Source organism: Allobosea sp. 05T438 (assembly GCF_056396025.1).
Map to the genome: position 1 here is coordinate 1 of NZ_JBFTKQ010000013.1, position 57,671 is coordinate 57,671.

Annotated in this window: 49 protein-coding genes (1 of these 49 running past the window's edge); 28 read left to right on the forward strand and 21 right to left on the reverse strand. The window is 65.5% G+C overall.

The genetic code is table 11. The features are described from left to right. Positions 1–2,787: aminotransferase class III-fold pyridoxal phosphate-dependent enzyme (locus tag AC1DIN_RS21760; RefSeq protein ID WP_476811268.1), on the forward strand; the 2,787-nt coding region annotated here is incomplete at its 5' end. A 55-nt stretch (positions 2,788–2,842) separates the two neighbouring features. Here the strand turns inward: AC1DIN_RS21760 and AC1DIN_RS21765 are convergent. The 11 genes from AC1DIN_RS21765 to AC1DIN_RS21815 all read right to left on the reverse strand — a co-directional run bounded on the left by AC1DIN_RS21765 (position 2,843) and on the right by AC1DIN_RS21815 (position 12,378). After that, positions 2,843–3,370 carry an L-2-amino-thiazoline-4-carboxylic acid hydrolase gene (locus AC1DIN_RS21765; RefSeq protein WP_476811269.1) on the reverse strand — a complete coding sequence of 176 codons (528 nt, stop codon included), beginning with the start codon at positions 3,368–3,370 and terminating at the stop codon, positions 2,843–2,845. Positions 3,371–3,450: 80 nt separating this feature from the next. After that, positions 3,451–3,753, reverse strand: a complete 303-nt coding sequence (locus AC1DIN_RS21770; RefSeq protein WP_476811270.1) for a DUF6522 family protein — start codon at positions 3,751–3,753, stop codon at positions 3,451–3,453. Continuing rightward, on the reverse strand, positions 3,734–4,912 hold the full coding sequence (locus AC1DIN_RS21775; protein WP_476811271.1) for an AGE family epimerase/isomerase: 1,179 nt from the start codon (positions 4,910–4,912) through the stop codon (positions 3,734–3,736). The genes AC1DIN_RS21770 and AC1DIN_RS21775 overlap by 20 nt, the downstream gene beginning before the upstream one ends. Positions 4,913–4,920: 8 nt before the next feature. Continuing rightward, complete coding sequence (locus AC1DIN_RS21780; protein ID WP_476811369.1) at positions 4,921–5,655, reverse strand: amino acid ABC transporter ATP-binding protein; 735 nt, start codon at positions 5,653–5,655, stop codon at positions 4,921–4,923. A 196-nt stretch (positions 5,656–5,851) separates the two neighbouring features. After that, positions 5,852–6,688, reverse strand: a complete 837-nt coding sequence (locus AC1DIN_RS21785; protein WP_441468981.1) for a transporter substrate-binding domain-containing protein — start codon at positions 6,686–6,688, stop codon at positions 5,852–5,854. Positions 6,689–6,733: 45 nt separating this feature from the next. Then, positions 6,734–7,384 (reverse strand): amino acid ABC transporter permease, encoded by a 651-nt coding sequence (locus AC1DIN_RS21790; protein WP_476811272.1) that lies wholly within the window; start codon positions 7,382–7,384, stop codon positions 6,734–6,736. Between the two features lie 10 nt (positions 7,385–7,394). Next, positions 7,395–8,063, reverse strand: a complete 669-nt coding sequence (locus tag AC1DIN_RS21795) for an amino acid ABC transporter permease (protein ID WP_441468983.1) — start codon at positions 8,061–8,063, stop codon at positions 7,395–7,397. Between the two features lie 112 nt (positions 8,064–8,175). Next, positions 8,176–8,937, reverse strand: a complete 762-nt coding sequence (locus AC1DIN_RS21800) for a 3-ketoacyl-ACP reductase (RefSeq protein WP_476811273.1) — start codon at positions 8,935–8,937, stop codon at positions 8,176–8,178. Between the two features lies 1 nt (position 8,938). Beyond that, positions 8,939–9,712, reverse strand: a complete 774-nt coding sequence (locus tag AC1DIN_RS21805; protein ID WP_476811274.1) for an enoyl-CoA hydratase/isomerase family protein — start codon at positions 9,710–9,712, stop codon at positions 8,939–8,941. Beyond that, positions 9,709–11,301 carry an acyl CoA:acetate/3-ketoacid CoA transferase gene (locus AC1DIN_RS21810; RefSeq protein ID WP_476811275.1) on the reverse strand — a complete coding sequence of 531 codons (1,593 nt, stop codon included), beginning with the start codon at positions 11,299–11,301 and terminating at the stop codon, positions 9,709–9,711. Before AC1DIN_RS21810 ends, AC1DIN_RS21805 begins: the two co-directional genes overlap by 4 nt. Before the next feature lie 24 nt (positions 11,302–11,325). Then, positions 11,326–12,378, reverse strand: coding sequence for a LacI family DNA-binding transcriptional regulator (locus AC1DIN_RS21815; RefSeq protein ID WP_476811276.1), 1,053 nt, complete (start codon positions 12,376–12,378; stop codon positions 11,326–11,328). A gap of 167 nt (positions 12,379–12,545) precedes the next feature. Between AC1DIN_RS21815 and AC1DIN_RS21820 the strand changes: the two genes are divergently transcribed. Both AC1DIN_RS21820 and AC1DIN_RS21825 read left to right on the forward strand, forming a co-directional pair. Continuing rightward, positions 12,546–13,709 (forward strand): dihydrodipicolinate synthase family protein, encoded by a 1,164-nt coding sequence (locus AC1DIN_RS21820; protein ID WP_476811277.1) that lies wholly within the window; start codon positions 12,546–12,548, stop codon positions 13,707–13,709. A 10-nt stretch (positions 13,710–13,719) separates the two neighbouring features. Continuing rightward, complete coding sequence (locus AC1DIN_RS21825) at positions 13,720–14,865, forward strand: acyl-CoA dehydrogenase family protein (protein WP_476811278.1); 1,146 nt, start codon at positions 13,720–13,722, stop codon at positions 14,863–14,865. A gap of 97 nt (positions 14,866–14,962) precedes the next feature. On the opposite strand, the gene AC1DIN_RS21830 is transcribed toward AC1DIN_RS21825, so the two are convergent. From AC1DIN_RS21830 to wrbA, 3 genes are all read right to left on the reverse strand, one after another. Further along, positions 14,963–15,814, reverse strand: a complete 852-nt coding sequence (locus AC1DIN_RS21830; RefSeq protein ID WP_476811279.1) for an MBL fold metallo-hydrolase — start codon at positions 15,812–15,814, stop codon at positions 14,963–14,965. Further along, positions 15,807–18,890, reverse strand: coding sequence for a cyclic nucleotide-binding domain-containing protein (locus AC1DIN_RS21835; protein WP_476811280.1), 3,084 nt, complete (start codon positions 18,888–18,890; stop codon positions 15,807–15,809). Before AC1DIN_RS21835 ends, AC1DIN_RS21830 begins: the two co-directional genes overlap by 8 nt. Before the next feature lie 137 nt (positions 18,891–19,027). Beyond that, entirely contained in the window at positions 19,028–19,630 is a 603-nt protein-coding gene (wrbA, locus tag AC1DIN_RS21840) for an NAD(P)H:quinone oxidoreductase (RefSeq protein WP_476811281.1), read from the reverse strand. A gap of 260 nt (positions 19,631–19,890) precedes the next feature. Between wrbA and AC1DIN_RS21845 the strand changes: the two genes are divergently transcribed. The 12 genes from AC1DIN_RS21845 (at position 19,891) to AC1DIN_RS21900 (ending at position 33,440) form a co-directional block, all read left to right on the forward strand. Next, positions 19,891–20,370: a hypothetical protein gene (locus tag AC1DIN_RS21845; protein ID WP_476811282.1), complete on the forward strand. Its 480-nt coding sequence runs from the start codon at positions 19,891–19,893 to the stop codon at positions 20,368–20,370. Next, positions 20,367–20,945, forward strand: coding sequence for a peroxidase-related enzyme (locus tag AC1DIN_RS21850; RefSeq protein ID WP_476811283.1), 579 nt, complete (start codon positions 20,367–20,369; stop codon positions 20,943–20,945). The genes AC1DIN_RS21845 and AC1DIN_RS21850 overlap by 4 nt, the downstream gene beginning before the upstream one ends. Positions 20,946–20,949: 4 nt before the next feature. Further along, the gene (locus AC1DIN_RS21855; RefSeq protein ID WP_441468995.1) at positions 20,950–21,918 is read left to right on the forward strand and encodes a LysR family transcriptional regulator; all 969 of its coding nucleotides are present in this window, start codon (positions 20,950–20,952) and stop codon (positions 21,916–21,918) included. Next, positions 21,915–23,369 carry a SidA/IucD/PvdA family monooxygenase gene (locus AC1DIN_RS21860; protein WP_476811284.1) on the forward strand — a complete coding sequence of 485 codons (1,455 nt, stop codon included), beginning with the start codon at positions 21,915–21,917 and terminating at the stop codon, positions 23,367–23,369. Before AC1DIN_RS21855 ends, AC1DIN_RS21860 begins: the two co-directional genes overlap by 4 nt. Next, on the forward strand, positions 23,369–24,343 hold the full coding sequence (locus tag AC1DIN_RS21865; protein ID WP_476811285.1) for an ABC transporter permease: 975 nt from the start codon (positions 23,369–23,371) through the stop codon (positions 24,341–24,343). Before AC1DIN_RS21860 ends, AC1DIN_RS21865 begins: the two co-directional genes overlap by 1 nt. Beyond that, positions 24,340–25,239: an ABC transporter permease gene (locus tag AC1DIN_RS21870; protein ID WP_441468998.1), complete on the forward strand. Its 900-nt coding sequence runs from the start codon at positions 24,340–24,342 to the stop codon at positions 25,237–25,239. Before AC1DIN_RS21865 ends, AC1DIN_RS21870 begins: the two co-directional genes overlap by 4 nt. Then, on the forward strand, positions 25,236–26,225 hold the full coding sequence (locus AC1DIN_RS21875; protein ID WP_476811286.1) for an ABC transporter ATP-binding protein: 990 nt from the start codon (positions 25,236–25,238) through the stop codon (positions 26,223–26,225). The genes AC1DIN_RS21870 and AC1DIN_RS21875 overlap by 4 nt, the downstream gene beginning before the upstream one ends. Then, the gene (locus tag AC1DIN_RS21880; protein WP_476811287.1) at positions 26,222–27,247 is read left to right on the forward strand and encodes an ABC transporter ATP-binding protein; all 1,026 of its coding nucleotides are present in this window, start codon (positions 26,222–26,224) and stop codon (positions 27,245–27,247) included. Before AC1DIN_RS21875 ends, AC1DIN_RS21880 begins: the two co-directional genes overlap by 4 nt. After that, the gene (locus AC1DIN_RS21885) at positions 27,244–28,812 is read left to right on the forward strand and encodes an ABC transporter substrate-binding protein (RefSeq protein WP_441469001.1); all 1,569 of its coding nucleotides are present in this window, start codon (positions 27,244–27,246) and stop codon (positions 28,810–28,812) included. Before AC1DIN_RS21880 ends, AC1DIN_RS21885 begins: the two co-directional genes overlap by 4 nt. Then, entirely contained in the window at positions 28,809–30,110 is a 1,302-nt protein-coding gene (locus tag AC1DIN_RS21890; RefSeq protein WP_476811288.1) for an acyl-CoA thioesterase/bile acid-CoA:amino acid N-acyltransferase family protein, read from the forward strand. The genes AC1DIN_RS21885 and AC1DIN_RS21890 overlap by 4 nt, the downstream gene beginning before the upstream one ends. 506 nt (positions 30,111–30,616) lie before the next feature. Continuing rightward, positions 30,617–32,272, forward strand: a complete 1,656-nt coding sequence (locus AC1DIN_RS21895; protein WP_476811289.1) for an ethylbenzene dehydrogenase-related protein — start codon at positions 30,617–30,619, stop codon at positions 32,270–32,272. 127 nt (positions 32,273–32,399) lie between these two features. Beyond that, on the forward strand, positions 32,400–33,440 hold the full coding sequence (locus AC1DIN_RS21900; protein ID WP_476811290.1) for a 2Fe-2S iron-sulfur cluster-binding protein: 1,041 nt from the start codon (positions 32,400–32,402) through the stop codon (positions 33,438–33,440). A gap of 21 nt (positions 33,441–33,461) precedes the next feature. Here AC1DIN_RS21900 and AC1DIN_RS21905 read toward each other — a convergent pair whose 3' ends face one another. Further along, a complete protein-coding gene (locus tag AC1DIN_RS21905; protein WP_476811291.1) occupies positions 33,462–34,253 on the reverse strand; it encodes a PstS family phosphate ABC transporter substrate-binding protein in 792 nt (263 codons plus the stop codon). A gap of 170 nt (positions 34,254–34,423) precedes the next feature. On the opposite strand from AC1DIN_RS21905, the gene AC1DIN_RS21910 reads away from it, so the two are divergent. From AC1DIN_RS21910 to AC1DIN_RS21920, 3 genes are all read left to right on the forward strand, one after another. Beyond that, positions 34,424–37,078 carry a bifunctional diguanylate cyclase/phosphodiesterase gene (locus tag AC1DIN_RS21910; RefSeq protein WP_476811292.1) on the forward strand — a complete coding sequence of 885 codons (2,655 nt, stop codon included), beginning with the start codon at positions 34,424–34,426 and terminating at the stop codon, positions 37,076–37,078. 305 nt (positions 37,079–37,383) lie between these two features. Further along, entirely contained in the window at positions 37,384–38,046 is a 663-nt protein-coding gene (locus AC1DIN_RS21915; protein WP_441469500.1) for a N5-glutamine methyltransferase family protein, read from the forward strand. 2 nt (positions 38,047–38,048) lie between these two features. Beyond that, positions 38,049–39,161: a hypothetical protein gene (locus tag AC1DIN_RS21920; RefSeq protein WP_476811293.1), complete on the forward strand. Its 1,113-nt coding sequence runs from the start codon at positions 38,049–38,051 to the stop codon at positions 39,159–39,161. A 63-nt stretch (positions 39,162–39,224) separates the two neighbouring features. Here the strand turns inward: AC1DIN_RS21920 and nadE are convergent, their stop codons facing one another. From nadE to asnB, 4 genes are read right to left on the reverse strand one after another with little or no spacing between them, the layout of a single operon-like run. Further along, positions 39,225–40,232: an NAD(+) synthase gene (nadE, locus tag AC1DIN_RS21925; RefSeq protein ID WP_476811294.1), complete on the reverse strand. Its 1,008-nt coding sequence runs from the start codon at positions 40,230–40,232 to the stop codon at positions 39,225–39,227. Continuing rightward, complete coding sequence (locus tag AC1DIN_RS21930; RefSeq protein ID WP_476811295.1) at positions 40,229–41,773, reverse strand: class I adenylate-forming enzyme family protein; 1,545 nt, start codon at positions 41,771–41,773, stop codon at positions 40,229–40,231. Before AC1DIN_RS21930 ends, nadE begins: the two co-directional genes overlap by 4 nt. Positions 41,774–41,799: 26 nt before the next feature. Next, complete coding sequence (locus tag AC1DIN_RS21935; RefSeq protein WP_441469010.1) at positions 41,800–42,066, reverse strand: acyl carrier protein; 267 nt, start codon at positions 42,064–42,066, stop codon at positions 41,800–41,802. A 23-nt stretch (positions 42,067–42,089) separates the two neighbouring features. Further along, the gene (gene asnB / locus AC1DIN_RS21940; protein WP_476811296.1) at positions 42,090–44,027 is read right to left on the reverse strand and encodes an asparagine synthase (glutamine-hydrolyzing); all 1,938 of its coding nucleotides are present in this window, start codon (positions 44,025–44,027) and stop codon (positions 42,090–42,092) included. Positions 44,028–44,813: 786 nt separating this feature from the next. Between asnB and AC1DIN_RS21945 the strand changes: the two genes are divergently transcribed. From AC1DIN_RS21945 to AC1DIN_RS21990, 10 genes are all read left to right on the forward strand, one after another. Further along, positions 44,814–45,791: an AraC family transcriptional regulator gene (locus AC1DIN_RS21945; RefSeq protein WP_476811297.1), complete on the forward strand. Its 978-nt coding sequence runs from the start codon at positions 44,814–44,816 to the stop codon at positions 45,789–45,791. A gap of 284 nt (positions 45,792–46,075) precedes the next feature. Further along, positions 46,076–46,318, forward strand: a complete 243-nt coding sequence (locus AC1DIN_RS21950; protein WP_476811370.1) for an STAS domain-containing protein — start codon at positions 46,076–46,078, stop codon at positions 46,316–46,318. A gap of 31 nt (positions 46,319–46,349) precedes the next feature. Further along, positions 46,350–46,712: a response regulator gene (locus AC1DIN_RS21955; protein ID WP_476811298.1), complete on the forward strand. Its 363-nt coding sequence runs from the start codon at positions 46,350–46,352 to the stop codon at positions 46,710–46,712. After that, a complete protein-coding gene (locus AC1DIN_RS21960) occupies positions 46,712–48,730 on the forward strand; it encodes a chemotaxis protein CheA (protein WP_476811299.1) in 2,019 nt (672 codons plus the stop codon). The genes AC1DIN_RS21955 and AC1DIN_RS21960 overlap by 1 nt, the downstream gene beginning before the upstream one ends. Positions 48,731–48,732: 2 nt before the next feature. After that, entirely contained in the window at positions 48,733–49,218 is a 486-nt protein-coding gene (locus AC1DIN_RS21965) for a chemotaxis protein CheW (RefSeq protein ID WP_476811371.1), read from the forward strand. A gap of 27 nt (positions 49,219–49,245) precedes the next feature. Beyond that, the gene (locus tag AC1DIN_RS21970; RefSeq protein WP_476811300.1) at positions 49,246–51,324 is read left to right on the forward strand and encodes a HAMP domain-containing methyl-accepting chemotaxis protein; all 2,079 of its coding nucleotides are present in this window, start codon (positions 49,246–49,248) and stop codon (positions 51,322–51,324) included. 83 nt (positions 51,325–51,407) lie between these two features. Next, positions 51,408–51,884, forward strand: a complete 477-nt coding sequence (locus AC1DIN_RS21975) for a chemotaxis protein CheW (RefSeq protein ID WP_476811301.1) — start codon at positions 51,408–51,410, stop codon at positions 51,882–51,884. Between the two features lie 23 nt (positions 51,885–51,907). After that, positions 51,908–52,783: a CheR family methyltransferase gene (locus AC1DIN_RS21980; protein ID WP_476811302.1), complete on the forward strand. Its 876-nt coding sequence runs from the start codon at positions 51,908–51,910 to the stop codon at positions 52,781–52,783. Further along, on the forward strand, positions 52,780–53,877 hold the full coding sequence (locus tag AC1DIN_RS21985) for a protein-glutamate methylesterase/protein-glutamine glutaminase (RefSeq protein ID WP_476811303.1): 1,098 nt from the start codon (positions 52,780–52,782) through the stop codon (positions 53,875–53,877). Before AC1DIN_RS21980 ends, AC1DIN_RS21985 begins: the two co-directional genes overlap by 4 nt. 19 nt (positions 53,878–53,896) lie before the next feature. Further along, positions 53,897–55,630, forward strand: a complete 1,734-nt coding sequence (locus tag AC1DIN_RS21990; protein ID WP_476811304.1) for a hypothetical protein — start codon at positions 53,897–53,899, stop codon at positions 55,628–55,630. A gap of 94 nt (positions 55,631–55,724) precedes the next feature. Here AC1DIN_RS21990 and AC1DIN_RS21995 read toward each other — a convergent pair whose 3' ends face one another. Both AC1DIN_RS21995 and AC1DIN_RS22000 read right to left on the reverse strand, forming a co-directional pair. Further along, positions 55,725–56,597: an amino acid ABC transporter substrate-binding protein gene (locus AC1DIN_RS21995; protein WP_476811305.1), complete on the reverse strand. Its 873-nt coding sequence runs from the start codon at positions 56,595–56,597 to the stop codon at positions 55,725–55,727. A gap of 59 nt (positions 56,598–56,656) precedes the next feature. After that, positions 56,657–57,671, reverse strand: partial view of an NAD/NADP octopine/nopaline dehydrogenase family protein gene (locus tag AC1DIN_RS22000; protein ID WP_476811306.1) — the 3' portion only. The gene runs 56 nt beyond the window's last position; only the last 1,015 of its 1,071 coding nucleotides appear in the window; its start codon lies off the right edge, out of view; it ends in the stop codon at positions 56,657–56,659.

A 57,671-nucleotide genomic window follows, 5' to 3' on the forward strand; every position in this document is an offset into this window, starting at 1 on the left:
CTGCTTTCCACCGAAGGCAACCGCTTCTGGCAGAACGTTGCGGATGCTGAAGGCCGCCAACGCATGGTCTGGGTCCAGCGCGCCTTTCAGGGCATCCCGATGGGTGAAGCCGGGCCGCAACCGCCTGCCGTCCTGTCCGAACTCGGCGCTTTGACGGCGCGGCTCGACCTCGCCTTGCGTGATTTCGAGGTCACGGCAGCACCAGATGCGGCAAAGTGGGACCTGACGCAGGCCGGCTGGATCAAGCCGCATCTCGACGTGCTCGCAGGCTCGCGCCGCACGCTCGTAGCCGAGATCGTCGCCGCCTTCGAGGCGCTCAAGCCCGTGCTCGACCGGCTGCCGCACCAGACCCTCCACAACGACCTCAACGACTTCAACATCCTGGTCGAGCCGCGCCTCGGCGAGCCCGCGCGGATCAGCGGCCTGATCGACTTCGGCGACATGACCCATGGCCCGCGGGTCTGCGAGATCGCCATCGCCGCGGCCTATGCCATCCTCGACCACGAGACGCCGGAAGCGGCGCTCGCTGCTTTCGTCGCCGGCTATCATGGCGTCTCGCCGCTGAGCGCCGAGGAGATCGGGTTAATCTGGCCGCTTGTCCGGATGCGCCTCGCGGTCAGCGTCGTGAACTCGACGATTCAAGCCAAGGACCGCCCGAACGACGCCTATGTCACGATCTCGCAAGGCCCCGCCTGGCGCCTGCTGGAGAACCCCGCCATCGACGGCGAGCTGATGGCCGCGCGCCTGCGCAATGCCTGCGGCCTGCCCGTCACCGACGCCGCCGGCCGCATCGCCAGCTGGATCGCCCGGCAGCGCGGCAACTTCGCCCCCGTGCTCGGCCATCAGCTCGATGATCTCCCGGTCGGCTCGCTCGGCGTGGCCGAGGCCACCATCCCGCAGAACCCCTTCAGCATGCGTGCCGACGAGGCCCGCAACCTCGGCGCGGCCATCGGCATCACCCAGGAATGGTGGCTCGGCCAATATGGCGAGCCGCGGCTGGTCTATACCGACAAGGCCTTCCGCAAGGGCCGCTGGCTCGCCTCCAACCGCCGCACCATCCATATGGCCATCGATGTCTTCGGCCCCGCCGGCAAGCCGGTCCGCGCGCCGCTGGCCGGGCGCGTCGCGCTGGCCGAGAACCGCAAGGGCCATCTCGACTATGGCGGCGTCGTCATCCTCGAGCACCGCACGCCCGCGGGCGACGTCTTCCACACGCTCTACGGCCATCTTGCTGCGGACGGCGCCGCGAAGCTGAAGCCAGGCCAGGAGATCGCGGCTGGCGAAGCCTTCGCCAGGCTCGGTCCGGCCGAGGAGAATGGCGGCTGGGAGCCGCATCTGCACTTCCAGCTCGCGCTGACGCTGGACGGCATGGGCCATGACTGGCCCGGCGTCGCCGATCCCGACGACTGGGCACTCTGGCAGGCGATCTGCCCGAACCCCGCCGCCCTGCTCAACCTGCCCGACGACGTCGTCGCCTATCAGGCGATCGACGAGGACGCCCTGCTGGCCGAGCGCAAGGCCCGTTTCGGTGCCAATCTCAAGCTGAGCTACAAGCGCCCGGTCACCTTCCTGCGCGGCTGGCGCCACCATCTCTTCGACGCGATGGGCCGGCCCTATCTCGACGCCTACAACAACGTGCCCCATGTCGGGCACGCCCATCCGCGCATCCGGGCCGTCGCGATGGACCAGCTCGCGCGGATGAACTCCAACACGCGCTATCTCCACCCGGCGCCGATGGCGCTGGCCGAGCGCCTGACGGCGAAGCTGCCAGGGGAGTTGGAGGTCTGCTTCTTCGTCAATTCCGGCTCGGAAGCGAACGAACTGGCCCTGCGCCTCGCCCGTGCGGCGAGCGGCGGCTACGACATCGTCACGCCCGATCACGGTTATCACGGCAACACCACCGGCGCGATCGACATCTCCGCCTACAAGTTCAACAAGCCGAACATGGGCGGCCGCAAGCCCTGGGTGCAGCTCGTCGACGTCGCCGACGATTATCGCGGCCGCTTCCGCCGCGACGATGCCGATCGGGCGCTCCACTACGCCCAGCAGGTCGACGGCGCGCTCGCCGCCATCGCGGCACGTGGCGGCAAGGTCGCCGGCTTCATCGCCGAGACCTTCCCGAGCGTCGGCGGCCAGATCATCCCGCCGCCGGGCTATCTCGCGGCTGTCTACGAGCGCATCCGTGCCGCCGGCGGCATCTGCATCGCCGACGAGGTGCAGACCGGGCTCGGCCGCCTCGGCGACTATTATTTCGGCTTCGAGCAGCAGAATGTGCGCCCGGACATCGTCGTGCTCGGCAAGCCGCTCGGCAACGGCCACCCGATCGGCGCGGTCATCACCACCCGCGCCATCGCCGAGCGCTTCGCGGAAGGCCCGGAGTATTTCTCGACCTTCGGCGGTTCGAACCTGTCCTGCCGCATCGCCTCCGAGGTGCTCGACATCGTCGAGGAGGAAGGGCTCTCGGCCAATGCCAAGGCGATGGGCGACAAGCTGCTCGCCGGCATGCGCGCGCTGATGGCGGACTATCCCAGCGTCGGCGACGTGCGCGGCATCGGCCTCTTCCTCGGGCTGGAGCTGGTCACGGATCGCGAGACGCTCGAACCCGCGACCGACGCGGCGGCCTATGTCATGAACCGCCTGCGCGACATGCGCATCCTCGTCGGGCGCGAAGGCCCAGCCGACAACATCCTCAAGATCCGCCCCCCGCTCACGGTCGGCGCGGATGACGTCGAGATGATCCTCGACCGCCTCAGGATCTGCCTGCGCGAGGTCGAGGCCGTGCGCTGAAGGCGGCTCCGGCCCGTCCTCGGGGATGGGCCGGCATCAGCTGGCGGGACGACGCTCAGCCAGCCTTCGACTCGTCCTGCAGCGTGTAGCGGAAGTTGCAGTGGGTCGCGCCGCCCATGATCGTCTGCGTGCGTTCGAGGGTGATGCGCGGGTCATAGCCCGTGCAGAACACGCCGTCGCGGTTGCAGGAGAGCAGATGGCCGATCTTGCCGAGCCCCATCTCGCGATAGGTCTCGGCATAGCGACAGCGATGGACGTTATAGTCGAACTCGGTGTCCGTCGCCTTGACCACCTCGATGACGAGCGCATCGTCCTGCGTCCAGAGCGCCTGCAATTCCTGGAAGCTGCGCAGGCTGGTGCCGCCCGGCGTCTTGGCAGCGAAAGATTGGCCGGCTGCGATCGCCGCCTTGCGGATCGCCTGATCGAGGATCGATTGCGCCATCTCCTCGCCCAAGCGCTCGCGCATCTCCTCATAGATCGGCGCGATGATGCCGGCTTCGATCCGCCTGCGGGCCAGGATGCCGATCTCGCCGTCGAAGACCGGGTTATCGCCTTGCTCGGCCGGTTTCTCCGTCTCGCTCATCTCCCGCCTCCGTTTGTCTGCATGCGGCACCGCAAGTTTAGAATGAGTCGAGTTCGCCGGGAAACACGCTGATACCGCGATCATCGACCGCGGCGCGGCGGCGAGGGCAGGAAATCGAGCTTCTCCTCGATCACGGCGCCGTCGTCCGAGACGATGGCGAACCAGCGCCGGTTGCCGCAATGCACGGAGAGCCGCCAGCGGCCCCGGTCCTCGCCTTCGCCGCGCTCGACGCGGCTCGTCACCAGGCCACGCCGCTGCATGCCCAGCCATTCCCCCACCGACCAGCCGAAGCGCGCCGCAATGCGCTCGGCATCGAGCACGAAGGCACCGCTGGCGTCGCGAAGGATCGGGAGATCGGCTGGGTCAGCGCGCTGCTGTTCCATCTTCCACTTCCGGAGACGTGGCCGGCGGCGGCATGATCCGCAGCGTCTCGGCCAGACACAGGAAGAGATGATAGAGGACGCGGGACGGCAGCGATACCGGCAAAGGCCCACCGGCACGGTCGAGCTGGTTGTGCCAGAGCCCCGTCCGTGCATCGACGAAGTGGCGGAACATCAGCTCGATATGGCGCGGCAGCCGCAAGCCTGCATCTTCGTCGCCTGCGAATTCGAAACGCGCCCCGAGCGCCTTGATGAACTCGGTCTGCGGCCAAAGCAGCTTCGTCGGCGCAACGACAGCCCCGTCTGGGTTGACGCCATCGAGCACCAGCGCTGGGTACCCCGGATCACGGTCGAGCCCATGCGCGAGGCCGAAGCCGTAAAGCCCGTCGGCAAGCGCACGCGCCTTGTCCCAGCCGGTCAGGCGGTGATGGTGATGCAGCAGCCAGACCCACTCGAACTGGTGACCAGGCTCGCGCAACTGGCCAGCATCGCCGGCAACGGGCCGCCAGTTTGTGTCGAAGAACTCGCCGAGCGTGCCCTTGGCGTCGATGAAGCGCTCCGCTGCCAGCCGGACGATGCCGTCGGCTGCATCGAACCAGCGCTGGTCCCCGGTCGCTTCCGCTAGCGCATGGAAGGCTTCGAGCAGGTGCATATGCGGATTCTGGCGGCGCGGCAGCGTTCCCAGATCGTCTTCCGCATAGCCGCCGAACGGGGCGGCAAGCTCGGTCTCGATCAGGTCCATCGTCACCCCGGCGAGGCGGATGGCGGCAACGTCGCCGGTCGCCCGGTGGTAATGCGCGGAGCCGAAGAGCACGAAGGCAAGGTCGTAGAGATCGCGCTGCGGGACGCTCGCCGCACCATCGGGGAGGAAGCGCTTCGGCACATAGCCGTTGGCTTGATGCGCCTTCAGCAGAAGCGCGAAGCCGTGCTGCGCCGCCTCCATCGCCGCCTTGCTCCCGCTCAGCCGGGCGGCATGGCTGAAAGTGTAGGTCAGGCGCGCCGTCGTCAGCGCACTGCGATCGGGCGCGGCGACCGGCAGGCCATCCAGCGAGAACCCCTCGACGAAGCCACCCGCCGTGCGATCGACCGCGCGCTCGATCCAGGCCGAGATCAGCGTCCCATAGGTCCAGCGCTGCAGGCCGGCGGGCGACAGGTCGAGCATCGGCCGCCTCAATGCGCCTGTGTTTGCGCGTGCAGAATCTGGCCGAGGAACTTGCGCGTGCGCTCGTTCTGCGGCGCCGTGAAGAACTGATCAGGCGGCGCGACCTCGACGATCTCGCCGGCATCCATGAAGATCACCCGGTCGGCGACCCTGCGGGCGAAGCCCATCTCATGGGTGACGCAGAGCATGGTCATGCCGCTCTCGGCGAGCTCGACCATCACATCCAGCACCTCGCTGACCATCTCCGGATCGAGCGCCGAGGTCGGCTCGTCGAACAGCATGATCTTCGGATTCATGCAGAGCGAGCGCGCGATCGCGACGCGCTGCTGCTGGCCGCCGGAGAGCTGGACAGGGTATTTGTGCGCCTGCTCCGGAATATGCACGCGCTCCAGAATCTTGCGGGCGTTCGCCTCGGCTTCCGCCTTGGGAATGCCGCGCACCTTCATCGGCGCGAGCGTGCAGTTTTCCAGCGCCGTCAGATGCGGAAACAAGTTGAAGCTCTGGAACACCATGCCGATCTCGCGGCGGATGTCCTCGATGCCCTTGAGCCTGGCATCGACGGTCGTGCCGTCGATGACGATCTCGCCCTTCTGGTGCTCCTCGAGCTGGTTCAGGCAGCGGATCAGCGTCGACTTGCCCGAGCCTGAGGGGCCGCAGATGACGATGCGCTCGCCCCGCGCCACGGTGAGGTCGATATCGCGCAGAACATGGAAGTCGCCATAGAACTTGTCGACCTTGCGCATCTCGATGATCGGGGCGCCGATCTCGGCTTCGGTTGAGGCGATAGCGGCCATCTGGAAAACCGTTCTGGACTGGCTGGTGGAAGAAGAGCCCGGTCTATGACCGGGCGCTTCCGCTGTTACAGGAACCGATGCGATCGCGCTGGCTCGTACGTCGTCCCGGATTCAACCCGGGACGACGTCGTGGTTGCGTGTGCAATCAGAATTTTCCGGATTCGAACACCGGCATGGGCGGCAGCTTCGGAAGCGGGATGCCGAACCACTTCTGGTTGATCTTGGAGAGTTCGCCGTTGCCCTCGATCTCGGCGATGAACTTGTTCGAGAACTCGGCCAGCGCCGTGTCGGCCTTGCGGAAGGCCATGCCATTGGCCTGCTCTTTCAGCGTGATCTTCGGCTCGATGCCGAGCTGCGGATAGTCCTTGTTGAGCTGGGCGAGGATGGTGTTGCTCGCGCCCATCGCCTGGACCTGGCCGGAAATCAGCGCCTGCAGGGTGGTGGCGTCGTCGTCGAAGCGCTTGAGCGGCGTGCCCTGCGGGACGACGGCGCTGAGCGCGATGTCCTGCGTCGAGGCGCGCGCGACGCTGATGGTCACGTTCTTCAGGTCTTCCGGCGTTTTGATGCTGAGGCTCTTGGGCGCCAGCACATAGATCGTCAGCGTGCTGTAGGGGTTGGAGAAGAGCACCTGCTTCTGACGCTCGGGGGTGATGCCGAAGGTCGCGATCAGCAGGTCGACCTTGTTGGTCAGCAGATAGGGGATGCGGTTCGGGCCGGTGACCGGGACGAGCTCGAGCTTGACGCCGAGCGACTTGGCCATGAGGGCGGCGACGTCGGCATCGTAGCCGGCCGGCTGCTGGTTGGCGTCGGTGCCGCCGAAGGGCGGGTAGTCGGTCAGCACGCCGACCATCAGCTTGCCGCGGGCCTTGATCTCGTCGGGCGTCGCGGCCTGCGCCGGGGCGGTATTGAGCGCGGCGGCGGCGAGGCCGGCGAAGACCAGCGCGCCGAGGCTGCGGCGGCAAATCGATTTAAACAGCGACATGGACGTTCTCCTCTGTGGTGTAGGCTTGGTGTTGCGCAGCCGCGCTCAGCGCGCGGCGACGAGGAGCTTCTGCTCCATTCTCTTGCTGTAGGCCGAGAGCGGCCGGCAGATGACGTAATAGACCAGCGCGACGAGCGCGAAGATCGTGAAGGGCCGGAAGGTCGCGTTGTTGATGATCTGCGCCGCGCGGGTCAACTCGACGAAGCCGATGATCGAGGCTAGCGAGGTGCCCTTGATGAGCTGCACGAGGAAGCCGATCGTCGGGGGAATGGCGATGCGGACCGCCTGCGGCGCGAGGACGAGCACCATCTTCGGCCAGTAGCGCAGGCCGAGCGAGGTCGCCGCCTCCCATTGCCCGCGCGGCACCACCTCGATCGCGCCGCGCCAGATTTCGCCGAGGAAGGCGCTGGCATGGAGCGAGAGGCCAAGCGCGGCCGCCGTCCAGGGGTCGACCGACCAGCCGAACAGCCCGGGCACGAAGAAGGCGAGGAACAGCTGCATCAGCAGCGGCGTGCCCTGGAAGACCTTGATGTAGCCGGCCGAGGCGATCCTGAGCCACTTGTACTCGCCGGTGCGGGCAAGCGCGACCAGCGCGCCGCCGAGCGCGCCGCCGAGGAAGGCGACGAGCGAGAGCAGCAGCGTCCAGCGCACCGCCATGATGATGTAGATGATGTCGGCTGATCCGAGCGTGCGCATCGTCGTCACCTCACCGGGTTGGTTTGCGCAGGAAGGCGCGCTCGATCCCGGCGAACACCGTCCAGAAGAAGACGGACAAGCCGAGATACATGCAAGTGACGACGAAATAGACCTCGAAACTGCGGAAGGTGCGCGACTGGATGTCGCCCGCCACCGCCGTCAGCTCGCTCGCCGCGATCGCCGAGCAAACGCTGGTGTTCAGCATCAGCAGGATGAACTGGCTGGTCAGAGATGGGTAGATCGCCTGGATCGCCGGCTTCAGGATGATGTAGCGGAAGATCTGGAGCGGGCGCATGCCGAGCGACTTGCCCGCCTCGACCTGCCCCTTGTGGATGCTCTCGATGCCGGCGCGAATGATTTCGATGCCGTAGGCACCGACATTCACGACGAGCGCCAGCAGCGCCGCCATGTTCGAGGACATCTTCAAGCCCATCGAGGGCAGTCCGAAATAGATCACGAAAATCTGGATCAGGAACGGCGTGTTTCGGATCAGCTCGATATATTCGTCGATGATCCGCCGCAGCCATTTCGGCCCCGAAGTCTTGCCGAGCGCGCCCGCGATCGAGACCACCATGCCGATCGCCATCGCCAGCGCCGACAGCACGAGCGAATTGAACAGCCCCTGCAGCAGCTCGGGCCACGCCGCGAAGACGTCGGCGAAATCGAATTCATAGCTCATGCGAGCCGCCCGTTCCGTGGGGCGAAAGCCGAACCGCCTTCATGCGCCTTCCTCATCCAATCCTCCCGGCCGGCATTGTTCCACCAGCTCGGCCGATGTTGTCGCACCATCCCTACAATCGCGGAATCAGCAAGCCGCCATCGACGTTGATCACTGTTCCTGTTGCATAGGCGAATTGCCCGCTGGTCAGAGCAGCGACGCAGGCTGCGACATCCTCGCCTTCGCCCCAGCGCCCGGCGGGGATCAGCCCCTCGGCGATACGCGCATCGTATTTGGCGGCGACCTTCGCGGTCATATCGGTGCGGATCACACCCGGCCGGACCTCGAAGACCGGAATTCCCTCGGGCGCGAGCCTGACGGCAAGCGCCTTCGCCCACATCGAAAGGCCGAGCTTCGAGACGCAATATTGCGCGCGGTCGATCGAGACGAGTTCCGTGCTGGCCGAGGTGATGAAGACGATCGCGGGACGCTGCGGCTTGTCCGCGAGCATCGCCCTGGCGACCTCCTGGCTCAGGAAGGCGGCACCCCGCAGGTTGACGTCCATCACGACGTCGAAGCTCTCCGGCGTGATCTCCAGCATGTCGCCGCGCACCGGCGCGCCGATGCCGGCATTCGAGACGAAGAGATCGAGCCGGCCGAAGGCAGCCTTCACATCCGCGACGAGAGCGGCATGGCTGTCGATCGCCGAAACGTCATGCTTGAAGAACCGCGCTGCAGCGCCGGCCTCTTCGAACAGCTTCAGCGCCTCGCCAACCGCCTCGTCCTCGGCAATGTCGGTGAAGGCGACGTCATGGCCCGCCTTTGCGAGGGCGATACCGATGGCGCGGCCGATGCCGCGCCTTGCGCCGGTGATCAGGGCGACGGGACGCGTCATCTCACTCTCCCCGGTAATGCGGCGCGCGCTTCTGCTGGAAAGCGGCAACGCCCTCCTTCACATCCTCGGTGTAGGAGACGAGCGAGCTCGCCAGCGTCTCCATGATCGCGCTGCTATCCTCGTTCTCGGCGGCGTTGATGAGCTGCTTGACGACGAGGTTCGCCACCGGCCCGCGCTGGCTGACGCGCTCGGCCATGGCCTGCGCCGCCGCGAGCGCCCCGCCCTTATCGACCATCTGATCGACGATGCCGAGCGTCAACGCCGTCTCGGCGGTGACGATCTCGCCGGTCAGCGCCAGCCGGCGCGCGACCTGCCCGCCCAGCCGCTTCACCAGGCGCTGCGTGCCGGACCAGCCGGGGATCATGCCGAGCCCGGTCTCGGGCAGGCCGATCTTGGCCTGCACCTCGCAGATACGGATATCGGCGGTAACGGCGAGCTCCAGGCCGCCGCCCAGCGCATGGCCGTTCATCGCGGCGATGACCGGCGGCTTCATCCGCGCCAGCTTGTCGAAGGCGCGGTGGCCGGAGCGCACCCAGCCCTGCCCCATCTCCAGCGGCGACAGCCCGCCCCAGGCGACGATGTCGCCGCCGGCGCAGAAGGCCTTGCCCTCCCCGGTCAGGATGACGGCGCGCACCGAGCGGTCGGCATCGATCGCGTCGGCGAAGCGGCCGAGCAGCCCGACCATGACATCGTCGAGCGCGTTGAGCTTTTCCGGCCGGGCGAGCGTGATCGTCGCGATGCCGGAGGCGATGTCGAGGCGGACGGGGTCGCTCATGCTGCCCTCTTGGGAACGTTGAGGCCGATCAGGGCCTCGTCGAACAGCGCGGCATCCATCAGCTTCGGCGGCTTGGGCACCAGCAGCGGGAACTCGCTCTGGCTGAGGATGTCGCGCTCAAGATCGACGCCTGGCGCGATCTCGGTGACGACGATGCCTTCCGGCGTCAGCTTCATCACGCAGCGCTCGGTGATGTAGGTCACGTCTTGACCTTGCGCGACAGCGCGCGGCCCGGAGAAGGAGATGTGCTCGACGGCCTCGACGAGCTTCTTCACCTTGCCCTCCTTCTCGATGACGAGCTTGCCATCGGCGATCGCGAGCTTGGCCGCGGCGCTGAAATAGCCGGAGAAGACGATGCGCTTGGCCCGGGCGGTGATGTCGATGAAGCCGCCGGCGCCGGCCGTGACGTGAGGACGCACACCAAGCTTCGAGACGTTGACGCAGCCCTGCCTGTCGATCTGCAGGAAGGAGAGCAGCGACATGTCGAAGCCCGCCCCCTGAAAGTAAGTAAACTGGTAAGGGGAGGGCACGATCGCCTCGGCATTGGAGGCGCAGCCGAACTGGAATTCGAGCAGCGGCACGCCGCCGACAGCGCCCTGCTCGATCACCCAGGTCACCGCGCCGTGCTGGCCTTCCTCGATCAGGATGCGCGGGACATTGGCCGAGATGCCGAAGCCGATATTGACGGCATCGCCGTGGCGCAGCTCCTGCGCCACGCGCCGCGCGATCACCTTGGCGACGTCGAAGGCCGGGGTCTCGAAGCTCGACAACGGCCGGCGCACCTCGCCGGAGATCGCGGGGTCATAGACGGTCTGCGTCGTCTGCATCTGGTCGGGCGCGACCACGATCGCATCGACGAGGATGCCGGGCACGAAGACGGATTGCGTGTTGAGGCTGCCCGCCTCGACCACGCGCTTCACCTGCGCGATGACGATGCCGCCATTGTTGCGCACCGCCAGCGCCTGATCGAGCGGCCCGAGCAGGCCACCCTCATGCTCGTAGGACAGGTTGCCGCGCTCGTCGGCCGTGGTGGCGCGGATGATCGCGACTTGCGGCACGATGCTGCGGAAATAGAGCCAGTCCTCGCCATCGAATTCGACGCGGCTGACGATTGGCTCGGCCATGGCGCGCGCATTCATGGCGCAGCCCTGGTGCTTGGGATCGACGAAAGTGTCCATGCCGATCTTGGTCAGCACGCCCGGTCGCTTGGCGGCCGCCTCGCGATGCATGTCGAACAGAATGCCGCTCGGGATATTGTAGGCCGGGATCTCGTTGCCCGTGACCATCTTCCAGATCGCCGGCGGCTCGGCCGAGGACGGGCCGGAGGGGTAGGAGCCGCCCATGATCCGGGCCAGCAGGCCGGGCTTTGCGATGTGATCGACGCCCTTGACGCCCCACATGTCGCCGGCGGCGATGGGGTGCAGCGTGGTCAGATTGCGCGGATGGCCGGACGCATCGAAGCGCCGGCCGATCGCCGCCAGCACCGCGTCCGGGCAGCCAAGCCCCGAAGAGGAGGAGACAGTGACGATCGCGTCGTCCGGGATCAGCGCGGCGGCTTCGTCGGCGGAGAGGATGCGGGGAAAGGCCATGGTTTTTGTCTCTGGATGAACGTTTCAGCCGGCGGCAGCGAGCGCACGCTGATAGGCGCCGCAGGATTCGCGGATGACGAGGTTGGCGGGGCCGATGAAGCTTTCCGGCTCCGCGGCGGGATCGGCGATCTGCTTCAGCAGCAGCGCGGCGGCGCGTTCGCCGAGCCCAACGGGATCGACCGCGACGGTGGTCAGCGCCGGCGAGACATGGCGCGCCTCGCTGGTGTCGTCGAAGCCGACGATGGCGATGTCGCGGCCGACCACGAGCCCGTGCCGCGCCGCTGCCAGCATCGCGCCGATGGCGACGACGTCGTTATAGCAGACGACGGCGGTCGGCCGGTCGGCGAGCGACAGCACGGCGCTCATCGCGCCGAAGCCCCCGTCACGGGTCGGCATGCTCTCGAGATTGAGCGCCGGATCGACACTGCGGCCGGTCGCGTCCATCGCGGCGAGGAAGCCGCCATGCCGCTCCTGCCGGACGACCATCGAATGCATGCCCCCGAGATAGGCGATGCGCTCATGGCCGAGATTGATGAGGTGGCGCGTGACCCGGCTGGCGCCCGCGACGTTTTCCGGCACGACGAGACTCGCCTCGGCGCCCGGCAGGCGGCGAATCGCCACCAGCAGCGCGGTGCCGGCCGCCTTGACCCAGTCGAGATGCTCAGGCCGCGTATCCAGCGCCGGGCAGAGAATGATGCCGCCAGCGCCGTGCTCGCGCATCATCCGCATCACCTGCTCCTGCCGCACCACGCTCTCGGCGGTATTGGCCATGAAGGCGACATAGCCCGCCATCTGGAGCACCTTCTCCACCCCGATGGCGAATTCGGCGAAGAACGGATTGGAGAGGTCGTTGAGGACGAGGCCGACGATATGGGACTGCGCATTGCGCAGATTGGCCGCGCCGCGATTATAGACATAGCCCAGCCGGTCCATGGTCTGGAGAACCTGCTGGCGCGTCTCGGATTTGACGCTGCCGCGCCCGGTCAGGACAAGCGAAACCGTCGATTTCGAGACGCCGGCGGCGTCCGCGATCTCGATGATCGTCACCTTTCCCTTGCTGCCTTTCGGCTGCGGCATGGTTTCATCCCTGAAGTGGCGTACGCCATTCTTATCTTGGAACGTTCCATTATCAGTCTTTGATCACCCACGCAATCTCCCTCTTTCAAACGATTTTATCGCCATGTATAACGCCTCCAGCACGTTTCATTGATGGAACGTTCCAATAATCAAGATCGGAGGAAGCGATGGCCGAGATCACCCTGCCCCGCATGGACGGCAGCAGCGAGCGCTACAGGCTGGCCCCGCCCTCGCCATTTCCGCGCACCGCGCCGGCGAACGGCGTCCGCACCGTCTATGCTGCCGCCCATGTAGTCGCCGACCCGCTGAAGCTCCAGGAGCCCTGGCGCGTGCCGGCGGTCGATTGGGACGCCACCCTCACCTTCCGGCATCACCTATGGGGCCTCGGCTTCAAGATCGCCGAAGCGATGGACACCTCGCAGCGCGGCATGGGGCTGGACTGGCCGAACGCCGCCGAGTTGATCACCCGCGTCCTCGCCGAGGCCAAGGTAACGCCGGGCGCCGACCTCGCCTGCGGCGCCGGCACAGACCAGCTCGATCCGCAAGCCGCGCGCAGCCTCGACGACGTGATCCGCGCCTATGAGGAGCAGATCGGCCATATCGAGGAGCACGGCGGCAAGATCATCCTGATGGCGAGCCGGGCGCTCTGCCGCGTCGCCAAAAGCCCGGAGGACTACCTCTCTGTCTACAGCCACCTCATCCGTCAGTGCCGCGGCAGGGTGATCCTGCACTGGCTCGGCGAGATGTTTGATCCCGCGCTCGCCGGCTACTGGGGCAGCCGCGACTTCAAGTCGGCCATGGAGACGGTGCTCACCCTGATCCGTGAGCACGCCGCCAAGATCGACGGCATCAAGATCTCGCTGCTCGACGCCGGCAAGGAGATCGAGATGCGTCGCCTCCTGCCCGAGGGCATCGTCATGTATACCGGCGACGACTTCAACTATGCCGAGCTGATCGGCGGCGACGCGCAGGGCTTCTCGCACGGCCTGCTCGGCATCTTCGATCCGATCGCCCCGGCCGCAGCCGCGGCCTTCGCCAAGCTGGAAGGGGGCGACCGCGCCGGCTTCCACACCATCCTCGATCCGACCGTTGCGCTGTCGCGCCGGCTCTTCGAGGCACCGACGCAGCATTACAAATGCGGTGTCGTCTTCCTCGCCTGGCTGAACGGCTTCCAGAACCATTTCCGCATGGTCGGCGGCGCCGAATCTGCGCGCGGCATCCTGCATTATGCCGATCTCTTCCGCCTTGCCGACCAAGCCGGGCTCTTCGTCGATCCCGAGCTCGCGGGGCACCGCATGGCGCATCTCTGCGCCCTCAACGGCATCGCCTGAGGAGAAAGCCATGCACGCCCCTCTGCTCGACGCCGAGATCTACGACCAGATCCGTGAGACCGCCCGGCGCTTCGCCGAGGATGTCGTCAAGCCCGTCGCCATCGATCTCGACCGCGACGAGACCTTTCCCGCCGAGATCTACCGACGGATGGGAGAACTCGGCCTGTTCGGCATCACCGTGCCGGAGGAGCATGGTGGTGCCGGGCTCGACACCTTCGCCTATGCGATCGTGATGGAGGAATTGTCGCGCGGCTATTCCTCGGTCGCCGACCAGTGCGGCCTCGTCGAACTGATCGGTACGCTGCTTACCCGCTACGGCACACCCGAGCAGTTGCGGCGCCTGCCTGACATACTCTCTGCCAAAACCCGCATCGCCTATTGCCTGACCGAGGCCGAAGCCGGCTCCGACCTCTCAAACGTCCGCACCACCGCCCGCGAGACCGCTGAAGGCTACGTCATCGACGGCGGCAAGCTCTGGATCCACAACGCGCCGGTCGCCGATCTCGGCTTCGTGCTGGCCTCGACCGATCCCGCCGCCGGCCATCGCGGCATGAGCATCTTCCTGGTCGATCTCCATGCGCCGGGCGTCTCGCGCGGGCCGAAGGAGCACAAGATGGGCCAGCGCGCGAGCCAGGTTGGCGCGCTGACCTTCGACGGCGTGATCGTACCGCGCGAAGCGCTGCTCGGACCCAAGGGGCGCGGCTTCCACATCATGATGAGTGTGCTGGAGAAGGGGCGCGTCGGCATCGCCGCGCTGGCGACCGGCATTGCGCAGGCGGGGCTCGAGGCTGCGCTCGCCTATGCACGCGACCGGCGCCAGTTCGGCAAGCCGATCCTCGACAATCAGGGCCTGCAATGGATGCTGGCCGACATGGCCAAGGACATCGCCGCCGCCCGCGCCCTCGTCGAGCGCGCCGCGCTGCTGATCGACCACGGCAAGCCCGCGACCTCCGCCTCCTCGATGGCAAAGTGCTTCGCCAGCGACATGGCCGTGGCGCAGACCGCCAACGCCGTGCAGATCTTCGGCGGCTCAGGCTATATCCGCGGCTTCGAGGTCGAGCGGCTCTACCGCGATGCCAAGATCACCCAGATCTACGAGGGCACCAACCAGATTCAGCGCACCATCATCGCGCGGGAGCTGATCAAGGGCGCCTGACGGCGCCGTGCGCGCTGGAGAAGGGACGGGCGCCCCAGCAGAACTGGTCACGATCGGACCAGGGGCCGCCCGTGCTCCGCCATGCCTGAAGAATGCGTCAGGCCACCAGGACGACGACGTCGTCCTGCCGCGCATAAAAACTCTGCGAATGGCATCGCTTCAGATGTGCCTCGCGCAGCTCGAGCGCCGCATCGGACAGCTCGGGCGAATGGTGGACGCAGGCAAGGCGCTTCGCCCCGGCGGCCTCCAGCAGGCGCAGTCCCGCTTGCCAGGTCGAGTGCCCCCAGCCGCGATGCGGGTCGTAGTCGGTCGCTTCGTCCCACATCGCGTCGTAGACGAGAAGATCGGCGCCTCGGCAGAAGGCGGTGAACGTCGGGTCCGCATCATCGCCGGCATGTTCATGATCCGTCAGGATCACAAGTGTCTGCCCGCCATAGCGGAACCGAAAACCGGCCGCGCACGGATCATGCTGCAGCGCGATCGTCGCGACGTCGATGCCCGAAAGGCCGAGATCGCCACCCGCCGTGAAGCTCGAAAAGCGAACCCGGCTGGGAGCCTGGGCAAAGCTGACGGGGAAGAACGGTTCACTGAACAGAGCCGACAGATTCGCCTCGGCACGCGCTGCCGTGCAGGCCGGCACATGCATCGCAATCTCGCCGGGCATGCGCCAGAGCGGCGCGAATGCGGTCAGGCCGATGACATGGTCGAGATGGAGATGGCTGAACAGGAGCGTCGCATCACGCTCCCCGGCAGCTGCCATGGCCTGCCCGAGCCGGCGCAGTCCGGATCCTGCATCGACGATGACACGGCGACCGGCGATCCGGACCTCGAAGCACGTCGTATCCCCGCCGAAACGATTACAGGAGCGGCCGGAAACCGGAATCGATCCACGCGTTCCCCAGAACCGGATGCCGAAGCTGCAATCGAGCAACCGCGCCGTCTCAGTCACGCGCCGGGCCTTCGAGCTCGCGCTTGGAAACAATCGCGACATTGTCCTGCAATCGCTTGACCATCAGCCGCATGACGGAGAGCGTCATGTCCGGGAATTCTTCCATCAGGGCGATGAACACCTCCTTACGGAGCTTCAACGCGGTCAATTCGCTGGTCGCCCGGATGGTCGCCGATCTGACCTCGCCGGTGACGACTCCCATCTCGCCGACGATCGCAGGAGCCTCGATCCGGGAAACGCAAACGGCGTTCTCCGGAGGTCCGATCAGGACGTTCGCGGTGCCGGCTATCACGACATAGGCCGCATCGGATTCCGCCCCCTGCTCGAACAGCATGTCGCCGGCGGCGAAGACGGTTCGCTCGCTGGTGAAGGCCAGCAGCTTGATGCGCGCAAGATCGAGATTGGCAAAGATCGGCACGGCTCTTAGCGCTCTGACATCGTCACGCTCGCTGCCTACCTCGTCGATCGGTGCCCCGGCCGCCGCGGGTTGCAGGCCGGGAACCGGGCGCAGCCTGGCGCCGTCGAAGACGACGGAGAGGTCCATGGGAATATCACCGTCGTCATCACGCGCGACGACGATCAGGGTCCTGCCCTTCATCGCATCGCGAAGGCGCCGCAAGATTGCCTTGCCCTCCGTCGGGCTCAAGCTGCTCAAGGCGTTGTCGAGGATCAGCAGCGAGGGGCGCTTGATCAGGCAGCGTGCCAGAGCAAGCTGGGCTTTGACCGCCGGGAACAGCAGGCGGCCGGCATAGCCGGCCGGCTGCGCAAGGCCGATCCGGAAAATCTCGTGATCGAGCCCGAGCTCGGTCATGGCATCGCGAACGGCCTCGTCGACCCGCTCGCGGACACCGGCGCTCGCTTGCGTCACCCGCCCGAACAGGAGGTTCTCGCGGACCGATGCGGCTCCCCATTCACCGGAGTCGTAGAAATCGATGATCTTTGCGGCGTCCTGCGAAATGCGCGCGCGCAAGGCATGACGTGCCAGCAGGATGCGCCTTTTCATCCCCTCGTCGAGAAGGCCGAGGCGGTGCGGCGGCTCGGCGTAGAGAAACGACAGCCCCAGGAACCGGGCCCGATCAGCCTCGTCGATCTGCCCGGCCTCGGCCCGCGCCAGACGCTCGCGATAGACGGGAAACTCCTCTGCGGCGATGAAGGAAAAGCTATCGAGAAGGAGATGGTCCGGGGTCAGATCCGAGAAGATTTCGAGCATGGTCGCGGCGATGCGCAGACCGACCGTCGTCAGATCATCGCTCAGGGCAAGCGAGTCGAGAACGTCCCGCGTCAGCGCATGCTCGGCCAGCCTGGTTCCGCTGATCGCGGCATCGTTCGGAACGCCGAAGAGGATGTTTTCGCCGATCGTGGCGGTGTGGATGTACTGCGTCGCATCGTAGGGCTCGACGGCATCCTCCGCTCCTCGTGCAGCCAGTACCTTGCGGATATGCGCCCGGATTTCCCCCAGCCGGCCGACCAGAACGGGGACTTCGTCCGCGTTGGGTCTGCTAGCGAGGCCATAGCGGAACACGACGCCGGAAAGACCGACGATGTGCAGCGTTGCAGCCAGCTGAGCTGCCGACAGCTCGTCGTCGGCCGTTCCCAAGGTCTCGCCTTCCCTGGTCGGACCCACATCGCGATCTGTCTTCGAGGCGTGACCGCGCAGGCCGTAGACGATGTTGTCGCGCAGGGTTCCATCGAAGATCGCCGGCTCACTGCCCGCATAAGCGATGCAGCGGCCGCGAGCCGCCTCGGAAATCCTGTCGAGCGAGACATCGCCGATCTTGAGCGCGCCACCGCTCGGCGTCAGCCGTCCGCCGAGGATGCGCGCGACACAACCCGCGCCCTCTCCCATTCCCGACAGCAGGACATGCTGCTTCAGCGGCAGTGTCAGGGAAACCCGGTCGAGCATTCGGTCGCCCGTGGCGCTGACCGCGCTGAGCCCCTGCAAGGCGATCACGCCGGTCTCGGGGAATTGGTGGCTGACCGGCTCCCTTTGAGTTGACGGAGCGGAGAGTGCGAACTGCTCCGTAACCTGCTGAAACTTGGCTTCGACATCGAGACGCTGCTGATCCCAGTCGATGAGGTCCTTCACGGGCGGCGGCAGGTCGCGATAGGCCGCGATCACCGCCACAAGCTGGCCGATCCCGAGATTCCCGGTCAGGGTGGCGTAGCCGCCGATCGTGTAGAACAGGAACGGGGTGATCTGCGCCATCAGATTGTTGAGGGCTTTGACGGCGAATTTCCGCCCGTACAGCCGGTAGCGAATACCGAACAGAGTTTCGAGCCGTTGTGCGACCTGTCCGCGTTCAAGCGCGGCGGTCCCATGATTGGAAACCTCGTCCAGCGTCTCGACCACCTCCCCGATCTTGCCAGCCAAGGCGCGGGAAGCGATTTGGCGCTGCTTGCCAAGCCGGATCTGCTCTCGCCGCAGCCGCGGAATGACCAGAACCTGCGAGGAGATCATCGCGACGGCGACAAGGCCGAGCAGAGCATTCTGCATCAGGATGAAGATGAGTGCAGTCAGGGCCTGCCCGCCCAGGAAGACCGGCTGAACGAACGCATCTCCGACGAAGCCACCGACGGGCTCGACCTCATCCTTGATGATCGAGGCGGCTTCCGAAGGCTTCAAACGCTGACGCTGCTCGGGCGTCGACAAAAGCAAGGACGAAAACAGATCGAAGCGGAGCCGCTGCAGTAATCTCTCACCGAGAGCCCCCTTTTTCATGTTGATGATATACTTGAAATACCCATTGATAACGATCAATATAAGAAATAAAAAAGACAGAATGAAAAGATACGAAATACGATCGACCCTAATTCCGCTGGATCTTATTTCCGATCCGAACAGACTTACACCCGTATCGAACGGCATAAATATCGCATATTCTCTTCCATCCTCGAAAGCTTTTCCCTGCAATGCGCCAGATATGATATATTTCGGCAGTTCAAGAGATAGATAATAAAATGGCAGAGATAAAACAACAATCGAGATAATTCCCACCTGATCGCGGTAGCTATTCTTCCATATATAGGAAAAAAGCTGATTCACATGGGGCATTATTTTTCCCGCTTCGAAACGCACACGAGTCTTAGGCGCCTCAAGCCGTGGAATAAAACGCACTTCTATAAATACAAGGTCGAAGCGATACGATCCAGGCGGAGCATCTATAGAGTATTCAAAGCAAAAGAAGACGGGCTCCTAAGCCCGTCTTCAGGTCGTCAGCCCGTCGCAAGCTTCGCCGCGATCTGCGCGACGTGGCGACCCTGATAGCGGGCGCCGGCAAGCTCGTTCTCGGACGGCTGGCGCGAGCCGTCGCCGCCGGCGATGGTGCTGGCGCCGTAAGGAGAACCGCCGCTGATCTCGGCCATCGTCATCTGACCCTGGAAAGCGTAGGGCAGGCCGACGATGACCATGCCCTGATGCAGCAGCACGATCTGGGTCGAGAGGATCGTGCTTTCCTGCCCGCCATGCTGCGTGGCGCTCGAGGAGATGACGCTGCCGACCTTGCCGACAAGCTTGCCCTGGAGCCAGAGGCCGCCGGTCTGGTCGAGGAAGTTCTTCATTTGCGCCGGCATGTTGCCGAAGCGGGTGGGCACGCCGAGGATGATCGCGTCGTAGCCGGGGAGTTCGTCGATCGTTGCGATCGGGGCGGCCTGATCGAGCTTGAACCCCGATTTGCGGGCGATTTCCTCCGGCACGAGTTCCGGCACGCGCTTGACCACCGCTTCCGCGCCGGCCTCGCGTACGCCTTCGGCGACCGCCTGCGCCATCGCCTCGATATGTCCGTAGCTGGAATAGTAGAGAACCAGAACCTTCGTCATGAGAGCGATCCTCCTTTGGGTGCCAGCCGCCGGGGCCGCCGGCCCTGGCGGCAGCGGGTTAAGGAAGCAGCCTCATCGTCCGTTGACAAGGGCGCCAGGCGAGCCGCGCCAAACGTCGCGCAGCGTCGGCCCGCCCGAAAGCGTCCGGAGAACCGGCCGGCTATCACGCGGGCCACGATCGATCCTTGACTTGGCGCAAACAGCGCGCTTCATTCGCTACAAGCATCAACTCGATAAGTTGATGCATAGAGAGAATTGCTATGACCCAGACCACAGGTCCAGAGGCGTCTCCCTGGCTCGATGCGAAAGCCCTGATCGCGGCGCAAGCGCGCGCCAACATCATCGAAATGAGCCGCCAAGCCGAGGCCGCCGTAATCCAACCCCGCGATCCCGGTGGATTTCCCGCACAGTGGCGCATCGCGATGGCGGCGCGCATCGCGGCCCTGAACGGCCTGACGGATCTGGCCAAGCACTATCTCGCATTGATTGCTGAGCCGGCTTTTCATGACCTTGCCGATCCTGCCCAAACCGGCAGCGATGCGCGGGAACGGGCCGTCGTCGCCTTCATGGACAAGGTCGCCGCCGAGCCGCGTGCGGTCGTCACCGGGGATATCGACGGGCTGAAGTCGGCTGGCGTCGCCGAGGCCGACATCGTGCGCCTTTGTGAACTCAACGCTTTCATGAGCTACCAGTGCCGCGTCTTCGCCGGGCTCGCTGTCCTCAAGGGAGCTGCGGCATGAGCCGGGTCGTCCATCGCTTCACCCGCACCGTCCCGGAATGGCAGCCGCGGGTCACTCCGGTCGATCTGGCCAGCGCCACGCCCGAGCAACGCGACGCGCTGAAGACCACGCCGTCGAACACCAAGGTCTCGGACTATGTGCTCGTCCTAGCGCATGATCCGGAGACGCTGGCGGTGCGCTCGCCGCTGTTCAACGCGATCATGTACGATCCCGGCGGCATGAGCCGGGCCGAGCGCGAGCTCGGCGCCATCGGCGCCTCGATCGTCAATCGCTGCATCTATTGTGCCGCCGTGCATGCTTCCCGCCATGCTCAGCTCAGCAAGGACACGGCCGTCACCGACGAGCTCTTCGCGCGTGGCGAACAGGCAAAGCTTTCGCCGCGCGACCAGGCGATCTTCGACTTCTCGGTCAAGCTCTCGCAATCGCCCCCGGCGGTCACCGAGGCTGATGCCGCCAAGCTGCGCGAGGCCGGCATCAGCGAGGCCGAGGCGGTCGACCTCATCCTCTCCACGGCGCTGTTCGGCTGGGCCAACCGCCTGATGCACGTGCTCGGCGATCCCGTCCGTAACGACTGACGCAATGAGCCGCCTCAAGACCCTCGAGGCGTATCTGCAGGTTGCCTCACTGGGCAGCGTCACCGCGGCGGCGCGCCATCTCGGCGTGTCGCAACCTTCGGTGAGCCGGATGATCCAGGAGCTGGAGCGCGACCTCGGCCAGCCGCTCTTCGAGCGCGCCGGCCAGCGGCTGGTCCTGACGCCGAAGGGCATGGTGCTGCGCGACGATGTCGAGCGGGCGCTGGCCGGTTTCGTCAATCTGTGGGAGCGCGCCCGCGAAGTCGTCGGCGAGGCCGAGCCGCCTATCCGGGTTTCCGCAGTCTCAGCCCTTGCCTTCGGGCTGCTGACCGATGCCTGGAAGGCGATCGGATGCCTCGACGAGCCGCCGCGGCTCGCAATCGAGGTCGAGAATCCCGACCGCGTCCAGAACTCCGTGATGTCTGGCACGGCCCAGATCGGCGCGACCAGTGCGCCCTTGCTGCATCGCGATCTCACCGTCGAGTGGCTGGGCACCGCGCCTTGCGTCCTGGCCGTGCCCGAAGGCGACCCGCTGGCGCGTCGCGAAGGGCCCGTCGAGCTGCAAGCGCTCGCCGGGCGCAGTCTCGTCGGCATGTCGATGCGCCGCGGAGTGCCCGCGCGCATTCGCGCAGCCCTCAACGCAGCCGGCGTCGATGTTCGCGTCCGGGTCCGCACCACCTCGACGATCAATGCGCTCTCCTTCATCGAGGCCGGAGCGGGTGTCGCGATCGTCGAGCCGCTGACATTGACCGGCCGCCCGACGCCGGGCGTCCGCATCCTGCCGCTGGCGACGCCGATCCCCTATTGCTTCGGGGTGGTGACAGCACGCGGCGTCGCCGTCCCCGACAAGGCCCGCGAGCTGATCGCGGCGCTGCAGATTGCGGCGCAGGAGCGGCTGGACGATTTCACCCTGATCCCGCCCGAGGAGCACCACGCCCTCCTCGCCTCGCTGACCAAACAGGAGATGCGGCTGTGACAGCCGATCAAGACAATTTTCCCGAGGGGCTGGCAGCGCTGAACCGCCGCGTCGCCCGCGAACTCGAACTGCTGACTCTCCCGGCCGCCCACTGGGTGCCCGCGCGCAGCGCCGAGGGTGAGCCGCTGCTCGACGTCGCGGTCATCGGCGCCGGCATGGCCGGGCTGGCAGCGGCAGGCGCGCTGCGCAACATCGGCGTGCGCGCCGTCAACTACGATCGCCGCCCGAAGGGCTTCGAAGGCCCCTGGGCAACGACCGCGCGCATGGAGACGCTGCGTTCGCCCAAGACCCTGACGGGGCCGGCGCTCGGCATTCCATCGCTGACCTTCCGGGCCTGGTTCGAAGCGCAGTTCGGCACCGAGGATTGGGAGCAGCTCGACAAGATCCCGCGCCTGATGTGGATGGATTATCTGCGCTGGTTCCGCGACGTGCTGCGCCTCGATGTCCGCAACGGCCATGATGTCACCGCGATCCGCTTGCATCCGGACCATATCGCGGTCGAGATGGCGACGGAGAAGGGGCCTCGCCATGTGCGCGCCCGCCATGTCGTGCTGGCGACCGGCCGCGACGGGCTCGGCGGTCCGGTCGTGCCCGAGCTCGCCCGCAATCTGCCGCGCGAGCGTTGGGCTCATTCCTCCGACCCCAATGATTACACCGAGCTGCGCGGCAAGCGCGTCGCCGTCATCGGCGCTGGCGCCTCGGCGATGGACAGCGCCGGCACGGCGCTCGAAGCCGGCGCGGCGCAGGTCGACCTGCTGATCCGGCGTCGGGACCTGCCGCGCATCAATCGCGGCAAGGGCATGGGCCATGCCGGCGCCGTTGCCGGGTATCGCTATCTGCCCGATGACTGGAAGTGGCGGATCAACAGCTATGTCGCTCGCGAGCAGGTGCCTCCCCCGCGCGCCAGCGTCCTGCGCGTCTCCGGCCATCCCAACGCCTTCTTCCGGCTCGGCACCTCGCTGGTCTCGGCCCGGATGGAAGGCGATGAGGTCGTCCTTGAGACCAGCATCGGCCCGATGCGGTACGATTTCGTCATCTTCTCGACCGGCTTCAAGGTCGATTGGGGCAATCGTCCCTTCCTCTCGGAAATCGCCGCATGCGCCCGCAACTGGGTCGATCGCGGCGTTCCGCCCGATGCGGAGGAGAGCCTCGGCGCCATGCCCGATCTCGGCCCGGCCTTCGAGTTCCTGCCCAAGATTCCCGGCACCTGCCCCGGCCTCGCCCGTGTGCACTGCTTCTGCTATCCGGCGATGATGTCCCACGGCACCGTGTCCGGCGACATTCCGGCGATCAGCGACGGAGCCCTGCGGCTTTCGCAGGCCATCGCCGGGCGACTCTATGTCGAGGATGTGGAGAGCCATTTCCAGCGCGGGCAGGACTACGCTGAGCCCGAGATCTTCGGCGACGAGTGGGTGCCGATCCTGCCTGAAGAGACGGCGGTTCCGGTCTGATGCTTGGCTGGCTGCTCCAACGTATCGCGCAAGCGCTCCTCGTCATCGTGGCGATGTCGCTCGTCGTGTTCCTGGGCATGCACGCCATTGGCAATCCCGCCGACATTCTGCTTGCGCCTGACGCGACGCAGGCCGACCGTGCCGAGCTCATCGCGCAGCTCGGCCTCGATAGCCCGCTCTGGCAGCAATATCTCAGCTTTGCAGCGAGTGCGCTGCGGGGCGATCTCGGCCGCAGCTTCGTCTACAACGTCCCAGCTGTGACGCTGATCCTGCAGCGCCTGCCGGCAACGCTCGAACTTGCCTTCGCCGCGACGATCTTCGCGATCACCCTCGGCGTGCCGCTCGGGCTCTATGCCGGGCTCTATCCCGAGCGCCCATTTTCGAAGCTGATCCAGACCGGCAGCATCCTCGGCTTCTCACTGCCGACCTTCTGGGTCGGGCTCCTGCTGATCATGACCTTCAGCGTGTCGCTCGGCTGGCTTCCGGCAAGCGGGCGCGGCCAAACGGTGCGTGTCTTCGGCGTCGAATGGTCCTTCCTGACACTGAATGGCTGGCGCCACCTGCTGCTGCCGGCGATCAACCTGTCGCTGTTCAAGGTCTCGCTGGTGATCCGGCTGACGCGGGCCGGCGTGCGCGAGGTGCTGCCGCTCGACTATGTCCGTTTTGCCCGCGCCAAGGGCCTGCGCCGCGGCCGGATCGTGGTGATGCATATCCTGCGCAACATCATGATCCCGCTGGTGACCGTGCTCGGGCTGGAGCTCGGCTCGACCATCGCGTTCGCGGTTGTGACCGAGAGCATTTTCGCCTGGCCGGGCTCCGGCAAGCTCATCCTCGACAGCATCAACGCGCTCGACCGGCCGGTGGTCATGGCCTACCTGCTCGTGGTCGTGACGCTCTTTGTCGTCATCAATCTCGTCGTCGACATTCTCTATCGCATCCTCGATCCGCGCGTCCGCGAGGAGGCCTCGGCATGACGAGCGTTCCCGTCGTCACCGGCCGCCGCCCCGCGATCAGCGCGCTCATCCGCTTCCTGCGGGCGCCTGCGGCCGTGATCGGGCTTGGCCTGCTGACGCTGCTGATCCTTGGCGCCGTCTTCGCCGCACAGATCGCGCCGCAGAACCCCTTCGACCTCGCGGCCATCGACGTGCTCGACGCAAGGCTTCCACCCGGCTCGGCCTCCTCGGGCGGCGATCTCACCTATTGGCTCGGCACCGACGGCCAGGGCCGCGATCTCTTCTCCGCCATCCTCTACGGACTGCGCACCAGCCTCACGGTCGGCGTCGGCTCGGCGGTGCTGGCTGGCATTCTCGGCATCCTGCTCGGCCTGATCGCGGCCTGGAGCGGCGGGTTCGTCGATGCGCTGATCATGCGGCTCGTCGACCTGCTGATGTCGCTGCCCTCGATCCTCGTTGCGTTGCTGATGCTCGCGCTGCTGGGCCGGGGCATCGGCAATGTCGTGCTGACGTTGGTGCTGCTGGAATGGGCCTATTACGCCCGCACGGCGCGCGCCCAGGCACTGGTCGAGCGCAAGCGCGATTATTTCGAGGCGGCGCGGGGCCTGGGGCTTCCGACCTCGCGGATCCTGCTGCGCCATGTCCTGCCCAATTGCCTGCCGCCGCTGCTCGTCATCGCCGCCTTGCAGGTCGCGCGCGCCATCACGCTGGAGGCGACGCTCTCCTTCCTCGGCCTGGGCGCCCCGGTGACGCAGCCCTCGCTGGGCCTGCTGATCGCCAACGGCTTCCAGTTCATGCTCTCGGGCGAATACTGGATCAGCTTCTTTCCGGGCCTGACGCTGCTTACCGCCATCGTCGCGATCAATCTGGTCGGCGACCGCCTGCGCGAGGTGCTCGATCCGAGGGCGCTGAAATGACGGCGCCCCTGCTCGAAGTCCGCAATCTGCGCACCCGCTTCCGCACCGATCGCGGCGATCTCGACGCCGTGCGCGACGTCTCCTTCAGCTTGCGGGCCGGCGAGACGCTCGGGCTCGTCGGCGAGAGCGGCTCGGGCAAATCCGTCACCGGCTTCTCGATCATGGGGCTGATCGACCCGCCCGGCCGGATCGTCGGCGGCGAGATCCTGTTCCGCGGGCAGGACCTGACAAAGCTCGACGAGGAGAGCCTGCGCCGCCTGCGCGGCAACCGCATCGCCATGGTCTTTCAGGACCCGATGATGACGCTGAACCCGGTGCTTCGGATCAGCACGCAGATGATCGAGACGATCCGCGCCCACGAAACGATCGACGACGCCTCGGCCCGCATCCGCGCGCGGGATCTGCTGGGCGCCATGGGCATCCCGAGCCCGGAGGCGCGACTCGACGCCTATCCGCATCAGCTCTCGGGCGGCATGCGCCAGCGCGTCGCCATCGCCATCGCACTGATCAACCGGCCCGACCTGATCATCGCCGACGAGCCGACGACCGCGCTCGACGTCTCGATCCAGGCGCAGATCCTGGCCGAGGTTCAGCAACTGACCCGCGAGAGCGGCACTGCGCTGCTCTGGATCACCCACGACCTCTCGGTCATCGCCGGCATCGCCGACGAGATCGCCGTGATGTATGCCGGCCGCATCGTCGAGCAGGGTGGCGTCGACGCCGTGCTCGACCGGCCGAGCCATCCCTATACGGCCGGGCTGATCGGCAGCCTGCCGGGGGCAAGCGCACCGGGCTCGATGCTGGTCCAGATTCCCGGCACCACGCCGGACATGGTCGACCCGCCTGATGGCTGCGCCTTCGGGCCGCGCTGCGCGCGCCGTGCCGATGATTGCGCCCGCCAGCCCGCCTTCACGCAAGGCGAACACAAGCTGCGCTGCTTCCACCCTCTCTCCGGCCCGGCTTCGCTCGCCGAGGTGGCGGCATGACGACGATCGCTTCCTCTTCCGCTCCCGCGCTTGAGACGCGCGACCTGAGCCGCCGTTTCGGCCGTGCGGACGGGCTTGCGGTCAAGCTGCATCTCGCCAAGCGTCAGCCTGTCATCCATGCGCTCGACGGTATCGACCTCACCATCCCGACCGGCGAATTCGTCGGCCTCGTCGGCGAATCCGGCAGCGGCAAGTCGACCCTGGGTCGCATCGCCGCCGGACTGCTGCCGCCGAGCGGCGGCGATGTTCGCGTCTTCGGGCGCGATCCGCAGGGTGACCGCTCGGTTCATCGCGACGTGCAGCTCATCTTCCAGGACCCTCAGGCGAGCTTGAACCCGCGCATGCGCGTCGCCGCGGCGATCGGCGAGGCGCCGCTCGTCCACGGCATGGTCGGTCGCTCCGAACTCGACGACTATGTCTGCGCGCAGATGCGCCGGGCCGGGCTCGATCCCGCCTATCGCCAGCGCTTTCCGCATCAGTTCTCCGGTGGGCAGCGCCAGCGCATCTCGATCGCCCGTGCGCTCGCCATGCAGCCGCGCTTCCTGGTCTGCGACGAGTCGGTTGCCTCGCTCGACGTCTCGATCCAGGCTCAGATCCTGAACCTGTTCATGGAGCTGCGACGCGATCTCGACCTGACCTATCTCTTCATCAGCCACGATCTGCGCGTGGTGCAGCACATCGCCGACCGCGTCGTCATCATGTATCTCGGTCGCATCGTCGAGGACGCGCCCGCCGCTCGGTTCTTCGGCAGTCCCAACCACCCCTATACGCGCGGGCTGCTGGCGGAGATCCCCAACCTGAAGCAGCGGCGGCGCGTCTATGCGCCGGTGAAGGGCGAGATCCCGAGCCCGGCCGCGCCGCCGCCCGGCTGCCATTTCCACCCGCGCTGCCCGGCCGCCTTCGAGCGCTGCCGTGTCGAAAAGCCCGTCCTGCGCGCGATCGCGCCGAGCCACCGTTCCGCCTGCCACCTCAACGACGCTTCCGCGGTTCCAGCCCGCGCGCAAACAGGAGAGATCGCATGACCAAACTGAGTAGGCTTGCCCTGTCCGCGGCACTGATCGTCGCCGCGGGGACCGCCCGGGCGGACGATCTGCGCATCGGCTTCGCCGATCCGGTCTCGGCCATCGATCCCCAGCTCAACAACTATGCCGGCGACCATTCGGTGGCGCAGCATTTCTGGCCCGCCATCGTCGCGCAGAAGACGATCGGCGGCCTGGCCCCCGGCCTCGCCTCGGCCTGGAAGAACACCTCGCCCACCACCTGGGAATTCAAGATCCGCGACAAGGCGGTCTGGACCGACGGCCAGCCGGTGACAGCCGAGGACATCGCCTTTTCCTACGAGCGCGCCCAGAACGTGCCGGGCTCTGCAGCGAGCTTCAAGAGCTTCCTGCGCAGTGTCGCCAAGGTCGAGGTCAAGGACCCGCATACGCTGGTGATCACCACCAAGGAGCCGGACCCGCTGCTGCCGATCAACATCTCCAGCATCTACATCGTCAGCAAGCATATCGGCCAGAAGGCGACGACCGACGACTACAACAGCGGCAAGGCAATGGTGGTCGACGGCCCCTATGCCTTCGTCAGCTACACGCCCGGCGACCGCGTCGAGATGAAGCGCAACGACACCTACTGGGGCGAGAAGGCCGAGTGGGACAAGGTCAGCTACCGCTATATCGCCAATCCGGCGGCGCGCACCGCGGCGCTGCTGTCGGGCGATGTCGACGTGATCGACAAGGTCTCGTTCTCCGACATCGAGAAGTTGGAGAAAAACCCCAAGGTCAAGGTCTGGTCCTATCCCGGTCTGCGCGCGCTGATCCTGCAGCCGAGCTTCAATCCCGCACCGTCGAAATTCCTCACGGACAAGGCCGGCAAGCCGCTCGACAAGAACCCGCTGCTCGACGCGCGTGTCCGCCAGGCGCTCAACATGGCGATCAACCGCGAGGCGATCGCCGACCGTGTCGCGCGAGGCGGCGTGACGGTCGCGACGCAGTGGATGCCGGAAGGCACCTTCGGCTACAATCCCGACTACGCCAAGATCGCGGTCGATCCGAACAAGGCGAAGGCTCTCCTGGCCGAGGCCGGCTATCCCAACGGCTTCAAACTGACCATGCATGTGCCGGGCGAGCGCTATCCGCTGGCGCCCGAGACCGCGCAGGCCGTCGCCCAGTTCTGGACCCGCATCGGCGTCGAGACCCAGGTCGAGGTCGTGCCCTTCTCGGTCTATGTCGGCGGCGCCAACAAGAACGAATACGCGATGAGCATCATCGGCTGGGGCAACGGCACCGGCGAGGGCACCTATGCCATGACCTCGATCCTGGCGACCGTCGATCCGGCGAAGGGGCTCGGCGCCTCGAACTGGGGCCGCTACAGCAATCCCAGGCTGGACGAGGCGCTCGCCAAGGCCGGCGCCGAATTCGACGATGCCAAGCGCGAAGCGATCATCAAAGACGCCGTCAAGGTGGTGATGGACGATGCCGGGATCATCCCGCTCTACCATTACAAGAACATCTGGGCGAGCCGGCCGGACCTCAAGGTCGTGCCCTGGAACAGTGACCGTACCGTCGCCATGCAGGTCAGCAAGGCGAAGTGACGGTCGCAGCCATGGCCGTCGCGCTGATCGTCGAGCCCGCCGTCGAACTGATCGACGTGCCCCGCCGGATTGCCCTCTCCGGGTTGCCGGCGGGCGCCGAGGTGATTCTCGCAGCGGAAACGCTGCGGGGAGACCAGCTCTGGCGGGCAGAGGCGGTCTTCATCGCCGGGGCCGATGGGACCGTCGACCTGATGCGGGATGCGCCGTTGCGCGGCGACTATGCCGGCGTCGAGCCAATGGGGCTGATCTGGGCCCAGACCGGGACCGGCGACCTGTTCCATCCCGACATGGCCCGTCCGCTGGAGACGACGCTCTCCGCCCGCCTCGGCGGCAAGCCCGTTGCCTCGGCTGGCTTCACTCAGGTTCTGATGGCCGAGGGTGTCGCGCGCCGGCCCGTGTCAGAGGATGGGCTCGTCGGCACGCTCTTCCTGCCGGCGGGGGATGGGCCGCACCCGGCGATCATGATCCTCAACGGCTCCGGCGGCGGCATCAACGAACCGCGCGCGGCGCTCTGGGCCTCGCGTGGCGTCGCGGCACTGGCGCTCGGCTATTTCGGCGCGCCCGGCCTGCCGAAATACATCTCGAACACGCCGCTTGAATATTTCGCTGGAGGACTCGACTGGCTGCGCGCCGCGGTGCGCCCGAAGAACGATTTCGTCGCGGTCGCCGGGCAATCACGCGGCGGCGAGCTCGCGCTGCTGCTGGGCTCGACCTTTCCCGAAAAGGTATCGGCGGTGCTGGGCTATGTGCCGAGCGCCTTCGTCCATGGCGGGCAGGCTGCCTCCGACCCTGCTCCGGGACTCGGCCGCGACGGCCCCTGCTGGACGCTGGATGGCAAGCCGCTCGTCCATCAATGGCAGGGCAATGCCACGGCGAGCTGGAAACCTTCTGACGAAGCCGCGGGTGTGCGCCGCAATGCCGATGCGATGCGCACGGCGCTCGGTGATCCCTGCGCAATGGCGCGCGCACGGATTCCGGTCGAGCGGATTGCCGGCCCGGTGCTGCTGCTCTCAGGCGGGGATGACGGTGCCTGGCCCTCGGACCTCTATTCCCTCATCGTGCAGTCGAGCCTGATGGCTGCCGGCCATCCGCATGAGGTCGTCTGGGAGAATTGGCCCGAAGCCGGGCATTCCATCCTGTTCCCCTACACCCCGGCCACGCGCATCTCCCATCGCCACCCGATGAACGGGACCTCTTCGACCATGGGCGGAACGCCCGCCGCGAATGCAGAAGCCAACGCAGGCGCCTGGGCCAGGGCCTATGCTTTTGTGAAGCGTCACTCCGGGCTGGCCAGCTGAGGGCAATGAGCGGAGCGGGTGCGCTTGCGCCGTGCCGCTTTGCTCTTGATGCCAGGCACACGCGGCGCCGGGCTTCGCCGTCTGCATCATACCGCCCCCCTGCCCTCGCCCTTCGGACGCTGACTGGCGCAAGCCTTTTCGTAAGGCGCGGTTGAGCCCTCTTTTGCCCGCCCAACATTAGATCGATGGCTTGCTCGCATTCAGGCGCCATCCCGCTCGAGTCCGCGGCAACGCCCTGCGACGTTCGAGACGGATCAACAGTCGCTGTGGCTAGCCCGATGACGAGCTTGCCCCCAGAACGCAGTTAAGTTTCATTAACCATGCAGTCGGGGGGCTTCATGTCGACGCGTCCTGCCAGATCGAGGTTGATCATGACCGGGTCGAACGTGGAGCTTACGGACTCGGCCGAAAGGCCGCGAGTGCGCGAGGCCCAGCTTACGTCAACCGCCGCACGGGAGACACCGAACCGGCAAACCCCGTCGGAAGCGAGTTGGCCATCAACCGATGTGGGCACGCTGCTGCTGCATTGGCTGACGGTGGGAGCCGTGATGGTGAGCCTCGCCACCGGATTGCGCATTTCCGCCGATGCGCTCGATGCCGTGATTTCGCGATGGATGGCGCCGATCTTGCCGCAGGGCGAGATCTGGAGCGTCCATATCATCGCCGGCCTCACGCTATTCGGGGCATCGACGGCCTATCTCGCCTATATGGCGCTCAGCGGCCTCGGCAATCGCGTCGCTCTTCGGCGGCTGAAGATGTGGCGGATGGCCACCACGTCAAAGCTGCGCTGGATGAGCGCGAACATCCTGCTCCATTGGCTGCTCTATGCCCTCGTCGTCGTGCTCACCGTGACGGGCATCCTGCTATATCTCGGCTTCGGCGGTTGGGTTGTTTCCGTCCATGTGACGGCGGCGATGAGCATGCTCGCCTATACGCTCGTCCACATCCTGTCGCATTTCGGCTATGGCGGCTGGCGCCAGCTGCTCCGGATCTTCAGGCCGGCCCGGCTCATGCCGGCAGCGGGGCGACGCAGCCAGCGGCCTTTGCTGATGGCCACCGTTATCGCAATCCCGGTCACCGCCGCTGCGGTCGGGCTCGATTTCGGTAGCCGCGACGAACTGGTCGTCGGGCAGGCGCGAACCCCGCCGACGCTGGATGGAGTGCTCGACGAAGACGTCTGGCGCAACGCGCGGCCGGTTCGGGTCAGGACGCAGCAGGGGGCCAATCTCGGCGGATCGGGCGAGTCGACCGTCGAAATCCGCGCCGTGCACGATGGCGCCAAGATCTATTTTGCGTTCCGCTGGCAAGACCCGACGCGCTCGCTCGCCCGGCTTCCCCTGCTCAAGCAGCAGGATGGCTGGCATGTCGTCGGCACGCATGCCGGCGAAGCCGATGTGGTCGATTTCTACGAGGACAAGTTCGCTGTCATCTTCTCGCGCTCGGATGGCTTTGGAGCCGGCGGCGCGACCCATCTCGGCCCGAAGCCGCTCGACGACAAGCCCTCTTCGCTCAATCAGCGAGGCCTCCATTACACCGGCGATGGGTCGGTCATCGACATGTGGCAATGGAAGGCCTCCCGCGGCGGCCTGCTTGGCTACATGGATGATCAATATATCGGCCCCCCGCGCGAGCCCACGGCCGACGAGGCGGCCAAGCGGGCACGTTACCAAGGGGGGTACTGGAACGATCCCGGCCGAGCCTTCTACAGCTATAATTTCGGCTTCGAAGGGCCTGGCGGCTATGCGGGCCCCGTCACGCCGAAACGGTTGCCCAACGATCCCGCCGCGACCATGGCCGCTCTTGGCCGGTTCGACGCAAAGAACCCCGAGCTGATTCATGATGAGGGCACCCGGTGGTGGCTGACCGAGACCGACAGCGCCCCCTACAGCGCGGAGGCCGATGCACGCATACCGGTCGGCACCGTCATGCCCGGCGTGGTGATCCTGGGAGCCTATGAAGGAGATCGCGCCCAGATCCGTGCCGGAGCGCGCTGGAAGGATGGGTACTGGACCCTGGAAGCCTCGCGCGATCTCAAAACGGGCAGTGCCTACGATGTCGATTTCGAGCCTGGAACGCCCGTTTATCTTTGGGTGGCAGTGTTCGACCACACGCAGACGCGGCATACGCGGCACGTTCGCCCCGTCACCCTCAAGCTGCGCTAAGGCAGCGGGACACTTTTCGGAGAAGGCGCTCACACAAAGGCCTGGATCGCCACCTCGCATCCGATAGGACGCGCGGCGATCCAGCCAGGGCAGGTCGCCTCGATCAGCACCGCAAACAGAGCAGGCCATGGCTAAGCAGGTTTCCCTCGTCGTGAATGGCAAAGCAGCCGCGGTCTCGCGGGGCGACAGCCTGCTCGAAGCGGCCATGGGCGCGGGCATCCTGATTCCGCATGATTGCTGCACAGGCCAGTGCGAGACCTGCCGCGTCCGGGTCTATGCTGGCGAAGTCGATGCGCAGGGAACGCAACAGGGCGATACGGTGTTGGCTTGCCAGGCCCGCGTGATCGGCGACGCCGTCCTCCAGTTCGATGCGGTTCCCGAGGTTCGGAAGCTGGCCGCAACAGTCTCGGCCATTCGCCCGCTCTCACCCGACATCATCGAAGCCACGCTCCTGCTCAGGAGGGATTTCACCTACCTCCCGGGCCAATACGTCAAATGCAAATTCAACGGGTACCCGAGCCGCGACTACAGCCCGACCTTGCGCACCGACGGAACCGGGGAGCGCAATGAGCTGATCCTGCAGATCCGCCGGCAGGTCGGCGGGGTCGTATCGCCGGACCTCGGCACACGCATCCGCCCAGGGCACAAGGTGACCGTGCAGGGGCCTTACGGCAGTGCATTCCATCGGACTGGCGCCGGGCGTATCGTTCTGGTTGCTGCCGGCACCGGCTGGGCTCCCATCTGGGCCATAGCCCGCGCAGCGCGTTACCGGGAGCCGTCAAGGGAGATGGTCGTGATCGTCGGTGCGCGCGACCCCCGCAATCTCTACATGGCCGACTCGCTGGCCTGGTTGGCTGAAACCGGCGTCGCCAGCATCATGCCCACCAGCAGCGGCGCCAAGGCAGCCGGCATCCTGAGTGGTCGGCCCACCGATCATATGCCGGCGCTCCGGCCGGATGACACGGTCTACGTCGCCGGCTCCTTCGAGATGGTGGCGGCGGTGCAGGCGCGTTGCGAGGCTGCCGGCACGACCTGCTACGCCGACCCATTCGTAGCCTCGGTGGCAAAGCGGACGATCAGGGACAGGATCGCGGGCTTCTTCTTTGCGCGCTCTGCAAACTGGCCCAAGGCGCCGCAGACCCAGTCGACTGAAAACCTCCGCCCCTGAAGCAGCGCTGTCTCGCCGCGCTCAGGGCGCTGTCGGAATGGCGCCAAACTCCCGGATCACGCTGCCCGCATCTGGGATGCGGGTGAAGGCGATGAACTTCTCCGCCTCCGGCGTCAGCGCTCCTTCCTTGTAGACATAGGCTATTTCACCGCTGCTCGAATAGCGCGGATCCAACGGATGGAGGCCGTCGACCTTCAGCACCTGTGTGCCGATGTCGAGAAGCCGGCTATACGGCCCGAAACCGATCGTGCCCTCCGTCAGGCGAACCGTCTCGACGGCCTCCTGTGTCGACGTCGCCGTCTTCGAGCGTTCGGTGATCTCGAGGTTTCGCCAACCCGGCATGGTAGCCCGCAAGGTCGTGAGCGTGCTGTCCGCCTCTTCGCGCCGGACGACGCGGATACGCTGGTCGGCTCCGCCGACGTCCTTCCAGTTGGAAATCCGGCCCGCATAGATGCCCGTCAATTGCTCTCCGCTCAGCTGCGTAACGCCAGCGCTGGGATGAACGAAGAAGGCGCAGGATATCTTGGCCACCGGCACGTAGATCAAGCCGCGTGCTCGCTCGGCATCGGTGAGCACACGGGCGACGCGGGCCAGCTTCGCCGTTCCGGAGCCGACCGCGGCAATGCCGCCGCCCGAGCCGATACTGGGAGGAATCTTGACCTCTATGGTCGGTTCGACGTCCCGGAAGCGCTTGGCGACGGCCTGAAGCATCTCCACGCCATCCCCCGTGCCGACCACGATCAGCTCGTCGGCCCTGACGGGATTGCAGAGAGCCAGAAGACCAAAGATCAATGCAGTCGAGCGGGATGTCATAGATCGATAAAATCTTCCGCTAAAGGATGATCAGAATTGCCATGACCGCATGAACAATTTCTAACCGAAAACGTAAAAATGATAGGATTTTTCTTCTAGTTTTGAATTTACGTAAGCTTCAATGGTTGCTGCCAGGATGGACGAAAAATTTCCGTCGTGGAGTGGGCTTCGTGCCGCAGGATCAGGCCAGCGCCAGGCAGATCGATAAACCTGGCCGCACGGATGGGCGTTCCCTGCGCCATGTATTAAGGTCCATGGGCGCCCGGAGGTGGCGCCTGCGCTCAGCTTGGCGTGATTGGATTTCGACGGCTCATATCGGAACCCATCTTGCCTTCGTGGTCATGGTGACGGGAGCCGGAACCTTTGCTGTTGTTGGGCTCGTTGCCCTGTTGCGCCTCAGTGAGGATGCCGTCGAACAGGCGCATGCGCTGGCACAGCTGTCCCGCCAGCAGATCGCGCGCAGGCTCGACGCCGAAGCCTTGCTCGCCCAGGCGCGCGTCTCGGTGCTGCTCGGCGAAGCGAGTCGGCAAACGCGGTATCTCGCCCAGCGGCTCGACATCGTGAAGGCAGTCGATTCCGCCAATCATGTGGCCATTCAGGAGTTGCTGGCTCCCGCCAGCGTCACCGGCGAACTCGACGCTTTGCTCGTCGCCGATGCGACCGGCTCCGTCATCGGCGGCAGCCGCGTGTCAGACCTGCTCGCCGCTTCAGAAGCTCTCTCGGCACTTGGCGTCAAGGAGGCCATCACTTCGATCTTCAAGGACAATCGCCGCCTGGTCCGATGGTCTCATCACGCAACGTACCGGGTGTCGGAAAGCTTCAATGCCGCGGTAGGGCTCCCGCAAGGCCGAACCATCGCACATCTCGCGATCGAACCCGTCTTTGACGACTTCGGCGATGTGGCGGGAGCGCTGGTGGGTCTGAGAACGCTAGCCCCTTCGGAGAAAACTCTCGAGCTCTTCGCCGGAATTGTGCAGGCCGGCGTCGCTGTCGTGGATGGCGACAAGATCATCTCCGCCGGCGGTGAGCCGCCGGTCGGCCTCAAGCCAGCCGCTTCGCAAACACCTGACGGTCTGCTCACGATGGACGGGAGCAGGCGCGTGGCGCGTTGCGTCCCCGATCAACTCGGCCTTCTGGTCTGTGTCCATGTCGATGCCGCGCAGGTCGAGGAAACGCAGAATGAACTGCAGCGCATCAGCGAGCGTCAGGCCGGCACCCTGTTTCGATGGTTCCTGTTTCTTGCTGCTGGCGCGCTCGGCGTGCTGGTGCTGGTGGTCTTGATCAGCGTCAAGCGCGCCACCCGCGGTCTGCCTCAATTGGCGTCCGCCGCGACGTCGGTGGCGCGCGGCGACCTCGATATCCCGTTCAACGCATCCGGTATCGGCGAGGTGCGCAGCCTCGGGCAAGCCTTCGAAGTGATGCTCTCGAACCTTCGCGAGAGCCTTGGCCGCATCCGGCAGCTCGCCTTCTTCGACCAGATGACGGAGCTCGCCAACCGGGAGAAGATCCGCATCGAGGGGATGAGCACCTTGCTGAGCGGCAAGGATGTCGTGGCCTTCTTCTTCATCGACGTCGACCGCTTCAAATCGATCAACGACACGTTCGGCCACAAGACAGGCGACGTTCTGCTTCGGCAGTTGGCCTCTCGCCTCAAGCAGTTCTTCGAGGAGCGGCAGGAGGCTGGAGACTTCCGTCATTTCTCGGCCGGGCGCTTGAGCGGTGACGAGTTCCTGATCATTCTGAGCGGGCCGCTGACCGTTGATGGCCTCCGTGCTTGTGCAGAAGCTCTGATCCAGAGATTGAGCGAGAATTACGTCATCGATCGCACCCATATGACGATCGGAGCAAGTATCGGAATTGCGATCTCCGGCCGGGACGGCGTCAGATATGACGAACTTCTCGTCAACGCCGATGTTGCGATGTACGAAGCCAAACGGAAGGGGCGGAACTCTTTCGCGTTCTTCACCGCGGAAGCGGCGGAGCTCATGCATGAGCGGAGAGCGCTCGAGCAGGACCTGCGAACCGCATTGCGGGACGGCTCGCTCGATGTCTTCTACCAGCCGATGATCTCTCTGGCCGACAACGGAGTTGTGGGGGCCGAGGCTCTGGTGCGTTGGGCGCATCCCTCGCGGGGCGCCATTCCTCCCGGAAAGTTCATCAGCGTCGCGGAAGAAGCAGGCTTGATCGCCGATCTCGGCCAATTTGTCCTCGCGCGGGCGATAGAGGAGCTTCGCCAAGCGGGCGAGATCAGAATCTCGGTCAATGTCTCGGTCCTGCAACTGGAAGATCCGACTTTTGCCATCTCGGTGGAGAACTGCCTCCTGAAGGCAGGTGTGCCGCCCTCGCGCCTCGAGTTGGAGGTGACCGAGTCCGTGGCCATGCGTGCTTCGGACGTTGTTCAAAGACAGCTGAGGCAATTGCGGGCGCTTGGCGTCCGCTTCTCGATCGACGATTTCGGAACCGGCTACTCCAATCTCTCGATGCTCGCCCGCCTGAAGTTCGATACGCTCAAGATCGATCGTTCGCTGGTTCAGGGTGCGCGAGCGAGCGTCGAACAGCAGGTGATCGTCCGGACGATTCTGTCGTTGTCGCGCTCGCTGGGCTTCGGCACCATTGTCGAGGGCATCGAGCAGGTGGAGGATCTGGCCTTCATGATGAAGGAAGGTGCCGACGTGGCTCAAGGCTACTATTTCAGCGAGGCACTTCCGATCCGGAGCTTTGAGGCCTTCGTGAATGCAAGACGCCTGCGCCAGATCTCCAGGTCCGGCAAAATGCTCCTGAGCCAGCTTGAACCTTATCCGGATATCAAGCGCTCATCGCGATAGGCCCAGAACGCTCTGGCTCGCGACCTCCCTGACAATGGCATCGGGTCCGATCTTGCGCGGCAGCTGATTTGGGCAGTGCGGGGCGCGGCGATCCCCGTCCGTATCAAACGCTCCAGGTCCTTGGGTCGGTCCGTCGGAAGAAGCCCTTCCGCTCGGTAAATCGAGCAGTCGCGGTTTTTCAGCGGCCGTTTACCGGAGCGCGATAGTTCATCATGCATGTATTCCCGTCCAGTGACGGAGGAGCCGCCGTGCCGCCCAAAGCATCTGCCCCACCCGGCGGCTTCGAGCCTCGCCTGCATCGTTTCATGAGCGTGACGCTGGAACTTGCTCCTGGCGTTCTCGTGCCGCGTCAGGAAACCGAGCTGCTCGGAAGGCGCGCGATCGCGATCCTTCACGATCGCGCTCCGGGTTCCACGGTGATCGACATGTGCTGCGGCTCGGGCAACCTTGCTCTGGCAATCGCAGCCGGAGTTCCATCGGCCCGTGTCTGGGCGGCGGACATGACCGACAGCACGGTTGCGCTGGCCCGGAGCAATGCCGAGCGCTTGGCCGTTCAGGACCGTGTCACCATCCGGCAAGGCGATCTGTTCGGCGCCCTGGCAGAGGACGGGCTTGCCGGCGCGGCCGACATGATCGTCTGCAACCCGCCTTATATCTCGACCGCACGCCTCGAAGGCGAGAGTGCTCATCTGCTGGAAGCCGAGCCGCGCGAGGCCTTCGACGGGGGGCCTTATGGCATCTCGATCCATCAGCGGCTGATCCGGGACGCAGTCGATTTCCTTAAGCCGGACGGCTGGCTGCTGTTCGAGTTCGGGCAGGGGCAGGACCGCCAGGTCACGGCGCTGATAACCAGAACCAAAGCCTATGAGCCCGTGACATTCGCCGCGGACGAAGACGGAATGCCGCGCGTCGCGCTTGCTCGCAAACTGCGGAACGGCGCGCCCGCGACCGCATCTTCGGCTGGTTGAGCATGAGCCAGGTTCGCCCCCTGCAGGTCGCGGATATTCCGGCTGTCGCCGGGCTCTTTCAAAGAACCTTCCGGGACGACAGGAAACCGCCTCCTCCGGCGCTCGAAGCCTATCTGCGCCGGCTGTATCTCGAAGCTCCGCTGTGCGATCCGGATATCGCGTCGCTTGTCCATGTTGCGAGCGAAGGTGACATCTCCGGCTTTGTCGGCGTGAATGTGCTGCCGATGAGCCATGGCCCTCGCAAGCTGCGTGCTGCCATCTGCGGTTCGCTGATGGTCGAGCCGCGGGCGAACAACCCGATGGCCGGCGCAAGGTTGCTCAGAACATTCCTGGCCGGGCCGCAGGACATCTCGTTCAGCGAGACCGCGAACGCCCTGTCGACGCAGATGTGGACGAGACTGCGCGGAGTCGCCCTGCCCCAATACAGCCTGGATTGGCTCCGGGTGATCCGGCCCTCCGCCTTCGTGCTCGACCTGGCGTCGAGACGGATCGGCGCCGCCCGCTTGTTCGACCCGCTCGCGCGCGGGCTCGATCGCTACCTGCGCGGACGGATGCAGGAGAATGAGCTGCGTTGGACCGGAGTTCCGGAGATCTGGACCAGCAAGGGCCTCAAGGTCACCGAAACCGATCGGGCCGGCTTTGCGGCCCTCATAGAGCCGCTGACGCGGCAGTTCGCCCTCCGCCCCGACTGGAACGAAGAGCAGCTCGCACACATCCTCGCAGAGGCGTCCCGGAAGCCGGACTACGGCGAGGCGGTCTTCGCATCCGTCTCCTCCGCCAACGGGGCTCCGATCGGCGCCTTCCTCTACCATGCCCATCCGGGCCGGGTCGCGCGCGTCCTGCAGGTTCTGGCTATGCCGGGGCAGGCTGGTTCCGTTATCGACTGCCTGATCGGCCATGCGGCGCAGCGCGGCGCTGCCGGTCTGCGCGGCCGGACGCAGCCCGCCCTGCTGGCCGCGATGCTGGGTCGGCGGGTTGCCTTCACCCAACCCGCCTCGACCGTCGTGCATTCGCGCGACGAGGAGTTGGTGAACGCGTTCGTGAACGCGCAGGGTTTCTTCAACGGGCTGGCCGGTGAACACTGGAATCGCCTGGCCGGGGAGCCGTTCGAATAGCCGGCGCCTGGTCGATCGCCGCGCTCCGCAACGACGACGATAGGCCCAACCTCGGCGCCGGTCTCAGCCGGCGATTTCCGCGACAGGGCGGACGAGTTGCGGTCCAAGGTGGAGATAGCGCGTCGCCCTGCGCTTGGCCGCGATATCGGCCCAGACCCGCTCGACCTCGACCGCCGTCAGCTTCGCGGCGGCGCCGACTTCTGCGGCCGAGATGCCGTTGTTGAGGCCGAAGAGGCAAAGATCCATGCGGTCATAGGGCAGGGAGAAGTAGAACTCCTCCTGCGTCTGCGCGAGGGAATAGGTGTCGGTCGTCGGCGGTCGCCGGCGGATCTCCTCGGGAATGCCGAGATGGGCGGCGAGCGCATAGACCTGGCTCTTGTAGAGATGCGCGATCGGCTTGACGTCAGCGGCGCCGTCGCCGTTCTTCACGAAGAAGCCCTGGTCGTATTCGAGCCGGTTCGGCGTACCCAGCACGGCGAAGTTCAGCCGGTCGGCGTGATAGTATTCGACCTGCTTGCGCGTGCGCTGCTTCATGTTGGTCGCAGCGACGATGCCGAGATAGGCCGCTGGCGGCATGCGCAGCTTGATCTGGCGGCCTTCGGGATCCTGAACCACCAGCGAGGAGATGTTGTAGCCGTCGCCTGCGAGCGAATTGGCGATGACGATCTTCGAGGCCCAGCCAGGCCCGTAACCGGGCACCAGCTCGCGGATGAAGGCATCGCGCCGCTCATAGCAGTCCATCGCCTGCAGCGTCGGCCCGATATCCTCCACCACCGCCTCGACGCCGAAGGTCTGGGCGACCATTCGGCCGAGGCGGAGACTCTCGGGATCGGAGTCGCTTTCCGGCATGAACAGGCAGAAGACGTTCTTCGCGCCGACGGCGCGCACTGCCAGCGCGACCGAGACGCTGGAATCGATGCCGCCGGAAAGACCGAGCACGAGCCCGCGCTTGCGCATGCCGCGCAACTGCTCGCGCAGCCCGGTCACGATGCGGTCGGTTTCCGCGGCGTCATCGAGCGTCAGCGTCTCAGCCGAGAAGGCAGGACGGCTCGAGGCAGGCGAGATGTTCATTCCGCCGCTCCCAGCGTTTCGGCCGCCAGCCTTCGGCTGACCTTTCCGGTATCCGTCTTCGGCAGTTCATGGCGGAATTCGATGAGCTTCGGCACCATGAAATCCTCGAGATGAGCGGCGCAGTGGCGGATGATGTCCCGTTCGCTCAGGGCCTCGTCCGAGAGCACGACGACGGCGGCGATGGCGTGGCCAAGCACCGGGTCCGGCACGCCGGTCACCACGGCTTCCGCGATGCCGGGATGCGCGTGCAGCACCGCTTCGACTTCCTTCGGGGCGACCTTTTCGCCGCGCGTCTTGATGATGTCGTCCTTGCGGCCGACGAAATAGAGGAAGCCTTCCTCATCCGTCCGAAACAGGTCGCCGGTATGGAGGCGCTTCTCCCAGGGATGCGGACCAGAGCGCAGCCTCTGCGCAGTCGCGACTTCGTTGCGCCAATAGCCCTGCATGACATGCGGGCCACGGATGACCAGCTCCCCCGCCACGCCGGGCGGCACGCGGTTGCCGTCATCGTCGACGACGATCGCTTCCGTGTTGGGGATGGCGATGCCGACGGAACCCGGCCGCCGGTCCAGTTCCTCCGGCGGCAGGTAGGTGCAGCGCTTGCACTCGGTCAGGCCATACATGGAATAGATCCGCACGCCGGGGAAGAGTTCGCGCAAGCGGGCAATGTGCGGGGGCGGCAGGGCCGCGGCGGTGTTCGAGATATAGCGCAAACTCGGCAGGAAGCCCGGTTCGAGATCGCGCATCTGCAGGATCAGCGCCGCCATCGTCGGCACGAGCGGGAAGCCGGTGACCTGCTCAGCGCGGATGCGCTCGAAAATCGCCTGCGGGAAGGCAAAGGATTTCTCGAGGACGAGGGTCGCACCGAGCCGCATCGCCATCAGCAACTGATAGAGGCCGTAGTCGAAAGCCAGAGGCAGGACGTTGAGAATGACATCGTCGGGGGTGTTGCGCAGATAGGTGGTGATCGACTCCGCGGCAGCATCGATATTGCGATGCGTCATCATCACGCCCTTCGGGCGGCCGGTGGAGCCCGAGGTGTAGATCAGCATGGCGAGGTCGATGTCGATCCCGCCATGACTGACGGACCCGGGCGCGACGTCGAGACAATCCTCGAAGGAGGCGGCGCCATCCGGCGTAAGGCCCGATGGCGCCTGCGTCGACGCAACGAAAAGCGGTCCGTCCGACAGCGCACGCGCCTGCGTCACGACGGGCATCAGCTTCGCCTGGGTCAGGATCGCCGCAGCCTCGCAATCGCCGATGACATAAGCAAGCTTGTCGACCTTGGTGGAGGCGTTGATCGGGCTGAAGGTCGCGCCCGTCTTGAGAACCGCGAAGATCGAGACGACGGCTTCCCAGCAATTATCCATGAAGACGAGAACGCGGTCGCCGCGCTGCACGCCATTCGCGGCGAGAGCAGCCGCGAGCCGGTTCGACAGGTCGTCCAGCTCGTCATAGCGCAACCGCTTCCGGTCGGTGACGAGCGCCGTCTTCGCGCCATGCGCGGCCGCGCTTGTGATGAGGAATTGCTCGACCCGCATGAACCCAAGACCTGTGCTGCTAGCCGTCAGGCCGTGACGAGCGATGCCGTCTTCAATGCGATGAAGGCCGTGATGCGCGCCAGTGAATCGAGATTGGCCGGCACGATATCGGCATCCGCGACGGTGATCTGGTAACGGTCTTCGATGAAGGCCACGAGTTCCAGAACGCCGGTCGAGTCGATGATGCCGTTCTCGATGAGGGAGTCCGTATCGGCGATGGCGTGGGTGGTGTCGCCGAACAAAAAGTTCTCGATGACAAAGGCCTTCACGGCGTCCCGGATCGTATCTGTCATGTCTTTCCCTCTCTTGGATGGTGTCAGGCGGCCTTGGCGCTGCAGCTGCCTGTGCCGGTGAAGGCCTTCAGCCAGAGTTGCGTCGACAGGATGCCGACGAAGGCCGCATTGTCGCGAAAGCCGGAGGCCGGGTGGCGACTGCATTTCTCATGCAGCTTTGCCACCGCCTTCGGATTGAAGAGCCCGCCGGCGCCGATCTCGGCTTCGCTCAGCGCCGTCCGGACATAGTCTCTCGCCCCCGCCCCGACGAAGGATTGGCTGTCCGGTGCACGATAGGGTTGCTTGGGTCGCCTGCCGATCGCAGGCGGCAGCAAATCCTTGGTCGCTTCCCGAAGAATATGCTTCTCCACGAGCCCCTTCAGCTTCATCTCGGGAGGAAGGCCGGCAGCGAACTCGACCAGACGATGGTCAAGGAAGGGAAAGCGGCCCTCGATGCCATGGGCCATCGCCATGCGGTCGCCCTGGCTCGACAGGATATAGCCGGGCAGAAGGAAGCGGGCTTCCAGATATTGCGCCTGGTGCAGGGGGTGCCAGCGGGCGAAAGCCTCGGGCAGCCGCGCGGCGAGGTCCTCGGCCGCATCATATCCCGACAATGTCGCACGCAGGTCGCCCGAGAAGAACAGTTTCGTCGCCGCCGTGCCGTCGAGCCGCGCGCGATGGGAGAACAGCGGGTCGTCGAGCCCCGTGCCGCCCGCCCCGAAGAAGGATGCCAGATATTCGGCCGATTGCTGCCTCAACCCCGGCAGATAGGGGTAGAGCTTGCGGAACAGATGCGGCCGGATGCGGGAGCCGGGCTGCCTGGCGCAGAAGCGACGAACCCGGGCCTCCTTGAAAATGTCGTAGCCGGCAAAGATTTCGTCGGCGCCTTCGCCGGTCAGTACCACTTTCAGGCCGGATTCGCGCACGAGGTGCGAGAGCTTGTAGAGCGGCGCGGGGGCGGTCCTGAGGATCGGGCGCTCGGTGAAGCGGATGACGTCGGGAAACACGGCGGCGATATCGCCTTCCCCACAGGCGACGGCGCTATGATGCGTGCCGAGCGCGCGGGCCATCTCGAGCTGGAAGGCGCTCTCGTCATGTTCAGCGCTGTCGAAAGTGACCGAGAAGGTTCTGAGCCCCCCCGGCGCCATGCCCGCCGCCAACGCCGATGTGATGGAGGAATCGAGGCCGCCCGAGAGATAGGAGCCGACCGGCACATCGGCGCGCATGCGGATACGCGTCGCCTCCGTCAGCAGGGCGCGCAGTTCCTCGGCCACGGCGCGCTCGTCCCGATGCCGGGATGGCGCGTCCCGGTCGGGATAGGCCAGACTCCAATAGGACCGCGTCGAGACGCTACCCTCCTGCACGATCATCAGGCTTGCGGGTTCGAGTTCGTAGATGTCGCGGAAGGCCGTGCGCGGCGCGATCGGCGCCCAGAGCGTGAAGATCTGGTCGAGCGCGACCGTATCGAGCTCCGCCACGACGCCCGGGACCTGGAGCAGCGCCTTGACCTCCGAGGCGAAGTAGAGACGCTCGCCCCGCCGGGTATAGAAGAGCGGCCGGACTCCCATGCGGTCGCGCGCCAGGACCATGCGGCGGCGGCGGCCGTCCCATATCGCAAAGGCGAAATCGCCATTGAGCATGGAGACGCAATCCTCCCCCATCTCGTCATAGAGATGCAGGATCACTTCGGTATCGCTGGTTGTCCGGAACTGGCGGCCTTTGGCGCGAAGCTGCTCGCGCAGTTCCACATAGTTGAAGATCTCGCCGTTGAAGGCGATCGTCAGCTGGCCCGTTGCGTCGGACATGGGCTGCTGGCCATCGCCCAGCCCGACGACGGACAGCCGCGCATGGCCGAGGCCGGCTGCTTTTGCAGTGAAGAACCCCTGCTCATCGGGGCCGCGATGCGCAATGGCGGCCGTCATCCTCTCAAGGAGCGTCCTTCCATCCGGGACAGTCCCGAAATAGCCGCCAAAACCACACATGCCGAGTTATTTCCAAGTCTATCAGCGCGACTCGGACTATAGCCAGCAAGACACCGAGAGGCGTTAAACATCCCGGACTATTCGCAGGAATGGTAAATTTTGACGCGCCGTCACAGCGCTTTTTCTGCGTATGCGCAGGTCTGCCAAGAGGTGTCGTCCAGGGCAACGCAAAGGAACATGGTTCTGTCGCGCAAGCCGCGTCTTCGCATTTGGAGGCGCAATGCGCGAGGCCGCGCGCGGGACAGGAACCATCAACTCGGAACCGCCAACCGGCGATGGACCGGAGGACCGCGCGTAGCGACCTCATTCATATCCCCATGGCGCGGGGCCTCATCGATCCACCGGCTGTCGCCGACTGGTCAGCCGCCAAGGCTGGCTTGGCAGCTGGCGATCACCATGGATGTCGCCGTCCGCGTCGAGACGGTCGAGGAGGATATGCCCCCTTCGGCAGGCCTGAATCTTCAAGGGCCATCAAGGCCCGCGGCTTGCCGGCGGTAAGTTCATCGCCCTGCTGATCGCTCCCGGCATCAAATTCGCTTCCACGGCAAGGGCCTGACTCGACAGCGTCTTCGTCGAGCGCATCCGGAAATCGGCCAAATACGAGGAGGCTTACCTGCGCGCATACACCCGCACGCTCGGGATTGTGATGCACATACTACTCGAATTTCGATATTTAATACAAATTATCAGGCGCCGATTTTGGATGTCTCCTGACGAAATACTCAATAATTACAAATTTGAATCGAGCATTAATTTATATATTTGATATGTATTTAGGATATATACGTGGATATTATCAATAATACATTCATCAATATCAACCTTCCTGCAGTTGAATCCGAGGATCTGATCTTATCATACGAACGCATATTGGGATATCACTTTCGAACTGAAGAAAACGCGGACAGATCCGGTAGCAACAAGCTCCTATCGATCAAGATCGCCAACACGACGATCATGCTGTCGAGGGTGTCGCAGAGCCTCGAAGGAGCCTTCGTCGATTGCCCGGACAACATCACCGCCATCTTTGTCCTATCGGGGGATGTGCGCCTGGAGGTCCAAGACGGGCTCCTGACTTGTCGCAGGGGCGACGGAGTTGCGTTGAACACCTCCTTGGCGCGGCGAGTGACCTTCTTGGCGGGAACCGAGTTCTGCATGTTCAAGGTCCGGATCGATGACATCGTTCCGCTCTTGGAAAGACTGGCTGGGCGCCGGCTCGATGAGCAGCTTCAGATCGCCACCAGCTTCGACATCCGTAAGGGGACGGGCTATGTGCTTGCCGCGATTCTCGCTGCGACCGTCGCCGGATCGTCGGGCGGCAGAACTCCGGCGATCTCGCCCTGCGCCGCCGATTTCCTGCAATCGAGCTGGGTCGCGCTGGTGCTGGAAAACCTTCCCCATAATTACTCGCGGGGCATGTCGCACGGGGGCACGCAGAATGCTCCCCTGCAGATCAGGCGAGCTGTCGACCACATCCTCGCCCATGCTCACGAGGACATTACGGTCCAGGATGTAGCCCACGCGGCGGGGGTTGGCCTTCGAACGTTGCAGCAGAGCTTCCGAAAGGTCCTGCGGACGTCGCCGCAGGAATACATCAAGGCCGCCAAGCTCCACGGCGCGCGCCGCGAGCTCGAGGATCCGCATTCGCAACGCTCGGTAGAGGAGATCGCGCGCCGGTGGGGCTTCGCCAACCGCGGTCATTTTGCCGCGCAGTATCGCCGACTTTTCGGCGAGTTGCCGTCAGAGACTCGTCGCGCACGGTGAATGCTGTTGCCCACCGAAACGGGAAGCCCCGGCGGCTCCGACGCCCAAATTGCACCTATGGTAAACGCGGAGTTACGCAACTACTCCACTGCGACTCCGGGAGCGCACGCACGACTCGCTCGGCGAATAACCGTAAAGAATTGTATAATATTCGTCGCAACTCCCTTAATATGTCATCAATCTAGTTCGTAAGACATGTGCATCCGGATGATGTTTTCATTGGGAGAGCACTGAGTATGCCGCAGGCGATACCGGAATCGATCGCAACACCGGTTCGGCTCAGCATGCCGCCGGATTGTTCGATCAGGGGCGTAGGCGCCGTCGCGGAGAGGATGCGCGACCTGCTTGCCGCAGGCCAACCCGCCGGAATCGACTGCGCGAACATCGAGGCCGCCGACGTCACCTTCGTTCAGCTCGTCGTCAGCGCCCGCTGCAGCTTCGCTGCGCGCGGGCTGCAGCTGACGATCGAAGGGGCCTCCGCGGCCGTTGTTTCGGCCTTCGCCCGCACCTGCGTTTCACTGGCGTAAACACCCGCCTTCTTTCCGGAAAGTGATGATTATGGCCAGCGTTCTGACGGTGGACGATTCTCCAAGCATTCGGCAGATGATCAAGCTCGTCCTTGGCGGCGCCGGCCACCAGGTGGCCGAGGCTGGCGATGGCGCCGATGGGCTGGCCAAGGCGAAGGCGCAGCGCTTCGACCTCGTGATCACCGATCTCAACATGCCTGTGATGAACGGCCTGGACATGATCCGCGGCATGCGGGCGCTCCCTAGCTTCACCGGCGTGCCGATCGTCTTCCTGACGACCGAATCCAATGAAGTGATCAAGCAACAGGCCAAGGCTGCCGGCGCGACGGGCTGGATCACCAAGCCCTTCAAGCCCGAGCAGCTTCTCGCGGTCGTCGCCAAGCTGGTGCGCTGATGCACGAGCTCGATCCGGCAGAGATCTTTCGGCAGGAAGCCGCCGAACTGCTCGAGACGCTCGAGACGGTGCTGCTAGACCTCGGTCAGCGACCAAGCGAAGGCCATCTCGTCGATGCCGCCTTCAGGGCCTTGCATACCATCAAAGGCTCCGGCGCAATGTTCGGCTTCGACCGCGTTGCCGCCTTCACCCATGATTTCGAAACCGCCTTCGACCTGATCCGCAAGGGCCGGATCGAGGCGAACCATGACATCGTCACCGTCGCGCTCTCGGCCAAGGACTACATCCGGATCCTCATCGAGGATCCCGACTCCACAGACGAGATCATCGGTGAGGCTATCGTAGCGGGATTGCACCGCCTGGTCGCAGGGCTCGGCGACACTCCGGCGGCGGCGAATGCGCCGACCGCGCCTGATCTGGCGCCGGGTTGGCTGATCGACATCGCTTTCCTGCCGGACGTCCTGCGCAACGGCACCAATCCGCTCAACCTGCTTGATCAACTGCGCGACCTCGGCCCCTGCTCGGTCACCGCCCATCTCGACGATGTGCCCGATCTTGCTGCGCTGGATCCGGAAGGCTGCTTCATCCGCTGGCGGGTCGCACTGAGTGCTCCGTGCCCGCGTGAGGCGATCGAAGACATCTTCACGTTCGTGCGGGACGAAATGACGCTCGCGATCACGCCGCTCGACGCCGGCGCATCGCAGGGGACGGTGACTGCGTCCGGCGCCGTCAGCGATGCGGCGGCAGCTCCCGCATTGGTCACGCCCACCCCCTCGGCAGCAGCCACGGACAAGCCGGCGGCCGGGAAGACCGAATACAACCGCCGGGCGGACGACAAGAGCTCGACCGTGCGCGTCCAGGCCGAACGGCTCGACGAACTCATGGACCGTGTCGGGGAGCTGGTCATCGCCCAGGCTCGCCTGTCCCAGCTGGCCCATGCCAGCGAAGACCTTGCGATCAAGGCCATCGCCGAGGAGATCGAGAGGCTCGCCTCCGGCCTGCGCGATACGACCATGGGCGTGCGCATGGTGCCGATGGGCTCGCTCTTCGGGCGTTTCCGGCGTCTCGTCCACGATCTCTCGCGCGACCTCGCCAAGCCTGTCGAGTTCGTCACGGTCGGCGAGGATACCGAGATGGACAAGACCATGATCGAGCGCCTCGCCGACCCGTTGGTCCACCTCATCCGCAACGCCATCGACCACGGCATCGAAAGCCCCGAGCGCCGTGCCGCGATCGGCAAGCCGGCGAGCGGCCGCATCGAGCTCTCCGCACGCTATGTCGGCGCCCAGGTCCTGGTCTCCGTACAGGACGATGGCGGCGGCCTCGACACAGATCGCATCCGCGCCAAGGCGGAGGAGCAGGGACTGCTCCAGGCCGGCGCCAGCCTCTCCGAACACGACATCCATCAGCTCCTCTTTCACCCCGGCTTCTCGACGGCGCAGACTGTCTCGGCACTGTCCGGCCGTGGTGTGGGCATGGACGTGGTGAAGCGCACCATCGAGGGCATGCGCGGGTCGATCGACCTGGCCACCATCCCCGGCCATGGCTCGTCCATGACGCTGCGCCTGCCGCTGACGTTGGCCATCATCGATGGCCTGCTGATCCGGGTCGGCGAGGGGCGCTACATCATCCCGCTCTCGGCGGTCGAGGAATGCATCGAGCTGACCCCTGCCGACGAGAACCGCTCCAGGGCGCGCAGCTTCCTCAGCGTGCGCGGAGAGCTCGTCCCGTTCTTGCGGCTGCGCGAGCAGTTCGGCGCGGTGGGCGAGCCGGACCCACATCCCAAGGTCATCATCATCTCGACCGGCGAGGTCAGGGTCGGCCTCGTCGCCGACCAGATCATCGGCAGCCACCAGACGGTGATCAAGTCGCTGTCGAAGCTGCATGCCGACGTCACGATGTTCTCGGGCGCCACCATTCTCGGCGACGGTTCGGCGGCGCTGATCCTCGACGTGGCCCAGCTCGTCGGGCTGGGGCAAACGCAGGCCGAAATGGGCAAGATGACGGAGGCGGCGTGATGATGCGGACGCAAACGCCCCCCATGCGGGCCGGCGTCTCTCCGGGCCCCGCTTCGCGCGGCGCCATGAAAGCCCTGATGATCGGCCTCAGCCCGGAGATCTTCGCGATCGAGACCGAGATGGTCCGGGAGATCATCGACCCGGTCCCGCTGACCCGCGTCGCAGGAGCCCGTCCGCATCTGCCCGGGCTGATCAATGTCCGCGGCAACATCATCCCGCTCGCCGATCTGCGCGAGCGCTTCGGGATGCCGCAGATCGAAGCCACGCCCGACACCCGCATCGTCGTGATCGAGGTCGAGATCGACGGCGACCCCGTCACGCTCGGTATCATCGCCGACAAAGTCTACGAGGTCACCGAGATCTCGCAAGACGATACCCAGGCGACTCCACGATTCGGCATGAGCTGGAGACCTGAATACATTCGATTCATCACGAAATGGAACGGCGAATTCATCATAATTCCCTGCATATCGACCATATTGATTTAAATAAATCGACGCAGATCGGGGCCACACATGCGATTCACCATCAAAGCAAAGCTTGCGACGTCGTTCGGCGTCATCATCGCCCTTTCGGTCACCGCCGGGGGCCTTGCCTACAATCGCCTGGCAGAGATGGAGGAGGCCCAGCAGCGCATCTTGCGGCAGGCCAAGCAGGTCAGCCTGCTCGGTGATCTTCAGGCGGAATTCGAAGGCCAGGTCCGCTCCGAGAAGAACGTGATCCTGGCGTCTGAAGGCCGGGACATCGAGGCTTTCGCTGCCGATGTTCTTCAACGGCGGGAGAAAGCTGGCAAGATCATCGCCGAGCTCGAGCAGAAGGCCAGCGATCAGGGCAAGATGCTGCTCGACAAGATCGTCGGCACCCGAAAGACGCTCGACACGGTTCAGGACGAGACCATCCGGCAGGCGAAGCTCAATTCCGGCAACAAGGCCGAGGCTCTGTGGACCGCGCGCGGTCTTCCTGCTCTGAACGCCCAGAACACCGCTTTGGACAGCCTCGCCCGCGATCTCGCTCAGCAAGGCGGCTCGGCGCAAGAGGCAGCGGCGCGCCAGGTTCTGATGATGCGCTATCAGACCGCTCGCGCGCTGCGGATGACCTATGAGATCTTCACGGCGACCACCGAAAGCGAACTTGCCGCCCGCAGCGCGGCCGCTTTGACCCAGACGGACCTCCTGCGCCCGGCCACCGCATCGGCCCTGTCCGCGCTGAAGGAGGCCGGTCTCTCGATCGGGTCTCTCGAAGCCCAGTCCGAGCAGTTGCAGACGGCCATGAGGAGCGCCATCGAGGTCGCGCGCGAAGGCGGGAACATCAAGGCGACGCAGCTCAGCAAGGGCGACGGACGCAACGCGCTGAACGCCACGATCGCGGCCATGGATCAGTACAGCACCTTCGCCGAAAAGCGGATGGGCGAGATCAGCGCCGACGCGGCCGAAGTGGCGAGCCTCGCCAAGATGCTGCTGATCGCGATCGTCGCCATCTCGGCCCTGATCTCGATGGTCGTCGCGACCTGGATGGCGCTCGGCATCAGCCGCGGTCTCGCCGGCGCCGTCGGCCTCGCCAATGCCGTGGCCGCCGGCGATCTGACCCGCACGATGAGCGCCCGCAGCAATGACGAGGTCGGCGACCTGCTGACCGCATTGAACGGCACCGTCGAGAGGCTGCGCGAGGTCGTGTCCGACGCTTTGCGCGCCGCCGAAAACGTCTCCGCCGGCTCGCAGGAGCTGTCGGCCAGCGCCGAGCAGCTTTCGCAGGGCTCGACGGAACAGGCCTCCTCCACCGAAGAGGCCTCGGCCTCGATGGAGGAGATGGCGGCGAATGTGAAGCAGAACGCCGAGAACGCCAGCCAGACCGAGCAGATCGCGGCCCAGTCGGCCAAGGACGCGGAGGCCTCGGGCATGGCGGTCGGCAAGGCGGTGGACGCCATGCAGACCATCGCCTCCAAGATCACCATCATCCAGGAGATCGCGCGCCAGACAGACCTGCTCGCCCTCAACGCGGCCGTCGAGGCCGCCCGGGCGGGCGAGCACGGCAAGGGTTTCGCCGTCGTCGCCTCCGAGGTCCGCAAGCTCGCCGAGCGCAGCCAGGCGGCCGCCGCCGATATCGGCACGCTGTCGACCGATACGGTCAAGGTCGCGCAGGAGGCCGGCTCCATGCTCGCCAAGCTCGTCCCCGACATCAAGAAGACCGCCGAGTTGGTGGAGGAGATCACCGCCGCTTGCCGCGAGCAGGATGTCGGCTCCGCGCAGATCAACCAGGCCATCCAGCAGCTCGACAAGGTGACGCAGCAGAACGCCGCGGCTTCGGAGGAAGTCTCCGCGACGTCCGAAGAGCTCGCGGCTCAGGCCGAGCAGCTCCAGACCGCCATCGCCTTCTTCAAGATCGATGCAGCCGGCACCGGTGTGGACCGCGCGGTGGAGCAGCTCAAGGCGCAGGCGAGCAAGATGAAGGCCGCCTCCACCCCGAAGGTTGCCAAGCCAGCGGCCGGCAAGGCGCTTGCGGCCAAGCCTCACGCGAAGGCGGCCTCCGGAGGCTTCTCCTTCGATCTCGACGACGCCCACGATGCACGGGACGCAGAGTTCCGCCGCGCCTCCTGAAGACGAGCGGGCGCTCCGCTTCGGCGGAGCCGCCTTTCCCGCCGGCTGCCGGCGCCTGACGACTTCCCCCTGCGGAGACGGCATTGACCCAGAACGCACAATATCTGACGCTCGGGATCGACGGCGAGTCCTTCGGCATCGACATCGCGCATGTGCGAGAGATCCTCGACATGCGGCCGATCTCAAAGCTCCCGCACGCCCCCGATTTCCTGCTCGGCATGATCGACGTGCGCGGCACCGGCTTCCCGATCGTCGATCTTCGCACCAAGCTCGGCCTTCCGCGCGTCGCGCCGACGGAGGCGACGCGGATCATCATTCTGGACGTGCCGCTGGACGGCCGGACTCTCGGCATCGGTTTCGTCGCCGACCGTGTCTTCGAGGTGACGAGCCTCGATTCGGCGCAGACCGACGCGCCGCTCGACGTCGGAGGCCGTTGGCAGTCGCACTACATCGCCGGCCTCGGGCGCAAGGGTGAAGCCTTCGTCATCGTCCTAGACCTCGCACGGCTCATGGCAGGTGCCGGGGTCCCCCCTCATGTCGACGCGAGCGAAGCCGCGTGACGGCCCCGGCGACGACAGAGCCCATGGGCGACCATCTCAAGGAGCGGCATTTCAATGCCATCGCGAGCCTCGTCGAGCGCAATGCCGGCATCAAGCTCCCGCGCACCAAGCGCACGATGGTCGAAGGTCGGCTGCGCAAGCGGGTCCGCGCGCTCGGCTTGAGCAGCCTTGCGGACTATGGGCACCTGCTGTTCGAACGCGGCGGCCTGGACAAGGAATACGTGCACCTGATCGACTGCGTCAGTACGAACAAGACCGACTTCTTCCGCGAGCCAAGTCATTTCACGTTCCTGTGCGACACGGCGGTGCCCGCACTCCGGCGCCTGCACGGCCCCCGTCCGACCAGGCTCAAGATTTGGAGCGCTGCCTGCTCGATCGGCGCCGAGGCCTATACCATCGCGATGCTGCTGCAGGACCTCGCGAATGCCACGCGCGGAAGCTCTGGCGAACTGAGCTTTTCCATCCTCGGCACCGACATCTCGACGCAGGTTCTCGCCGCCGCACGCACCGCCATCTATCCGACCTCCTTCGTCTCGCCGATCCCGGCCCCACTGCAGCAGCGCTATCTCATGCGCGCCCGCAACCCGGCGCAGGACACGGTGCGGATCGCTCCGGAGCTGCGTCGCAGGGCCCGCTTCGAGCATCTGAACCTGATGGACGAAGCCTACCCCTTCGATCGCGACATCGATGTCATCTTCTGCCGCAACGTGCTGATCTACTTCGACCGCCGGACCCAGGCCGCAGTGCTGTCGCGGCTGGTGTCCCATCTGCGTCCCGGAGGCTATCTCCTGCTGGGGCATTCCGAATCCATGGCGGGAGCCGGGGTGCCCGGCCTCCACTCGGTCGCGCCGACGGTCTACCAGGCGAAACCGGCCGCCCTCGGGAGGAGCGCAGCATGACGCGCAAGCCCATACGTGTCCTCGTCGTCGACGATTCCGCCTCGGTGCGGCAGGTGCTGAGCTCGATCCTGTCGCAATCGCCCGGCATCGAGGTGATGGGCACGGCCGGCGATGTCTACGCGGCGACCCGGCGCATGCAGAACGAAGTGCCGGACGTGCTGATCCTCGACATCGAGATGCCGGGGATGGACGGCCTGACCTTCCTGCGCAAGATCATGGCGCAGCGGCCGATCCCGGTGATCATCTGCTCGACCCTGACCGGCACCGGCTCGCCCACCCTGTTCGAGGCGCTGGAAAGCGGGGCCGTCGAGGTGCTGGCCAAGCCGCGGATCGATACCCGCAACGCGCTGCTGGAGACCGCCGACCGGCTGCGCCATGCGGTCCATGCCGCCGCGCAGGCCAAGCCGCGGCCTCGGGCCCCACGGCCGGTCATGCAGATCGAAGCGAAGCTCACCGCCGACGTCATCATGCCTCCGCCGCTTTCCGGCCGGTTCCATGCGCGCACGGATCGCATCGCCTGCATCGGGATCTCCACCGGCGGCACCGAGACGTTGCGCGAAGTGCTGGAGGCGCTGCCGGCCAATTGCCCCGGCATTGCCGTCGTCCAGCACATGCCGGAGAAGTTCACGGCCGCCTTCGCGCGCCGGCTCGATGGCATCTGCGCCATGGAGATCAAGGAAGCGGAAGACGGCGACGAGATGAAGATCGGCCGCGTTCTGATCGCGCCCGGCAATCGCCACATGCTGCTGCAGCGGGTGGGGCAGCATTATCGTGTCGCGATCAAGGACGGTCCTCACGTCTCGCGTCACCGCCCATCCGTGGACGTGCTGTTCCGCTCGGCGGCGCAGTACGCCGGCGGCAACGCGCTTGGCATCATCATGACCGGCATGGGCGACGACGGCGCACGCGGTCTCCTGGAAATGCGCAAAGCCGGGGCGCGGACGCTGGCCCAGGATGAGGAGAGCTCGGTCGTTTTCGGCATGCCGAAGGAGGCGATCGAATTCGGCGCGGCCGAGCGCGTCGTGCGCCTCCCGCTCATCGCGCAGGAGATCATGGCGTGGCCGCAGGCGGTGAACGCCGCCGGTCCCGCGTAGCGGCTTGCGTGAGGATGCGATGAACGCTCCAACAGAACGTCTGATGCGGCTGATCAGGTCATTGGAGGATCACACCGGCTCGGTCGATGCGACCTTCGCGGTTGCGGGCCGCGATCTCGGGAAGGGGCTGAACCTCTTCGACACCTTGCAGGAACGGTTGAGCGCCCTCTCCGGCCGGCTCTCCGGCGACAGGATCATCACGGCGGGCGCCGCGCTTGCACGCCTCGCCGACGATCTGCGCCCGCTACGGCAGACGCTGGCCGAGGAGACGCGCTCCCTCGTCGACATTGCCGTACATAGCGCCGCCGCCGGCCAGACTTGGGAGAAGCTGGTCGAGCATATCCGGCTGATCACGATCATCGCCCATTACGCCCGCATCGAGTCGATCTCGATTCAGGGTCTGGGGCGCGACTTCGGCGACTTCGCCAACGAGATCTTCGAGCTGACGACCCAGGCCCAGCGTACGATCGAGGCCTGCGCGCGCGAACACGACCGGATGAGCGCGTTGCTGGCCACGGCGCTGGCTTCCCAGCGCGAATTCGAGACGCAATATGGCGCTGCGCTCTCGTCGCTCTCCGACAAGCTCTCGCTCACGCTGGCCGAGGTCGAGGATCGGCAGCGCAGCGGCATGACGCTCGCGAGCGAAGCGGCGGCGCGCTCCGGCAAGATCGCCATGGCGGCCGGGATGGCGATCGTCGCCTTGCAATCCGGCGATAGCATCCGTCAACGGCTTGAGCACGCGACCGCGGGGCTGCACTTGGCGGAGACCCTGGAGGACGGCCGCCCCGCCGACGGGCTGCCGACGGAGGCCCTGTCCCACGCCCGCGACCTGCTGCTCAGGATCGAGGCGGCACAGCTCGAGGCGAGCGCCGCCACTCTCGGCGAGGACGCCGAGCTGATCGAGCAGAACCTGCTGCTCTTGCGTGACGAAACCATGGACCTTGTCGACCTCGTCCGGTCGCTCTACGGGGCGGGCGGCGCGGATACCGGCTCCTTCATGGCGCAGCTCGGGGCCGATCTCGCCCACGCGTCGGCGCTTCTGGGCAAGTGCAACAGCGCCCGCGCCGGCGCCGACCAGGTCGCACAGGCGTTGACCGCGCTGCTCGACACTTCCCAGCAGACAGTCGACGCGCTTGCCACGACCGTCTCGAATATCGTGCTCATCGGTACGAATGCCAGCCTGCGCGCCGCGCGCGTCGGCAGCAACGGCCGCAGTCTGGTCATCATCGCGCACGAGCTGAAACTCGCCGCCGACCTCGTCGCCAGCGTCTCCAGTCGCCTGCCGGCGATCTTCGAGCAGATGCAGCGGGCCGCGGGCGAGCTGAAACGCCAGGATCGACTCGATGCAGCACATTTCGGCGCGCTTGATCGCGAGATGAGCACCGCGCTCATCGTCGTGCAGGAGACGGCCTCGGAGCTGGCTTTGGAGCTCAGCCGCCTGATGCGCGAAGGCGCGGCCTTCGGCAAGGTCGTCGATCAGGCCCGGCTCGGCTTCTCCGGCGCGGCCGCGACGGGAGAAGCCATCGGGGCGGCCGCACATGCGGTTGCAGCGATGGCCTCCGACAAGCCCGCCGTCCCCGCTGAAATGAACGAGCTCGTGCGGGGCTGGCTGAACGGCACCGTGTGGCCGCATTACACGATGGCGATCGAACGGACGATCCATTGTGGAGTGATCGACCCCGTCTGGGACACGGCGGCGCAAGCATCGACGGCGGAACCGGCTTCCGATGATGTCGATGCCCTGCTGTTCTGAGGTCCCGAGAGCGACGGCGCCGCCGAATTTGGCAGCCTAGCCGGCCATGCGGACCATGGCGGGTTAGGCTTCTATCCGGCGACGGTCGCCGCGTTCACTCGGCGTAGGATTGCGTCGCCCAGGCCGCCTTCAACTTCGGGCCGACATGGGCCCCCAGCGGCCCGAACCACTTCATGTACAAGGCCTCGGCCTCGCCCGACTTGAACATCTTGCCCATCGTGTGATTGACGATCCAGAGGATGGTCGGATTGAGCTTGGGCACCATGAAGCCCTGCGGCGCGTAACCATATTCGTCGCCGACGATCTCCAGCGCATCTGGCTTCTTCGACTGCTTGATCAGCCCGTAGAACGCCCCGTTGTCGCTGAAATAGGCATCGGCCCTGCGGGTTTCGACAGCGATCAAGGCGGCGGCATGGTCATCGACATTGATGACGCGCAGATTGAGCTTGCGCTCGGCCACGAGCTTCTTGAGGTCGGGTTCGCTGGTGCCTCCCGTCGCCACGGCGACGATCTTTCCGTTGAGGTCGTCATAGTTCTTGATGCCCGAGCTCTTGAGAACCAGGAGCTGGCTCGCCGAGACGTGGCTGACCGACGAGAAATCGACCTGCTTGTTGCGGCCGAAGGTGTTGACCGTTCCCTCGCATTCGAGATCGATCGTTCCGTTGGCGACGAGTGCCTGGCGATTCTGGATCGTCATCGGCACGTATTTGATCTTGATCTCCGGCAGGTTCAGCTCGGTCTTGATGTCGTCGATGATGCGCTTGCAGAACTCGACCGCATAGCCCGTCGGATTCTTGTTGTCGTCGAGATAGCTGAACGGAAACAGCGCCTCGCGCACGCCCATGGTGATGGTCTGGGTGTCGCGCAATTTCTTGACAATCGCGTCGACCTCCTGGGCCCCGGCCGCCGAACTCGCCAGATTCAGGGCCAGAAATGCGCCTGCAGCTGCGAAAAGATGGAATCTCATAAGCTCTCTCCCGTTTTGCGATCGCTCGCCTGGTGCCCGCCCTCGATGGAGGACGGTATCTAGAATCCGTCCTTCGCCCGCGCGGCCAGTTCCTCGCGTGTCATCACGTCGAAGCCGAGCGCGGGCAGCAGTTCGTTCTCGCGGGTGAAGTCGCGCCCATAAGCGGCCGACAGCAGGGTCAGTCCCGCCTCGTGCAACGTCGCCGGCCGCCCGATGAGCCGTCCGAGCAGCACGGTCGGCAACAATCCGTAAGGCGCATCTTCGAGAACATAGCGGCTCTCCAACATCGCAGGGCCGAAACCGCCCTTCCCGCGGCCGTGCAGCTCGGCGTTCATCTCCGCGATGCTGGCGACCGGGAGCTGGTAGGAATAGGCATAATGCTCGTGGATCGTCCTGACCGAAACGCCAAATGCTTCGGCGATGGCGAGCCGCTCAGCATCGAGCGCTTCCATCACGCGCCCAACCGCGGGCGTGACATTCTCCGCCTGGCCCCAGCTCTCGCCGCGCTCCATCCGGGTCAGGTTGAACAGAGCAATCGCGAGATGGTTCTGAGGGTTGAGATTGCTCAGCGCGATCGCAAGCAGCCCTTCGCGGAGGACGAAACGCTCGCCGAACAGAGACGTGCACAGAGCCAGCGCTTCGGCCGACGCGTCCTGCGGCACCGTCGCGAGATCGATCTTCGAACGCAGCGAATTCACGGCGACCTCGGTCGGCGAAACCTTGCGGCCGGTCGTCAGCGTCGTGCCCCATGCGATGATCGGCGCGTGGATCTTTCGGGCTGCCAGCAATCGCGAAAGATACAGCGCACCGAAAGAGGCATGCGAGCTGATGATGACGGGCTGCCCTTCCCTCAGATGAGGCGCGATCGCATCGAACGCCATCTTGTGGGCGTAGCCCGGCATCGCGAGCATCACGACGTCGGCAGTGGCGACGGCCTCCGCGGCATTGCCTGCGATGCGCGGGTGGAAGCTGGTTTCGATCGCGGCCGTTGCGCGCAGCGGCGCGCCGGCTGCAAGCGCCTCCGTGCTCCGGCCTGACGGCGACCAGAGCATCGGATCATGCCCCATGACCGAT

Coding starts and splice junctions, on each gene's coding strand:
- AC1DIN_RS21815 (WP_476811276.1), bottom strand. CDS start 12,378: ATGCCGCAGCCGAAAGGCAGCAAGGGAAAGGTGACGATCATCGAGATC.
- AC1DIN_RS21800 (WP_476811273.1), bottom strand. CDS start 8,937: ATGACGCGTCCCGTCGCCCTGATCACCGGCGCAAGGCGCGGCATCGGC.
- AC1DIN_RS21970 (WP_476811300.1), top strand. CDS start 49,246: ATGCGATTCACCATCAAAGCAAAGCTTGCGACGTCGTTCGGCGTCATC.
- AC1DIN_RS21920 (WP_476811293.1), top strand. CDS start 38,049: ATGAGCCAGGTTCGCCCCCTGCAGGTCGCGGATATTCCGGCTGTCGCC.
- AC1DIN_RS21995 (WP_476811305.1), bottom strand. CDS start 56,597: ATGAGATTCCATCTTTTCGCAGCTGCAGGCGCATTTCTGGCCCTGAAT.
- AC1DIN_RS21900 (WP_476811290.1), top strand. CDS start 32,400: ATGGCTAAGCAGGTTTCCCTCGTCGTGAATGGCAAAGCAGCCGCGGTC.
- AC1DIN_RS21950 (WP_476811370.1), top strand. CDS start 46,076: ATGCCGCCGGATTGTTCGATCAGGGGCGTAGGCGCCGTCGCGGAGAGG.
- wrbA (WP_476811281.1), bottom strand. CDS start 19,630: ATGACGAAGGTTCTGGTTCTCTACTATTCCAGCTACGGACATATCGAG.
- AC1DIN_RS21930 (WP_476811295.1), bottom strand. CDS start 41,773: ATGCGGGTCGAGCAATTCCTCATCACAAGCGCGGCCGCGCATGGCGCG.
- AC1DIN_RS21905 (WP_476811291.1), bottom strand. CDS start 34,253: ATGACATCCCGCTCGACTGCATTGATCTTTGGTCTTCTGGCTCTCTGC.
- AC1DIN_RS21935 (WP_441469010.1), bottom strand. CDS start 42,066: ATGACAGATACGATCCGGGACGCCGTGAAGGCCTTTGTCATCGAGAAC.
- AC1DIN_RS21810 (WP_476811275.1), bottom strand. CDS start 11,301: ATGGCCTTTCCCCGCATCCTCTCCGCCGACGAAGCCGCCGCGCTGATC.
- AC1DIN_RS21825 (WP_476811278.1), top strand. CDS start 13,720: ATGCACGCCCCTCTGCTCGACGCCGAGATCTACGACCAGATCCGTGAG.
- nadE (WP_476811294.1), bottom strand. CDS start 40,232: ATGAACATCTCGCCTGCCTCGAGCCGTCCTGCCTTCTCGGCTGAGACG.
- AC1DIN_RS21765 (WP_476811269.1), bottom strand. CDS start 3,370: ATGAGCGAGACGGAGAAACCGGCCGAGCAAGGCGATAACCCGGTCTTC.
- AC1DIN_RS21855 (WP_441468995.1), top strand. CDS start 20,950: ATGAGCCGCCTCAAGACCCTCGAGGCGTATCTGCAGGTTGCCTCACTG.
- AC1DIN_RS21770 (WP_476811270.1), bottom strand. CDS start 3,753: ATGGAACAGCAGCGCGCTGACCCAGCCGATCTCCCGATCCTTCGCGAC.
- AC1DIN_RS21775 (WP_476811271.1), bottom strand. CDS start 4,912: ATGCTCGACCTGTCGCCCGCCGGCCTGCAGCGCTGGACCTATGGGACG.
- AC1DIN_RS21870 (WP_441468998.1), top strand. CDS start 24,340: ATGACGAGCGTTCCCGTCGTCACCGGCCGCCGCCCCGCGATCAGCGCG.
- AC1DIN_RS21985 (WP_476811303.1), top strand. CDS start 52,780: ATGACGCGCAAGCCCATACGTGTCCTCGTCGTCGACGATTCCGCCTCG.
- asnB (WP_476811296.1), bottom strand. CDS start 44,027: ATGTGTGGTTTTGGCGGCTATTTCGGGACTGTCCCGGATGGAAGGACG.
- AC1DIN_RS21780 (WP_476811369.1), bottom strand. CDS start 5,655: ATGCGCAAGGTCGACAAGTTCTATGGCGACTTCCATGTTCTGCGCGAT.
- AC1DIN_RS21915 (WP_441469500.1), top strand. CDS start 37,384: ATGAGCGTGACGCTGGAACTTGCTCCTGGCGTTCTCGTGCCGCGTCAG.
- AC1DIN_RS21960 (WP_476811299.1), top strand. CDS start 46,712: ATGCACGAGCTCGATCCGGCAGAGATCTTTCGGCAGGAAGCCGCCGAA.
- AC1DIN_RS21790 (WP_476811272.1), bottom strand. CDS start 7,384: ATGCGCACGCTCGGATCAGCCGACATCATCTACATCATCATGGCGGTG.
- AC1DIN_RS21785 (WP_441468981.1), bottom strand. CDS start 6,688: ATGTCGCTGTTTAAATCGATTTGCCGCCGCAGCCTCGGCGCGCTGGTC.
- AC1DIN_RS21965 (WP_476811371.1), top strand. CDS start 48,733: ATGCGGACGCAAACGCCCCCCATGCGGGCCGGCGTCTCTCCGGGCCCC.
- AC1DIN_RS21845 (WP_476811282.1), top strand. CDS start 19,891: ATGACCCAGACCACAGGTCCAGAGGCGTCTCCCTGGCTCGATGCGAAA.
- AC1DIN_RS21795 (WP_441468983.1), bottom strand. CDS start 8,063: ATGAGCTATGAATTCGATTTCGCCGACGTCTTCGCGGCGTGGCCCGAG.
- AC1DIN_RS21875 (WP_476811286.1), top strand. CDS start 25,236: ATGACGGCGCCCCTGCTCGAAGTCCGCAATCTGCGCACCCGCTTCCGC.
- AC1DIN_RS21820 (WP_476811277.1), top strand. CDS start 12,546: ATGGCCGAGATCACCCTGCCCCGCATGGACGGCAGCAGCGAGCGCTAC.
- AC1DIN_RS21850 (WP_476811283.1), top strand. CDS start 20,367: ATGAGCCGGGTCGTCCATCGCTTCACCCGCACCGTCCCGGAATGGCAG.
- AC1DIN_RS21980 (WP_476811302.1), top strand. CDS start 51,908: ATGGGCGACCATCTCAAGGAGCGGCATTTCAATGCCATCGCGAGCCTC.
- AC1DIN_RS21805 (WP_476811274.1), bottom strand. CDS start 9,712: ATGAGCGACCCCGTCCGCCTCGACATCGCCTCCGGCATCGCGACGATC.
- AC1DIN_RS21990 (WP_476811304.1), top strand. CDS start 53,897: ATGAACGCTCCAACAGAACGTCTGATGCGGCTGATCAGGTCATTGGAG.
- AC1DIN_RS21885 (WP_441469001.1), top strand. CDS start 27,244: ATGACCAAACTGAGTAGGCTTGCCCTGTCCGCGGCACTGATCGTCGCC.
- AC1DIN_RS21880 (WP_476811287.1), top strand. CDS start 26,222: ATGACGACGATCGCTTCCTCTTCCGCTCCCGCGCTTGAGACGCGCGAC.
- AC1DIN_RS21865 (WP_476811285.1), top strand. CDS start 23,369: ATGCTTGGCTGGCTGCTCCAACGTATCGCGCAAGCGCTCCTCGTCATC.
- AC1DIN_RS21955 (WP_476811298.1), top strand. CDS start 46,350: ATGGCCAGCGTTCTGACGGTGGACGATTCTCCAAGCATTCGGCAGATG.